The sequence below is a fragment of the Suttonella indologenes genome, assembly GCF_900460215.1.
Lineage (GTDB): Bacteria > Pseudomonadota > Gammaproteobacteria > Cardiobacteriales > Cardiobacteriaceae > Suttonella > Suttonella indologenes.
The window spans coordinates 162,501-219,180 of record NZ_UHIA01000004.1 but is presented as its reverse complement, the minus strand read 5'-3'; the positions used below and the strand labels follow the sequence as shown (position 1 = coordinate 219,180).

General features: G+C 50.1%; 56 protein-coding genes, 1 tRNA gene, 2 rRNA genes, 1 pseudogene and 1 riboswitch (2 of these 61 only partly in view). Of the genes and pseudogenes, 28 read left to right on the top strand and 32 right to left on the bottom strand.

What is annotated here, in order from left to right; translation table 11 throughout:
* From galU to DYC63_RS05050, 6 genes are all read left to right on the top strand, one after another.
* Nucleotides 1-261, top strand: the 3' end of a protein-coding gene (galU, locus tag DYC63_RS05075) for a UTP--glucose-1-phosphate uridylyltransferase GalU (RefSeq protein WP_115218249.1). Its footprint begins 627 nt before the window's first position; only the last 261 of its 888 coding nucleotides appear in the window; its start codon lies beyond the left edge, outside the window; its stop codon occupies nt 259-261.
* 123 nt (nt 262-384) lie between these two features.
* Entirely contained in the window at nt 385-687 is a 303-nt protein-coding gene (locus DYC63_RS05070) for an H-NS histone family protein (protein WP_115218248.1), read from the top strand.
* A 333-nt stretch (nt 688-1,020) separates the two neighbouring features.
* On the top strand, nt 1,021-2,877 hold the full coding sequence (locus tag DYC63_RS05065) for an ABC transporter ATP-binding protein (protein WP_115218247.1): 1,857 nt from the start codon (nt 1,021-1,023) through the stop codon (nt 2,875-2,877).
* 284 nt (nt 2,878-3,161) lie between these two features.
* The gene (locus DYC63_RS05060) at nt 3,162-4,133 is read left to right on the top strand and encodes a putative transporter (protein ID WP_115218246.1); all 972 of its coding nucleotides are present in this window, start codon (nt 3,162-3,164) and stop codon (nt 4,131-4,133) included.
* A 3-nt stretch (nt 4,134-4,136) separates the two neighbouring features.
* Complete coding sequence (locus DYC63_RS05055) at nt 4,137-4,634, top strand: PH domain-containing protein (RefSeq protein WP_115218245.1); 498 nt, start codon at nt 4,137-4,139, stop codon at nt 4,632-4,634.
* Entirely contained in the window at nt 4,631-6,172 is a 1,542-nt protein-coding gene (locus tag DYC63_RS05050) for a PH domain-containing protein (RefSeq protein WP_115218244.1), read from the top strand. The genes DYC63_RS05055 and DYC63_RS05050 overlap by 4 nt, the downstream gene beginning before the upstream one ends.
* Nucleotides 6,173-6,562: 390 nt before the next feature.
* On the opposite strand, the gene DYC63_RS05045 is transcribed toward DYC63_RS05050, so the two are convergent.
* Nucleotides 6,563-7,072 (bottom strand): protein disulfide oxidoreductase, encoded by a 510-nt coding sequence (locus DYC63_RS05045; RefSeq protein WP_115218243.1) that lies wholly within the window; start codon nt 7,070-7,072, stop codon nt 6,563-6,565.
* A gap of 136 nt (nt 7,073-7,208) precedes the next feature.
* On the opposite strand from DYC63_RS05045, the pseudogene DYC63_RS13720 reads away from it, so the two are divergent.
* Nucleotides 7,209-7,322, top strand: a pseudogene (locus DYC63_RS13720) (IS30 family transposase); the annotation flags it as partial.
* A 57-nt stretch (nt 7,323-7,379) separates the two neighbouring features.
* On the opposite strand, the gene purH reads toward DYC63_RS13720, so the two are convergent.
* Nucleotides 7,380-8,948, bottom strand: a complete 1,569-nt coding sequence (gene purH, locus DYC63_RS05040) for a bifunctional phosphoribosylaminoimidazolecarboxamide formyltransferase/IMP cyclohydrolase (protein WP_115218242.1) — start codon at nt 8,946-8,948, stop codon at nt 7,380-7,382.
* Nucleotides 8,949-9,059: 111 nt separating this feature from the next.
* Between purH and DYC63_RS05035 the strand changes: the two genes are divergently transcribed.
* The 4 genes from DYC63_RS05035 to DYC63_RS05020 are packed head-to-tail and all read left to right on the top strand — an operon-like array spanning nt 9,060 to nt 14,098.
* A complete protein-coding gene (locus DYC63_RS05035; RefSeq protein ID WP_425452120.1) occupies nt 9,060-11,288 on the top strand; it encodes an LPS-assembly protein LptD in 2,229 nt (742 codons plus the stop codon).
* Nucleotides 11,285-12,577, top strand: coding sequence for a peptidylprolyl isomerase (locus DYC63_RS05030; RefSeq protein ID WP_115218241.1), 1,293 nt, complete (start codon nt 11,285-11,287; stop codon nt 12,575-12,577). Before DYC63_RS05035 ends, DYC63_RS05030 begins: the two co-directional genes overlap by 4 nt.
* A gap of 8 nt (nt 12,578-12,585) precedes the next feature.
* Nucleotides 12,586-13,383 carry a 16S rRNA (adenine(1518)-N(6)/adenine(1519)-N(6))-dimethyltransferase RsmA gene (gene rsmA, locus DYC63_RS05025; RefSeq protein WP_115218240.1) on the top strand — a complete coding sequence of 266 codons (798 nt, stop codon included), beginning with the start codon at nt 12,586-12,588 and terminating at the stop codon, nt 13,381-13,383.
* Nucleotides 13,376-14,098 carry an SDR family NAD(P)-dependent oxidoreductase gene (locus tag DYC63_RS05020; RefSeq protein WP_115218239.1) on the top strand — a complete coding sequence of 241 codons (723 nt, stop codon included), beginning with the start codon at nt 13,376-13,378 and terminating at the stop codon, nt 14,096-14,098. The genes rsmA and DYC63_RS05020 overlap by 8 nt, the downstream gene beginning before the upstream one ends.
* Before the next feature lie 59 nt (nt 14,099-14,157).
* Here DYC63_RS05020 and DYC63_RS05015 read toward each other — a convergent pair whose 3' ends face one another.
* The 6 genes from DYC63_RS05015 to radC form a co-directional block, all read right to left on the bottom strand.
* The gene (locus DYC63_RS05015; protein ID WP_147284926.1) at nt 14,158-14,580 is read right to left on the bottom strand and encodes an ATP-binding protein; all 423 of its coding nucleotides are present in this window, start codon (nt 14,578-14,580) and stop codon (nt 14,158-14,160) included.
* A 3-nt stretch (nt 14,581-14,583) separates the two neighbouring features.
* A complete protein-coding gene (locus DYC63_RS05010) occupies nt 14,584-14,736 on the bottom strand; it encodes a histidine kinase dimerization/phospho-acceptor domain-containing protein (RefSeq protein WP_172459424.1) in 153 nt (50 codons plus the stop codon).
* On the bottom strand, nt 14,733-14,993 hold the full coding sequence (locus DYC63_RS05005; protein WP_115218236.1) for a hypothetical protein: 261 nt from the start codon (nt 14,991-14,993) through the stop codon (nt 14,733-14,735). Before DYC63_RS05005 ends, DYC63_RS05010 begins: the two co-directional genes overlap by 4 nt.
* Nucleotides 14,950-15,297, bottom strand: coding sequence for a DUF3329 domain-containing protein (locus DYC63_RS05000; RefSeq protein WP_172459423.1), 348 nt, complete (start codon nt 15,295-15,297; stop codon nt 14,950-14,952). Before DYC63_RS05000 ends, DYC63_RS05005 begins: the two co-directional genes overlap by 44 nt.
* Before the next feature lie 10 nt (nt 15,298-15,307).
* On the bottom strand, nt 15,308-16,258 hold the full coding sequence (locus tag DYC63_RS04995) for a response regulator (protein WP_115218234.1): 951 nt from the start codon (nt 16,256-16,258) through the stop codon (nt 15,308-15,310).
* Between the two features lie 116 nt (nt 16,259-16,374).
* On the bottom strand, nt 16,375-17,070 hold the full coding sequence (gene radC, locus DYC63_RS04990) for a RadC family protein (protein WP_115218233.1): 696 nt from the start codon (nt 17,068-17,070) through the stop codon (nt 16,375-16,377).
* Nucleotides 17,071-17,131: 61 nt separating this feature from the next.
* Between radC and coaBC the strand changes: the two genes are divergently transcribed.
* Genes coaBC through DYC63_RS04975 form a run of 3 tightly spaced genes read left to right on the top strand, consistent with a single transcriptional unit; the run spans nt 17,132 to nt 20,362 of the window.
* On the top strand, nt 17,132-18,337 hold the full coding sequence (gene coaBC / locus DYC63_RS04985) for a bifunctional phosphopantothenoylcysteine decarboxylase/phosphopantothenate--cysteine ligase CoaBC (protein WP_115218232.1): 1,206 nt from the start codon (nt 17,132-17,134) through the stop codon (nt 18,335-18,337).
* The gene (dut, locus tag DYC63_RS04980; RefSeq protein ID WP_115218231.1) at nt 18,324-18,782 is read left to right on the top strand and encodes a dUTP diphosphatase; all 459 of its coding nucleotides are present in this window, start codon (nt 18,324-18,326) and stop codon (nt 18,780-18,782) included. Before coaBC ends, dut begins: the two co-directional genes overlap by 14 nt.
* Entirely contained in the window at nt 18,782-20,362 is a 1,581-nt protein-coding gene (locus DYC63_RS04975) for a glycosyltransferase family 2 protein (protein ID WP_115218230.1), read from the top strand. Before dut ends, DYC63_RS04975 begins: the two co-directional genes overlap by 1 nt.
* A gap of 32 nt (nt 20,363-20,394) precedes the next feature.
* On the opposite strand, the gene DYC63_RS04970 is transcribed toward DYC63_RS04975, so the two are convergent.
* Nucleotides 20,395-21,084 carry an MOSC domain-containing protein gene (locus tag DYC63_RS04970; RefSeq protein ID WP_115218229.1) on the bottom strand — a complete coding sequence of 230 codons (690 nt, stop codon included), beginning with the start codon at nt 21,082-21,084 and terminating at the stop codon, nt 20,395-20,397.
* Between the two features lie 327 nt (nt 21,085-21,411).
* Here DYC63_RS04970 and yccS point away from each other — a divergent pair, with 327 nt between their 5' ends.
* Together yccS and murI are read left to right on the top strand one after the other, a co-directional pair.
* Nucleotides 21,412-23,454, top strand: a complete 2,043-nt coding sequence (yccS, locus tag DYC63_RS04960) for a YccS family putative transporter (protein ID WP_218564552.1) — start codon at nt 21,412-21,414, stop codon at nt 23,452-23,454.
* Nucleotides 23,426-24,241, top strand: coding sequence for a glutamate racemase (murI, locus tag DYC63_RS04955; RefSeq protein WP_115218227.1), 816 nt, complete (start codon nt 23,426-23,428; stop codon nt 24,239-24,241). The genes yccS and murI overlap by 29 nt, the downstream gene beginning before the upstream one ends.
* A gap of 574 nt (nt 24,242-24,815) precedes the next feature.
* On the opposite strand, the gene nqrM is transcribed toward murI, so the two are convergent.
* The 13 genes from nqrM to nhaA all read right to left on the bottom strand — a co-directional run bounded on the left by nqrM (nt 24,816) and on the right by nhaA (nt 35,845).
* Nucleotides 24,816-25,037 carry a (Na+)-NQR maturation NqrM gene (gene nqrM, locus DYC63_RS04950; RefSeq protein ID WP_115218226.1) on the bottom strand — a complete coding sequence of 74 codons (222 nt, stop codon included), beginning with the start codon at nt 25,035-25,037 and terminating at the stop codon, nt 24,816-24,818.
* Nucleotides 25,034-26,116 (bottom strand): FAD:protein FMN transferase, encoded by a 1,083-nt coding sequence (locus DYC63_RS04945; protein ID WP_115218225.1) that lies wholly within the window; start codon nt 26,114-26,116, stop codon nt 25,034-25,036. The genes nqrM and DYC63_RS04945 overlap by 4 nt, the downstream gene beginning before the upstream one ends.
* The gene (gene nqrF, locus DYC63_RS04940; protein WP_115218224.1) at nt 26,082-27,308 is read right to left on the bottom strand and encodes an NADH:ubiquinone reductase (Na(+)-transporting) subunit F; all 1,227 of its coding nucleotides are present in this window, start codon (nt 27,306-27,308) and stop codon (nt 26,082-26,084) included. The genes DYC63_RS04945 and nqrF overlap by 35 nt, the downstream gene beginning before the upstream one ends.
* Nucleotides 27,309-27,319: 11 nt before the next feature.
* Nucleotides 27,320-27,931, bottom strand: a complete 612-nt coding sequence (gene nqrE / locus DYC63_RS04935; protein ID WP_115218223.1) for an NADH:ubiquinone reductase (Na(+)-transporting) subunit E — start codon at nt 27,929-27,931, stop codon at nt 27,320-27,322.
* A 12-nt stretch (nt 27,932-27,943) separates the two neighbouring features.
* Entirely contained in the window at nt 27,944-28,633 is a 690-nt protein-coding gene (locus DYC63_RS04930; protein ID WP_115218222.1) for an NADH:ubiquinone reductase (Na(+)-transporting) subunit D, read from the bottom strand.
* Nucleotides 28,634-28,645: 12 nt separating this feature from the next.
* Nucleotides 28,646-29,473, bottom strand: coding sequence for a Na(+)-translocating NADH-quinone reductase subunit C (locus DYC63_RS04925; RefSeq protein WP_115218221.1), 828 nt, complete (start codon nt 29,471-29,473; stop codon nt 28,646-28,648).
* Nucleotides 29,463-30,608: an NADH:ubiquinone reductase (Na(+)-transporting) subunit B gene (locus DYC63_RS04920; RefSeq protein WP_115218220.1), complete on the bottom strand. Its 1,146-nt coding sequence runs from the start codon at nt 30,606-30,608 to the stop codon at nt 29,463-29,465. Before DYC63_RS04920 ends, DYC63_RS04925 begins: the two co-directional genes overlap by 11 nt.
* Nucleotides 30,609-30,610: 2 nt before the next feature.
* Nucleotides 30,611-31,957 (bottom strand): Na(+)-translocating NADH-quinone reductase subunit A, encoded by a 1,347-nt coding sequence (locus DYC63_RS04915; protein WP_115218219.1) that lies wholly within the window; start codon nt 31,955-31,957, stop codon nt 30,611-30,613.
* A gap of 57 nt (nt 31,958-32,014) precedes the next feature.
* Nucleotides 32,015-32,100: transfer RNA gene (locus tag DYC63_RS04910), tRNA-Leu, on the bottom strand.
* Between the two features lie 26 nt (nt 32,101-32,126).
* Nucleotides 32,127-32,498 carry a preprotein translocase subunit SecG gene (gene secG / locus DYC63_RS04905; protein WP_115218218.1) on the bottom strand — a complete coding sequence of 124 codons (372 nt, stop codon included), beginning with the start codon at nt 32,496-32,498 and terminating at the stop codon, nt 32,127-32,129.
* On the bottom strand, nt 32,495-33,220 hold the full coding sequence (gene tpiA, locus DYC63_RS04900) for a triose-phosphate isomerase (protein ID WP_115218217.1): 726 nt from the start codon (nt 33,218-33,220) through the stop codon (nt 32,495-32,497). Before tpiA ends, secG begins: the two co-directional genes overlap by 4 nt.
* A complete protein-coding gene (gene glmM, locus DYC63_RS04895) occupies nt 33,213-34,568 on the bottom strand; it encodes a phosphoglucosamine mutase (protein ID WP_115218216.1) in 1,356 nt (451 codons plus the stop codon). The genes tpiA and glmM overlap by 8 nt, the downstream gene beginning before the upstream one ends.
* Entirely contained in the window at nt 34,568-35,845 is a 1,278-nt protein-coding gene (gene nhaA, locus DYC63_RS04890; RefSeq protein ID WP_245888034.1) for a Na+/H+ antiporter NhaA, read from the bottom strand. The genes glmM and nhaA overlap by 1 nt, the downstream gene beginning before the upstream one ends.
* Nucleotides 35,846-36,168: 323 nt before the next feature.
* On the opposite strand from nhaA, the gene dapD reads away from it, so the two are divergent.
* Nucleotides 36,169-36,984 carry a 2,3,4,5-tetrahydropyridine-2,6-dicarboxylate N-succinyltransferase gene (gene dapD, locus DYC63_RS04885; protein WP_115218214.1) on the top strand — a complete coding sequence of 272 codons (816 nt, stop codon included), beginning with the start codon at nt 36,169-36,171 and terminating at the stop codon, nt 36,982-36,984.
* Nucleotides 36,985-37,071: 87 nt separating this feature from the next.
* On the opposite strand, the gene DYC63_RS04880 is transcribed toward dapD, so the two are convergent.
* Entirely contained in the window at nt 37,072-38,427 is a 1,356-nt protein-coding gene (locus tag DYC63_RS04880) for a M23 family metallopeptidase (protein ID WP_115218213.1), read from the bottom strand.
* 55 nt (nt 38,428-38,482) lie between these two features.
* Between DYC63_RS04880 and tyrS the strand changes: the two genes are divergently transcribed.
* The 6 genes from tyrS to DYC63_RS04850 all read left to right on the top strand — a co-directional run bounded on the left by tyrS (nt 38,483) and on the right by DYC63_RS04850 (nt 43,863).
* Complete coding sequence (gene tyrS, locus DYC63_RS04875) at nt 38,483-39,682, top strand: tyrosine--tRNA ligase (protein ID WP_115218212.1); 1,200 nt, start codon at nt 38,483-38,485, stop codon at nt 39,680-39,682.
* The gene (locus tag DYC63_RS04870; protein WP_245888032.1) at nt 39,679-40,998 is read left to right on the top strand and encodes a S1 family peptidase; all 1,320 of its coding nucleotides are present in this window, start codon (nt 39,679-39,681) and stop codon (nt 40,996-40,998) included. Before tyrS ends, DYC63_RS04870 begins: the two co-directional genes overlap by 4 nt.
* Nucleotides 40,986-41,879: an FHA domain-containing protein gene (locus DYC63_RS04865; RefSeq protein ID WP_115218211.1), complete on the top strand. Its 894-nt coding sequence runs from the start codon at nt 40,986-40,988 to the stop codon at nt 41,877-41,879. Before DYC63_RS04870 ends, DYC63_RS04865 begins: the two co-directional genes overlap by 13 nt.
* A gap of 94 nt (nt 41,880-41,973) precedes the next feature.
* Nucleotides 41,974-42,447 carry a Dps family protein gene (locus DYC63_RS04860; RefSeq protein WP_115218210.1) on the top strand — a complete coding sequence of 158 codons (474 nt, stop codon included), beginning with the start codon at nt 41,974-41,976 and terminating at the stop codon, nt 42,445-42,447.
* A gap of 76 nt (nt 42,448-42,523) precedes the next feature.
* Nucleotides 42,524-43,225: a bifunctional protein-disulfide isomerase/oxidoreductase DsbC gene (gene dsbC, locus DYC63_RS04855; RefSeq protein ID WP_425452129.1), complete on the top strand. Its 702-nt coding sequence runs from the start codon at nt 42,524-42,526 to the stop codon at nt 43,223-43,225.
* The gene (locus DYC63_RS04850; protein ID WP_115218208.1) at nt 43,225-43,863 is read left to right on the top strand and encodes a trimeric intracellular cation channel family protein; all 639 of its coding nucleotides are present in this window, start codon (nt 43,225-43,227) and stop codon (nt 43,861-43,863) included. The genes dsbC and DYC63_RS04850 overlap by 1 nt, the downstream gene beginning before the upstream one ends.
* A 12-nt stretch (nt 43,864-43,875) precedes the next feature.
* Here DYC63_RS04850 and DYC63_RS04845 read toward each other — a convergent pair whose 3' ends face one another.
* The 3 genes from DYC63_RS04845 to DYC63_RS04835 are packed head-to-tail and all read right to left on the bottom strand — an operon-like array spanning nt 43,876 to nt 46,352.
* Nucleotides 43,876-44,694, bottom strand: coding sequence for a glycosyltransferase family 25 protein (locus DYC63_RS04845; protein WP_115218207.1), 819 nt, complete (start codon nt 44,692-44,694; stop codon nt 43,876-43,878).
* Nucleotides 44,695-44,711: 17 nt separating this feature from the next.
* Complete coding sequence (locus tag DYC63_RS04840) at nt 44,712-46,079, bottom strand: PFL family protein (protein WP_115218206.1); 1,368 nt, start codon at nt 46,077-46,079, stop codon at nt 44,712-44,714.
* A 3-nt stretch (nt 46,080-46,082) separates the two neighbouring features.
* Nucleotides 46,083-46,352, bottom strand: a complete 270-nt coding sequence (locus DYC63_RS04835) for an ACT domain-containing protein (protein ID WP_115219470.1) — start codon at nt 46,350-46,352, stop codon at nt 46,083-46,085.
* Nucleotides 46,353-46,511: 159 nt separating this feature from the next.
* On the opposite strand from DYC63_RS04835, the gene DYC63_RS04830 reads away from it, so the two are divergent.
* The 3 genes from DYC63_RS04830 (at nt 46,512) to fumC (ending at nt 49,246) form a co-directional block, all read left to right on the top strand.
* Nucleotides 46,512-47,159, top strand: coding sequence for a sulfite exporter TauE/SafE family protein (locus DYC63_RS04830; RefSeq protein ID WP_115218205.1), 648 nt, complete (start codon nt 46,512-46,514; stop codon nt 47,157-47,159).
* A gap of 11 nt (nt 47,160-47,170) precedes the next feature.
* A complete protein-coding gene (locus DYC63_RS04825) occupies nt 47,171-47,773 on the top strand; it encodes a rhomboid family intramembrane serine protease (protein WP_218564550.1) in 603 nt (200 codons plus the stop codon).
* 84 nt (nt 47,774-47,857) lie between these two features.
* Nucleotides 47,858-49,246, top strand: a complete 1,389-nt coding sequence (gene fumC / locus DYC63_RS04820) for a class II fumarate hydratase (protein ID WP_115218203.1) — start codon at nt 47,858-47,860, stop codon at nt 49,244-49,246.
* 139 nt (nt 49,247-49,385) lie between these two features.
* Here the strand turns inward: fumC and DYC63_RS04815 are convergent, their stop codons facing one another.
* Together DYC63_RS04815 and queF are read right to left on the bottom strand one after the other, a co-directional pair.
* Entirely contained in the window at nt 49,386-50,084 is a 699-nt protein-coding gene (locus DYC63_RS04815; RefSeq protein WP_115218202.1) for a 7-cyano-7-deazaguanine/7-aminomethyl-7-deazaguanine transporter, read from the bottom strand.
* A gap of 77 nt (nt 50,085-50,161) precedes the next feature.
* Entirely contained in the window at nt 50,162-50,632 is a 471-nt protein-coding gene (gene queF / locus DYC63_RS04810; RefSeq protein ID WP_115218201.1) for a preQ(1) synthase, read from the bottom strand.
* 1 nt (nt 50,633) lies between these two features.
* Nucleotides 50,634-50,678, bottom strand: a riboswitch (PreQ1 riboswitch).
* Between the two features lie 191 nt (nt 50,679-50,869).
* Between queF and DYC63_RS13350 the strand changes: the two genes are divergently transcribed.
* A complete protein-coding gene (locus DYC63_RS13350; protein ID WP_281267764.1) occupies nt 50,870-51,109 on the top strand; it encodes a transposase in 240 nt (79 codons plus the stop codon).
* 204 nt (nt 51,110-51,313) lie between these two features.
* Here DYC63_RS13350 and DYC63_RS04800 read toward each other — a convergent pair whose 3' ends face one another.
* A complete protein-coding gene (locus DYC63_RS04800) occupies nt 51,314-52,129 on the bottom strand; it encodes a DUF4198 domain-containing protein (RefSeq protein WP_115218200.1) in 816 nt (271 codons plus the stop codon).
* 121 nt (nt 52,130-52,250) lie between these two features.
* Between DYC63_RS04800 and DYC63_RS04795 the strand changes: the two genes are divergently transcribed.
* Nucleotides 52,251-53,162 carry a mevalonate kinase family protein gene (locus tag DYC63_RS04795; RefSeq protein ID WP_115218199.1) on the top strand — a complete coding sequence of 304 codons (912 nt, stop codon included), beginning with the start codon at nt 52,251-52,253 and terminating at the stop codon, nt 53,160-53,162.
* A gap of 305 nt (nt 53,163-53,467) precedes the next feature.
* On the opposite strand, the gene DYC63_RS04790 is transcribed toward DYC63_RS04795, so the two are convergent.
* The 3 genes from DYC63_RS04790 to DYC63_RS04780 form a co-directional block, all read right to left on the bottom strand.
* Nucleotides 53,468-53,770 carry a ComEA family DNA-binding protein gene (locus tag DYC63_RS04790; protein WP_115217937.1) on the bottom strand — a complete coding sequence of 101 codons (303 nt, stop codon included), beginning with the start codon at nt 53,768-53,770 and terminating at the stop codon, nt 53,468-53,470.
* Nucleotides 53,771-54,374: 604 nt separating this feature from the next.
* A 5S ribosomal RNA gene (rrf, locus tag DYC63_RS04785) occupies nt 54,375-54,490 on the bottom strand.
* An 89-nt stretch (nt 54,491-54,579) separates the two neighbouring features.
* A 23S ribosomal RNA gene (locus tag DYC63_RS04780) occupies nt 54,580-56,680 on the bottom strand (it continues 757 nt past the right edge of the window).

The following is a 56,680-nucleotide window of genomic DNA, read 5'->3' as shown; positions in this document are numbered from 1 at the left end:
GCAATCGGGCGCTATATTCTGCCGGGACGGATTATGCAAATCTTAAAATCCACCAAAGCCGGCGCCGGCGGCGAAATTCAATTAACCGATGCGATTCAAAAATTGATTAAGGAGAAAACCTTATTAGCCTATCGCTATGAGGGCAAACGCTATGACTGCGGCGACAAGCTCGGCTTCTTGCAAGCCAATATCGAATTAGGCTTGGAACATCCGCAATTAGGCAGCGAATTGCGCGATTATTTGCGCAGCCAAACCTTCTAATCTTTTCTTATCCAAGAGCCGATATTACATCGGCTCTTTTTTATTGCTTGCATAAATGAAAAATCGATTTTAAAATAGCCGGGTCTTAAGTGACAGTTATTAAATATACATAAGGAAGCATACATGAATTTAACTCAGCTTTTAGATGAAATTTCAAAATTAGATAATGCGACTTTCGTCGAATTAACCAATCAATTGAGCGCCCAACGCCAGAAACGCGCTCAAGAAATCCAAGCCGCCGCAGAACAACAAATCGCCGTATTGACCGGCGGCGAAGCGAAAGCCAAAGGCAAACGCCGCCCTGCCGCCGCTAAATATGTGCATCCGCAAAGCGGACAAACTTGGACGGGGCAAGGCCGCCAACCGAAATGGTTTAGCGAATACCTTGAAAAAGGCGGCAATGAAGAAGATTTAAAAATCAAATAATTTGCCGATAAAGAGCATTTAAAAAACCGACCTTTACGGTCGGTTTTTTATTGCCGCAGACTATCGTCGAAGAAGTGAAAAAGTAGTACAAGGCGGCGAGCCGCAGACAGTACAAGAGCGTAGAGCAAGACGAGCCAAGACCGTCATACTTTTTCAATTCCTCGACTATCGTCGAAGAAGTGGAAAAGTAGTACAAGGCGGCGAGCCGCAGACAGTACAAGAGCGTAGGGCAAGACGAGCCAAGGCCGTCATACTTTTTCAATTCTTCGACTATATAATGCCTTAGTTCTGTCTTGCCGCTATAATAGCCGCCTGAATTGAAAAGAGTATGAGATGCTGAAATTTTTTGAACGTTGGACGAATCCCTTTCCGGAGGGAGAAAATGGTTTTCCGCCTAAAACTTTATTGGCTTTTTGTCGCTATTATTCCCGCGGTTTTCTGTTACCGGTTGTTTTGGTAGGAATCTTTAGTTTTTTACTTGCTGTCATGGAAGTTTCGCTGTTTGCCTTTATGGGCAAAATCGTCGATTGGCTGGGCGCGGCGAATCCCGAGCATTTTTTGGCGGATGAAAAATGGCGTTTGCTAGGCATGAGTTTGGTTTTGCTGCTGTTTTTGCCGCTGACGAATTTGATGACTTCTTTGGTGCGCCATCAGGCCTTAATGGGCAATTTCCCGATGGCGGTGCGCTGGCGCATGCATAATTATCTGCTTGGGCAGAGCATGGGCTTTTATCAGGACGAGTTTGCAGGGCGCGTGTCCACCAAAGTAATGCAGACGGCTTTGGCGGTGCGGGAATTGGTGCTGAAAACCATGGACGTGATGGTCTATGTGGTGGTGTATTTCTTCTCAATGTTTGTGTTATTGGCGAGCATTCATTGGGTCTTGCTGCTGCCGATTATCGTCTGGTTTGCTTTCTATATCGCCATGCAGTGGCATTTTGTGCCGCGTTTGAAGCGCGTGGCGCAGGAGCAGGCGCATGCCCGTTCGACCATGACGGGACGCATCACCGATGCCTATACCAATATTTCCACGGTCAAACTCTTTGCCCACACACAGCGCGAAAGCATTTATGCACGCGATTCCATGAGCGATTTCATGCAAACGGTGTACCGCCAATTCCGCTTGGTCACGGGCTTGAATATTTGTATGGCAAGCATCAATTACGGCTTGATTTTCGCCGTTACCGCGGTCGGAATCGGCTTATGGCTGGACGGCGATGTCGGTGCCGGTGCGATTGCGGTGGCGGTATCCTTGGCTTTGCGCTTAAACGGCATGTCGCATTGGGTAATGTGGGAAGTGAGCAGTTTGTTTGAGCAAATCGGCACGATAACCGACGGCATGAATATGTTGAGCCTGCCCAAAAACGTGCAAGATGCGCCTGATGCCAAGACCTTGCAAGTCAGCCAAGGCGAGATTCGCTTTGAGAACGTGAATTTCAGCTATCAACGCCATCATAAAGACGGCAGCAATGAACTGCTTAATGTGATTAGCGATTTGAATCTGCACATTCGCGGCGGCGAGAAAATCGGCTTGGTCGGGCGCAGCGGTGCGGGTAAATCGACTTTGGTCAATGCCTTGCTGCGTTTTTACGATATTCAGTCGGGGCAAATCCTCATTGACGGACACAATATCGCAGAAGTCAGTCAAGACAGTTTGCGCCGCCATATTGCCATGGTTACGCAGGATACCTCATTGCTGCACCGCTCGGTGCGCGAGAATATTCTCTACGGTCGTCCCGATGCCACGGATGCGCAATTGCAGGCGGCGATTGAACAGGCGGAAGCGACGGAATTTATCGCCCATTTATCCGATCCGCAGGGTAATGAAGGCTTAGATGCGCAAGTTGGTGAGCGCGGCGTGAAACTCTCCGGCGGACAGCGACAGCGGATTGCCATTGCCCGCGTTTTGCTCAAAGACGCGCCGATTCTGATTTTAGACGAAGCCACTTCCGCTTTAGACAGCGAAGTGGAAGCGGCGATTCAAGCCAGCTTGGACAAGCTCATGCAGGGCAAAACCGTGATTGCCATTGCCCACCGCTTATCGACGATTGCGCAAATGGATCGCTTGGTCGTATTGGAAGCCGGTCGGATTATCGAGCAGGGCAGCCATGAGGAATTATTGGCGCAAAACGGTGTTTATGCGCGACTGTGGTCACGCCAAACCGGCGGCTATTTGGGCGATGAGGATTGAGAACCCGTTTATTGCGCGCTATGCCGATGTAGCCGGCGATAGTCGGTCAGGGAAAGCTAATCGCATCTTGAATGACATGATTTCTTATTCCGAATTCGCGCTATACTATCATTCACGCAGCGGAGTATATGCTCCGCTTTTTCTTAGCTTATTTGGGCTATACGTTTATTATAGTACCTTAACTTCAAAATGAGACTTAGAGATACACATTTTGTCAGGAGAAGCGATTAGAATAATCTCATTTTGAAGTTAAGAGACTATACATGATTGGATAGAGGACGGAGATGTTTCGCAGTTTCTTTTTAAACCGCCGCTGGTTCGCTTGGTCGGCTTTGGGCTCGGTGCTGATTTTATTGGCAACATGGTATCGCGTAACCTTGGATGTGGATATCAATACTTGGTTCCGCGATTTTTACGATATGGTGCAAAAAGTCTTGGCGGAGCCTAATAGCATCAGTTTTGAAGAATTTCTGCTTAAGATGCTGACCTTCGGCAAAATCGCCGCGGTCTATGTCAGCATTGCGGTGCTGCTGGACTTTTTTGTCCGCCATTATGTATTTCGCTGGCGCACGGCGATGAATGATTACTACACCGCCCATTGGCAGAAATTGCGCCATATTGAGGGCGCTTCGCAGCGCGTGCAGGAAGACACGATGCGCTTTGCTCGCATTGTAGAGGCTTTGGCGGTCTCGCTTTTGCATTCCGTGATGATTTTATTCGCCTTTTTACCAGAATTGAACAAGCTCTCCGTGCATGTAACGCAATTGCCGTGGATTGGCGCGGTGTCCAATTCGATGGTCTGGGTAGCTTTGATTTCCGCCGCCGTCGGCACGGCATTATTGGCGGGCGCGGCGATTCGTTTGCCGGGACTGGAATTTAACAATCAAAAAGTCGAAGCCGCCTATCGCAAAGAATTGGTTTTCGGCGAAGACCATGCCGACCGCGCCCGCCCTGAAACCTTAGGGCAGCTTTATGAAAACGTGCGCAAAAATTATTTTATTCTCTATCTGAATTATCTGTATTTCGACTTGGTGAAATGGGCGTATTTGCAAGCCAGCGTCCTCTTTCCCTACATTGCGCTCGGGCCGAGCCTGATTGCCGGCGCCTTGACCTTGGGCATCATGCAGCAAATCGTGCGCGCTTTTGGTAAAGTGGAAGGCGCGTTTCAGTTTCTCGTCGTTTCATGGGGCAATATTGTCGAGCTGATGTCGATTTACAAGCGCCTCAATGCCTTTGAAAAAACCTTGAAGGAGTAAAGCATGGATTTTCAGCCGCTGCCACGTGAGGCTTTGCAGGAACAAATGGCAAATCTTGCCTTAATGATACTGCTGCTTGTCTTGCCGCTTTATGTAGGCTTGATATTTGTTCTGTTCTCAATGTTTTCCCAATCGGAAACCTTCTTTTTAAAGGCTTTGTTTTGGGGCGCTATTTTGGCGCTTGCTTCTGCTGCTTACGGCCGCTATTTCTGCGTCCTGCGCCATCGCCGCTGTCAATGGCGGCTGGATAATCATAGTCTCTGTTTTCATATCGGCTTGTGGCAGCGTCATGAATATTACATCGCGCGTTCGCGCGTGCAATATGTGGACGTTCGGCAAGGGCCTTTGGAACGCCGTTTCGGGGTCAGTCAATTGTTTATCCATACCGCTGGCGGCATGAATGTCGTTGTTCTTAGAGGCTTATTGTATGAAGACGCGCAAGCGGTACGCCATGAATTGATTGGCGAGCATACACCGCCTGCCAGCGGACTTGCCTCATGACGGCTTTTGAACTGGGCGTCGCCTTAAATGCCCTGACACCGCGCCGCCTGCACCGTCATTCATGGCTCTTTATTACGATAAATCTCGTGATCGGCAACGTCATACCGTTGGCGCTGGGCTTATGGCAGCAATTTCGCGACCCGACGGCGACCAGCATTATCTTGATTCTTGCCGCTCTGCTGATTGTGCTGCCCTTGGTGCATGCGCTTTCCTACCGCCTGCATATCAGTGGCGAAGATATCGTCATTTATAGCGGTCGCCTGTTTAAATCCGTGCGTCATGTGCCGCTGGCGAATCTACATAATGTCAATCTTCGCCGCAATGTTTTGCATCGTTGGCTGGCGGTGGCGGAAGTGCGGCTTGAAACCGCGGGCAGCGGCGGCGAATCCGAAGCCGTATTGCGCGTACTTTCTTTAGAAGACGCGCAGCATTTGCAGCGCTATCTGCTCAGCCAGCAGCAAAGCCAATCATCGCCGCATCACTCCGCCCTCGCACAGACGGAAGCGCAAATCCCGCATACCGGCGATAATCTGCTGCCCCTGCCGCACGGCGAACTCATCCGCCTTGGCTTAAGTACTAACCAAGGCTTGGGCATCTCCGCCTTTATCTTTTATGTATTCATTGAGTTTCAGGATTATGATCGCATGGTAGCGTGGATTGGCGGGCGTCTGTTTGACAGTCTGTGGCTGACGGAAATCTTGAGCCGCTGGTGGATCATGGCATTGCTTGCCCTCTTTGTCCTATGGATATTGAATAAACTCTCCGCCATTCTCTTTGTTTATTTAGGCTACAGCCATTTCACGCTCTTAGACAGCGGCGGCGAACGCATTCAGCAGCAACGCGGACTGCTGACCCAACACAGCAGCCATATCCGCAAAACCCGCATACAGGTCTGGCGCATCCAGCAAAATCCCAGCCTGCGCCTGTTTAAGCGTTACCGCATCAGCATCGATACCGCCGTCATGGACGGCGGCAAAGGCGGCGAGCGCGGCATCAGCCTGTTAGTGCCGATTGCCGAGCAGGAGACGATTCAAAGCCTGCTCCGGCATTGGCAACTGCCGTATTTTACGCAGGTGCAGCAATTAGCGGCGCGGGCATGGCGCAGAATCTTCATTGCCTATGTCTTTAAGAGCAGTCTTTATTGCGGCATCTTAGCACTGGGCTTGGTCGGTTTCTCCGAAAAAATTCCCGTGCAATCCGCTGCGTGGCTATGGCTTGCCCTGATACCGCTGCAATTGATTGCCGCCGTAAGGCGCGCCGCCTTTGCCGGCTGGCATTGCGAAAAAGGCTATTTCTTCTACCGCGACGGCTGGCTGTGGCGACATTGGCATATCATCGCTTTGAAAAACATCCATGCCATCGCCCTGCAACATAATTACTTTGACCGCCGCTACCGCATGGCAAGCCTTATCCTCGACAGCATGGGTTGCAGCGCCTTAAACCGTCCCTTTGCCATTCGCTACCTGCCGCAGGAAACCGCAAAAATTTTGGCGAAACTGCTGTGGCAGCGCCAAATCAAACAATCGGCGAAACGATGAATACGAGGTGGGGCAAACCCGCCGTATTTTTCATTCTTTATCGTCGGAGAAGTGAAAATTAAAGTATAGTAAATTCATGGCAAAATTAATCATTTTTCAGTAGGGCAGGTCGGATACTTATATCCGACATTACTTAAAATATAAATTTGTCGGATTTAAAAATCCGACCTGCTTCTCTATAAATCAGCAGCTTAAATATTTACATCCAACACAATTTGTCATGACCTGTGCTTTCTAGCGTAAACGTCCTAAGCTAAGGTTGAAAATATAATGTTCGTATTTGTCATGAATCGACTATACAAGGCTGCGAGCCGCAGACAATACAAGAGCCTACGGCAAGGTGAGCCAAGTCCGTAATACTTTTTCAATCCTTCAACGATAGCATATCCCCTAATGCCGCCACCCCGCCAACATCAAACGCATTTTTAATCCCCAATAGCTGCTCAAGCCGGTGGTGCTGTGTAGCACCCGCCCCTGACGCACCAGCACGATAGTCGGCGTAACCTGCATTTGCCATTGCCGCGACAAACTGCCGTCGGCATCATTAATATTGTCAAAATGCCAAGCCTGCTTATCCAAATAAGCGCGAATATCGGCATCGCTGCCCGACTGCACCGCCACGCCTAAAACCGCCACCCCGTCTTCATGCAGTTTCTGTATCACCGGAGAAGTATGGCGGCATATGCCGCACCAGCTGCCCCAAAAATACAACAGCACCGTTTGATTGCTACTGTGCTGCGCCAAGGTAAGCGAACTGCCGGATAGCGTAGAAAGCGGATGCGCAGCGGCATCCAAAGGTGCAGAAGGACGACGCCAGTAATCCGCGGCAACACTTAAGACCGCCAAGAACAAGGCAAATTGCAGAATATTTTTAACAATCGATTTGAGAATTTTGTGCATAGAAGAAAAATGTCAGTCGAATAACATGTTTTATATATTGAAATTGCATCAACATGCCCAACATGCGCTTTCTTTTAAAATGACTAAGCCAAACCTTGGAAAGCACAAGCATTTTCAGATCATTACTATCGACTGAATATCATATAGTCGGAGAAGTGAAAAAGTAGTACAAGGCGGCGAGCCGCAGACAGTACAAGAGCGTACGGCAAGGCGAGCCAAGTCCGTAATACTTTTTCAATTCTTTGACTATAAATATCAGCCCGCCTTATCTTGCTCATGATCAGATAAGGCGAGTCTTGTTCAGCGATTAATGACGAAAATGGCGCATACCGGTGAATATCATGGCAATGCCGTGTTCGTTGGCAGCATCAATGACTTCTTGGTCGCGCATGGAGCCGCCTGGCTGAATGATGGCGCTCACGCCGCCGGCGGCAGCGGCATCGATGCCGTCGCGGAAGGGAAAGAAGGCATCGCTGGCAAGCACGAGTTCGCTTTGGCTTAATCCTTCGTCTGCGGCTTTCATGGCGGCGATTTTGGCGGAATAGACACGGCTGGTTTGTCCTGCGCCGATGCCGACGGTGGCTAAGTCTTTCGCCAGCACGATGGCATTGGATTTCACGGCACGCACCACCCGCCATGCAAAGAGCAGGTCGCTGATTTCGCTATGGCTGGGCTCGCGTTCGCTGACGATATTGATGTCGCTTTGCGCGATTGTGCCTCTGTCCCAATCCTGCACCAAGATGCCGCCCTGTATGCTTTGGATTTGCCATTCCTGCGTGCTGTGTCCGTCGTTTTTGATTTCCAAGACGCGGATATTCGGCTTTTGCGCAAAAACTTCCAGCGCTTCGGGGCTGTATACCGGCGCGAGGATGACTTCTACGAATTGGCGGCTGATGATTTCTTTGGCGGTGTTGGCGTCAATCGCGCGGTTAAAGGCGATGATGCCGCCGAAAGCGGAGGTCGGGTCGGTACGATAGGCGCGTTCGTAGGCTTCTTGCGGATTGATGCCTTGCGCCACGCCGCAGGGATTGGCATGTTTGACGATTACGCAGGCGCAGTCGGCAAAATTCAAGACCGCGCGCAGGGCGGCATCGCTGTCGGCGTAATTATTATAAGAGAGTTGTTTGCCTTGCAGCTGTTTGGCACCGGCGAGGCTGTTGCCGCTGGGGCGGTTGGATTTGTAGAAGGCGGCGCGTTGGTGCGGGTTTTCGCCGTAGCGCAAGATTTCGCTGCGTTGGAAATGAAGGCTGAGTTGTTCGGGAAAATCATCGTTTTCGCTGTCGTATTGATTAGACAGATAAACGGCAATCGCGCGGTCGTAGTCGGCGGTATGCGTGAAGGCTTTGACGGCGAGCTGATTACGCATTTCCTGCGAAATGCCTTGGTTTTCAATCGCGGCGATGACGGCGGGATAATCGCCGGGATTGACCACTACCGCCACATCGCGATGATTTTTCGCCGCGGAACGCAGCATGGAAGGCCCGCCGATGTCGATGTTTTCCACCGCTTCTTCGAGGCTTACGCCTGCTTTTTTAATCGTCTGACGGAAGGGGTACAGATTAACGACCACCAAATCAATCGCCCCGATACCGTTTTCCGCCATCACGGCTTCGTCTGTGCCGCGGCGCGCCAAAATGCCGCCGTGAATTTTCGGATGTAGGGTTTTGACGCGTCCGCCCATAATTTCGGGAAAACCGGTGTGTTCGGCAACGTCTTTAACCGCAATGCCGGCTTCGCGCAGAGCAGCGGCGGTACCGCCCGTGGAGAGCAGCTCGATGTTTAAGGCGTTTAAGCGGCGGGCGAAATCCAACAATCCGCTTTTATCGGATACGCTGATTAGGGCGCGTTGCGGGCGTAAAAGAGAAGTATGGCTCATGGTGGCTCCGGTGATTACTGGCTGAAAGCAATATGATAGCGCATGAGGGCAAAAACGAGAATGCACAGATGCGGCGCGGTTTGCTAGAATAGCGTTTTTCATTTTGATTGGGTGGCGGTTTTGCACAGAATAGCCTTCTTTTTTGCCTGTGGCGCATTTCTATTGCCGCTACGTTTGTGGGCGCATCAATGCGCGGTGGATCCTTTAATGCAATATACGCGCTTGGGCGGCGACGTCTCGGATAATCGCGTGCATGTGGAGTCGGACAGCTCGGTAAGCGATTTTCTGACCGCGAATTTCGAGGGCGAGGTTAAAGTTCGCCAAGGGGATAAATACATTTTTGCGCCGAATGTGAAATATGTGCGCGAAAGCGAACATATTGCCGCGCCCGAGGGCGTGATTGTGGGCATGCCGACTGCCGCCGTACAAGGCAAAGACGGCGAGTATTTCATGCAGGAAAACCGCCTGACCTTTGCCGACGCCGATTATTATCTCAGTCCTAAAACCACAGCGGCAGGCGATCACGGCAGCAACGGTCATGCCGAAAAAGCCGTGATTGATCGCAGCAGCAATATCGATCATTTGGAAAACGTGACTTGGTCGACTTGCGAACGCGTCGATCCCACTTGGCAGTTAAAAGCCCGCACTTTGGAAATCGACAATAATGTCAACCGTGCGGTGGCGCGCGACGCGACTTTCCGCGTGGCGGATACGCCGGTATTCTGGCTGCCGTATTTCAGCTTTCCGACCACCGACGACCGCGCCACAGGCTTTTTAACCCCTTCCATCGGCTCTTCGGATCAACGCGGTTTGGAAATGGAAATTCCCTATTATTGGAACATCGCACCCAATCAAGACGCGACTTTCACTTTGCATCCGATGAGCAAACGCGGCTTAATGCTGGGCGCGGAATACCGCTTTTTGACCGAAAAGCACTCAGGAGAAATCAGCGGCGCGATTCTGCCTTCGGACGCCAAATACGATCATAACAACCGCTGGCAAATGGCGGCAAAATACCGCTACGACATCAATCCGAATTGGACTTTCGATCTGCATTATCAAGACGTCTCCGATATCGATTACCAAAAAGACTTGCGCGGCGAGCTGGATATATATGACAAATGGTATCTTGACCGCTATGCGCGTCTGCGCGGCTCGGGCGACTGGGGCAATCTGATGCTGCGCGTGCAGGATTACAAACGCGTCAGCCCCGATGTCAGTAAACACAGCACGCCCTATAGCCGCATGCCGCAGATTTTATACAGCAAAGACTGGCGTGAAGACAATTTCCGCTTCGGCGTGAGCGGCGAAGCGGTGCGCTTTGCCAAAGACGATTACGGCGATGCCAACCGTTTTTCCCTGAATGCGGAAGCCGCCTACCGACTGGGCGCGAGCTACGGCTTTATCGAGCCGAAAATCAGCCTCTCGGCGCGTCATTATATGTTCCATCCTGAAAACGGACGTTTCCGCGACGGCAATAAAACCTTGGTCATGCCTACGCTGAGCATTGACAGCGGCTTAATTTTCGAGCGCGCCTTCACTTGGGGCGGCGAGGGCTACACCCAAACCTTGGAGCCGCGTCTGTTTTATCTCTACACGCCTTATAAAGACCAAAGCGACATCCCTAATTTCGACAGCGACGAGCTGACCAAATCTTGGAGCTGGCTCTTTGCTCGTAACCGCTTTAGCGGCGGCGATAAAATCGGCGATGCGCATCAATTGACCACCGCCCTCACCTCGCGTTTTTACCGCGATGAGGACGGCTTTGAAAAAGCACGTTTTTCCATCGGTCAAATCCAATATTTCAACGAGCGCCGCGTAGGGCTGAACAATAATACCAAAGTGGCGGATAACAATTCCGTCTTGGTCACGGAAGGGCAATACCGTTTTGACAGCCATTGGTCTTTATACGGATTATCCTTCTGGAACCCCAATCAGCGGCGAAACGAGCGCAACATCGTCGATGTGCGCTATAACCTCGACACCGACCGCTATATCCATTTCGGACACCGCTACAATCAAAACGACTACGACCAATTAAGCATCGGCAGCGGCTGGCGTTTTGCTCCGCAGTGGCGCGTTTTCGGACGCTATGACTATTCCCTGCGCGAAAACCGCGGCTTTAATACCATGTTGGGCGTGGAATACGACGATTGCTGTTGGGCATGGCGCGTGGCCGGGCGGCATTACCGCGACGAACCGGACAGCCTCAAACATCATAATGCTGTTTATTTAGAATTTATTTTCAAAGGCTTGGGCAATATGGGCAGCCGTACCGGCAAATTATTGAACAAGCAACTCACTGGTTTCACCCCCCTACCGCAGGAGAAAAATTTATGAAGCGCCTTGTATTCCTCATGTTTTGCCCGCTCTTAGCCGGCGCGCAAAACCTGCAATTCGGTCCGCAGGCGGAATATGCCCAATCGCAGGCACAGCCGCTTGACGAGATTGCCTTGGTTATCAATCAAGAAGCAATCAGCCGCCGTCAATTGGAAAAAGAGCTGACCGCCGCCCGCGCCGCTTTACCGCGCGATATTCCCTTATCAGGTACGCAGTTGCAAGAACTGCTGATGGATCGCGTGATTATTCAGCATGTGATTGAACAATTAGCGCAGCAATATCAAGTGCAGGTCAGCGATGAAGAGATTGATGAAGGCATTATGCGCGTTGCCGAGCAAAATCAGCTCAGCCCTGCCGATTTGCAGAGCCAAGTGCAAAAGCAAACCGGCATGAATGCGCAGCAATACCGGCAAAGCGTGGCGGAGCAAATCCGTCAAGCCAAATTGCAGGAAGCCTTAGTGGGCAATCAAGTCAGTATCACATCCGCGCAAATCAATGATCAATTAACCCAAATCGCCCGCCGCGAAGGCAGCACCATACATCTGCAAGATCTGCTGCTGCCCGTGCCTAATCTGCCGGTGGAAGAACGCGGCGCCGCGATTGCCGAAACCCTCGCTCGCATTTCAGATGCCTTGCGCGCGCATAACAATGATTTAAGCCAAGCGGCGGCGGAGATTCCCGAAGCCAGACTGGTCGATTTGGGACAAGTCAATATCGGGCAAATTCCCCTGCGCTTTGCTAGTGCCGTGGCGGGTTTGCGCGGCGGTCAAATGGTCAATAAACCGGTGGTCGATGCCGACGGTATGCACTTCCTGAAAGTCGTCAGTACCTCGGTAGCGGGCGGCGAAGGCTATATCGTGCCGCAGGCACGGATGGCGCATATCCTGATTCGCCATAATCCGCACAACCCTCAAGCGGCAAAAGCCGCCATCGAGCAAATTTATGCCGCGCTTCAACAAGGCGCGGATTTCGCGACTTTGGTACAGCAATACTCGCAAGACCCCGCTTCCGCCCTGCGCGGCGGCGAATTGGGTTGGTTGAGCGCCGACACCCTTGAACCGCGTTTTGCCGAGCAAATGATTAAAGCGCCGCTGGGCAGCCTGCAAGCGCCTTTTGAAAGCAGCTTCGGCTGGCATATTTTGAAAGTCTATGAGCGCGAACAAGTGGATCGCAGCGAAGACATGCTGCGCGAACGCATCCGTGCCAGCCTCTACCAAAGCGCCATGCAGCAGGCATGGGAGCGCCGCATTATCGAAGCACGGCAAAATGCCTATATCCGCATTTACTAGGAATAAGCATGGCTGAAGTCCGCGCCGCCAAACATTTAGGGCAGCATTTCCTAGCCGACGATCATGTGATCGGCGACATGCTTAGTGCCATCTATCCGCAGCCCGACGAGCGCATCATCGAAATCGGGCCGGGCTTGGGGGCGCTGACCTTACCCGTGCTTGCCAAAGCCGGCGCGCTGACCGCTATCGAATTCGACAGCCGCGTATTGGCGCCTTTGGCGCGCAAAGCGGCGGCGGTCGGCAAACTCAATCTTATCGAAGCAGATGTACTGACGGTGGATTTTGCCGATTTGGGACTGGCGGCACCGCTGCGTATCATCGGCAATCTGCCCTACAACCTTTCCTCTCCCATACTCTTTCATTGCCTCGCGCAGCGCCAACACATCCAAGACATGCATTTTATGCTGCAAAAAGAAGTGGTGGAGCGGATTGTCGCCCAGCCGAATAACAAAGACTATGGACGTTTGAGTTTGATGTTGCAGCAATATTTGCTAACCGAATCGCTTTTTGATATTCCGCCCGAAGCCTTTGATCCGCCGCCGAAAGTCGATAGCGCGGTCGTCAGACTCGTGCCGCGTGCCGCACCGCAATGGGCGGTGCAATCGCCGGCGCATTTTGCCTTAGTGGTAAAAACCGCCTTTGCCCAGCGGCGCAAAATGCTGCGCAAATCGCTGTCGCATTGGTTTAGCAGCGAAGCATTGCAGCAACTCGATATTGACCCGACCCTGCGCCCCGAAAACCTAGACGGCGCAGGTTTCGCCCGATTGGCAGACGCCTTATTGGCAAAGGAAGCGCAGAATGATTAAACAAGCCATCATCACAGGACACAGCAGCGGACTCGGAGAAGCACTCGCCGCCGCCTTACTGGCGCAGGGCGCACAGGTTTGCGGCATCGCCAGACGCAGCAATGCCACACTCGCCGCGCAATACGGCGGACAATTGCAGCAAATTGCCTTGGATTTAAGCGATAGCGCTGCCTTGCAGCAATGGCTGGAAAGCGCGGCATTTGCGCAATTCTGCCAAGGGCAAGAACTATGGCTGTTTAACTGCGCCGGCACGCAAGAGCCGGCTCACTTACTGGGACGGCAGGGCGCGGCAGCCATTGCCCAAGCTGTCGCCCTAAACGTCAGCGCGCCCCTAATGCTCGCCGATGCCGCCGCCGCATTAGCGCAGCGGCTGCGTATCGTACATATCAGCAGCGGTGCCGCACATAAAAGCTATGCCGGCTGGTCGGTCTATGGCGCCGGCAAAGCCGCGCTTGACCATCATGCCCGCAATATCGCCGCCGAAGCGCAGCCGCATATTCAGGCGGTCAGCATCGCTCCGGGCGTGATTGATACCGCCATGCAGGCGGAAATTCGTGCCAATACCGATTTCCCCATTCGGCAGCGTTTTCTCGATTTGCAGCAAGACGGCGCATTGCAAAGCGCGCCCAGTACCGCCGCCACCCTTTTGGCTTATTGCGAAAGCGCGGCATTCGGACAAGAAGCCGTGGTCGATATTCGTCATTTAGTCGAATAATGCAAGCCCGTTCACTGTTCCGACATATCGAAAACACTTACCACGTCCAAGCGGAATACCTATGGCAAGGCTTTCCCGACTATGCCGTATTCCGCGCACCTAATCGCAAATGGTTTGCCCTCTATAGAGCGACTGCCCTTACCTTCTTGCGAAGTAATCTGCAACTCACCGCCGTGCGCTTCTATAGTCGGAGAAGTGAAAAGTAATACAAGGCGGCGAGCCGCAGACAGTACAAGAGCGTACGGGCAAGGCGAGCCAACGCCGTAATACTTTTTCAATTCTTTGACTATAACATCCTCCATTTCTTCAAGAACGATACCAACGCTCTCAGGAAATTGTCCATTGATTTCTGCGATCAAACGCTTCAGCCAAGGCTGTAAATCCAAGTCTTGTGCACGAACGGCGCGCGCGCCGTTCTCCAACTGCACCAGACGCAGCATATCTTCTACCAAGGATTGCATACGCAGACTATGGCTGCGCATTTCCTACAGGGGCATCTGCCATTTCTCCGGTATATCCTCTTGATGCTGCATAATTTCCAAGAAACCGCATAAAACGGTAAGCGGCGTTCTCAGCTCATGTGAGGCATTTTCGACAAAGGCTTTGCGTCGCGCCTGCTCTTGATAATATTTGCTCACATCCCTTGCCAATAACAGCCCTCGCCTTTTTGAAAAGGCAATTGCACGAATTCAAGCACATAATTGGACTCGGAGAATAAGCGCAATAAGACACTGTCGGCAGACTGCATACGTTCCCAAAATCCTTCTGCCCCTTCGCCGCGCAACATGAAATCGACTTTATTGCCGATATCCAAGCGGCGGTCCAGTCCTAAAATTTCCTGCGCCTTGCGGTTAAAACCGAGCAGACGCCCCTGCTGCTCGATAATCAGCGCCACATCGGGAAATATTATTAACCACGCGGTGATAAACGCTTAAAAAGCCTTGCAGGCGGTGTTTGCGTTTGCGCGACTGTTCGCGTGCGCGATAATGGCAGGCGGCTATTTCATCATAAGGAAGGCTGAGATCCGGCGGCAATTTCTTGGCGCCTGTCCTCATCCAAGACAAAAGAATATGCTGCTGGCGATATTGCCATAGCAATACAATCAGCAGCATGATGCTTAAGGACCATGCGCCTAGGGAGAAAAAACTGCTTACTATCGCAACGGCGGCTAAAATAAAGCAGAGCGTGAGAAGGCGCACAAATCTAAGTTTATAACATCGAACGAATGACCGCCGCCAAAGCAATCAACAGTCCTAAAGCGGCAAGGCCGACCGCCACTTTGCCCAATTGCTCGGATTTAGCGACTTGTCTTTGCAAATAAATGACATCCAGACGCTGACGCTCGACATCGGCGCTAAAATCCAACAAGGCGGCATTGCTGCTTTGCGCACTCAGTTTTTCTTCCAAGCGGTTGAGGCGTTGAGCCACTTCCGGCGGAGTGCTCGGCGCACTAGGTCTGCCGGCTTGTTGTGCGGCATTCAAGCGGGCTTCCAAATCATCCAAGCGCGATAAAATTTCGGGCGATAAGGCTGCAGCAGCCGGCGCAATCGGCATGACGCTTTCTTGCAAGACCGGCATTTCCGCTTCGCGCGGCGCTTCTCTTACTGCGGCACGCGGCGGTGGCGCTTCCTCAAAAGTTTGATGCGCCGGAGCAAAGTTTTCCTGCGTCAATTCAAAAGGACTGTCACCGCTCAGACTTGTCGCTTTGCCGTAAATATTTGCCGGTTTGGCAGGTTTGGCTTTTTCAACAGGCGGTGTAGGCGCTGCAGCCGGTATTTGCGTCGGTTTGCTGCGTTTATTAAGCGCATTGAGCAAATGATCGAGGCGGTTGGCATCCGCCGGTTTGGGCAAATAGCCTGTCGCGCCGTGATCACGCGCTTTTTTGCGCGCTTCTTCGGAAATATCGCCGGAATACATAATCACCGGCACATGGCGCGTTTCAGGATTGGCGCGCATACGCTCCAATCCTTCAAAGCCGTCAATCTCCGGCATCATGACGTCCATAAAGACCATATCTGGCATAAGGTTATGCTGAATCCAACGTTCGGCATCGACCACGCCCTCGGCTTCGGAAACTTGAATATCATATTGAGTCAGCAGGCGCTTGAGCGTCAAGCGTGCCAGACGGGAATCATCTACAATTAGAGCGGTTTTTAACATTTTCTACTCTCCATGTTTCAACACACAGAACGACACATAAAACGTCTCTCTATGTGTTGTCCTAAATCGGAAGAGATTAGCCTCTCCCGATTCCATTTATAAAAGTTTTTATTATATTACCAAAAGCCGCTCTCACGCATAGAAATTATTTGATTGCCACATACAATAAAATGATCCAAAAGGCGCACTTGTATTGAGTTTAACAAATCGTCAATCCGCTGCGTCGTTTCTCTATCGGCTTGCGAAGGTTCAATGCTGCCGCTAGGATGGTTATGCACCAAAATCACTGCCGCCGCATTATGCTGCAAAACTTGGCGCAGCAGCTCGCGCAAGGAAATAGGGATTTCATTCGGCGCGGACTGTTCTCGAAACTGCACAAAACCAAGATATTGATGTCCGCCATCCAGCAGCAAAATGCCCATTTCCTCCTGCGCCAAACCCTTATAGTGCATCAATAAAAAATCGCGTACATCGTCGGCGGACTGAAAACGCCATTGCCGCTCTTGCAATTGGGCGGTGAGAAAACGTTTTGCCAATTCCGCCACCGCAAGAATCTCCGCAATTTTGGCATTGCCCAAACCTTTAATCGGCTGCAAATGCGCCTGCTCCGAGCGCAATAAGCCCACCAGTCCGCCGCGCAGCTGCAAAATGTGTTGAGCAAATGCCAAAACGGAACGACCGCCGCCGCCCGTGCGCAGCAGCAAAGCCAATAATTCATAATCCGCCAAAGCCTGTGCGCCCTGCGACAATAGCCGCTCACGCGGCATATCTGCTGATGAGGATTGCGTAAGAGAGTTTGTTTTCCTATCCATGCAGGATAGAATACTGCCTTTCGCCTGACTTGCAAGGGCTTTTAGCGACTGGAACGGATTGATGGCAAAAATATTATTAGGTATTTGCGGCGGCATTGCGGCATATAAAAGCGTCTTGCTTGCGCGGCAACTCACGCAGCAGGGACATGAAGTGAAATGCGTGCTGACCGAGCATGCGCAGCATTTTGTCAGCACCCATACCTTGCAAGCCATCAGCGGCGAAACGCCGCGCAGCGATTTATTTGACAGCCAAGCCGAAGCCGCCATGGGGCATATCGAACTGTCGCGCTGGGCGGATGTCCTCATCATCGCGCCCGCCACCGCCAATACGCTGACCAAACTCGCGCTCGGCTTGGCGGATAATCTACTCAGCACCCTTTATCTTGCCAGTGCCGCAGATATTCTCATCGCCCCTGCCATGAATCATCTGATGTGGACGCATCCCGCTACGCAAGCGCATATCGCCACTCTTAGCCACCGCGCCAAACATCATCTCTTGCCGGTCGGCATCGGCGCGCAAGCCTGCGGCGAAACAGGGCCGGGGCGCATGGCAGAGCCTGAAGAAATTATCGCCGCACTTAAGCGTATTTTGAATACGCGTCAAGACTGGCAGGGCATCCGCCTGTGTATTACCGCCGGCCCGACCCGCGAAGCCATTGACCCCGTCCGCTATCTCTCGAATCACAGCAGCGGCAAAATGGGCTATGCGATTGCTGCCGCCGCTGCCGCCCGCGGTGCGCAAGTCAGCCTGATTAGCGGCCCGACCGCCCTCGCCGCACCGCCGCATTGCCGTCTTATTCCCGTGATAAGTGCCGTGGAAATGCATGCTGCCGCCCTGCAGGCCGCCGTCGAAAGTGATATCTTCATTGCCGCGGCGGCGGTAGCGGATTATCGCGTCAAACACATCGCCGAACACAAACAGAAAAAAGACGTACACGGCACACTTAGCATCGAACTGGTTGAAAATCCCGATATCGTCGCCGACGTTGCCGCGCTGCAAGAAAACCGCCCCTTTACCATCGGCTTTGCCGCCGAAACCGAGCATCTGCTGGAATATGCACGCCGCAAACGCGAGAAAAAAGGGCTGGACCTCATCCTTGCCAATAATGTCCGCGAACAACCCTTCGGCGGCGACCATAATCACATCCACCTCATCAGCGCCGCAGAAGAAATCTCCCTGCCGCCGGCAAGTAAAACCGCATTAGCCGAGCAGCTGCTCGATCACATTCTTAAGCAATACCAAGAGACTCTCCATGTTAGCCATTGAATACAAAATCCTTGACCCCCGCATCGGCACTAGCATCGCCCTGCCCGAATACGCCACCGCCGGCAGCGCCGCCATGGACTTACGTGCCGTCTTTGAAGGCGAAAGCCTTACACTTACCCCAAACGAATGTCGGCTCATCGGCACAGGGCTGGCATTTCACATCGGCAATCCCGATTACTGCGCCCTTGTGCTGCCGCGTTCGGGACTAGGCTATAAACACGGCATTGTTCTGGGTAATCTGGTCGGGCTGATTGACAGCGACTACCAAGGCGAACTCAAAGTACCGCTGTGGAACCGCAGCCAAACGCCTTACACCATCGCACTAGGCGAACGCATCGCCCAATTGATGTTCCAAACCGTCGCCCGCGCCACTCTCCTGCCGGTCGCGGCATTTGGCGCCTCCGAACGCGGCGAAGGCGGCTTCGGGCATACGGGAACGCAGTAATGCCGAAAAAAATCCCTATCAGCGCCACCATTTTGTGCAAAAACTCGGAAAAATATCTGCCGCAAGTGCTGGACAGCCTACGCGATTTTGATGAAGTACTGTTGCTGGACAACGGCTCGACTGATAATAGTCTGACCATCGCTGCCGGCTATCCCAATTGCCGCATCGAACAGCATGAATTTCTCGGTTTCGGCGCCATGAAGAATCTGGCGGCACAATTGGCGCGAAACGACTGGATTTTTAGCATCGACAGCGATGAAATCCCCGATACCGAACTGCTTAATGCCATTAGCGCACTGGATTTGGACAACCCCAAACAAGTCTTCTGCCTTGAGCGCCTCAATCATTATCGCGGACGCGCGATTAAAGCCTGCACATGGTATCCCGATTATCTTACGCGCCTCTATCACCGCCGCCACACAGGCTTTTCAGATAATTACGTCCACGAACGCCTATTAATTCAATCAGATAGCCAAATACAATCTTTGCCGGGACTGCTTCTGCACTATTCATCTGCCGGCGTGAAAGATTTGTTGGATAAAAGCCAATTTTATACCGATCTCTTTACAAAAGATCGCCAATACAGACAAAGAACCGGCGCATGGCAAGCCCTAACGCACGGGCTTTTCGCATGGATAAAAAATTATTTATTTAAACGGGGATTTTTATACGGCAGAGATGGCTTTGTCATCGCCAATAACAATGCTTTCAACTCCTATCTGAAATACATCAAACTTGCCGAAGCCAATCAAGCACTGCCCATTTCGCTCGTCATTACCACCTATAACCGCCCTGATGCCCTGTCCCGCGTCTTGGAAAGCGCACTGCAACAAAGCCTGCCGCCGCAAGAAATCCTGATTGCCGACGACGGCTCCCAGGCAGAAACCGCCGCCCTCATCCAAGCCTATACTGCCCGCAGCGCCATCCCCATCCGCCATATCTGGCAGGAAAACCAAGGCTTTCGCGCCGCCGCCTCACGCAATCGCGCCATAGCCGCCGCCCACAGCGATTACATCGTCATCATTGACGGCGACCTGATTTTACACCCGCATTTTCTGCAAGATCATCAATACGCCGCTAAAAAAGGACTGCTTATTCAGGGCAGCCGCGTTTTGCTCAACCCGACACTCAGCCAAAAGATACTCAATACGCCGATTCAAGCACCCTTCTCTCTGCCTTTTTATGCGCAAGGCATATTGAAACGCCATTCCGCCTTGCGTTTTCCCAGTTTGATGCGCGCAAGTCTCAAGCAAGAAAACCAACTCTTAAAAAACATCAAAAGCTGCAACATGGGCTTTTTCCGCGCCGATGCCCTTAGCGTTAACGGTTTTAATAATGATTTTGTCGGCTGGGGACGAGAAGACAGCGAATTTGTCGCCCGCCTCTATCATCAAGGCATCAAACGCGCCAATTTACGCTTCGGCGGCATTGCCTACCATCTATGGCATCCGGAAGCCGACCGCGCCGGCTTGGCGCAAAACGATGCTCTGCTTGCCGCCACCCTCAGCGAGAAAAAAATATGGTGCGAAAACGGCATTAATGCCTTTTTGCTTCCTCAGGATGAAGAAGGACATTCATAAATAAAGCCGCCGCATGATTGCGGCTATTCCTGCTAAACCGTCTTGCCGAACAAACGCGGCTGCCAATCCTCCACTGCTCCCGTTTGCAAACGGCGGCTAAACAGTCGCTGCCATGAAGGCGGCAGCGGCAAATCCAACAGGGATTGCAGCAGCGCGGCATCGCAAACACCTTGATGAATGATTGCCAGTATCCTCTCAATCGACCATTCGGGATACGGACGCTCTAGCAAATACACCTGATCACCGGCTTGCAGCGCGCCTGTTTGCCGCACGCGCAAATACCAACCGCAGCGCAGACTTTCCTGCACTCGCAGCGCCATATCCGCCACCGCAAACCGTTCGTTTAATTTCCAGCAAGGTTGCCGCCCCTGACTGACGACACATTCGGCGCTGCCCATCCGCCATATATCGCCTATGCAAACCTGCCCCTCTGTCAGTCCGATAAGGCTTAAATTCTCACCGAAAGCCCCCGCCTGCAAGGGAACGGCTGTCTTCGGCAATATGCTCTGCCAATAGGCATAATGTTCAAAAGCATAGCAATGCAGCGCCTTATCAATACCGCCATGCACTGTCGTATCGCCGACCTCATCGCCTGCCAAACCCAATTCGCCTACTGCTACCGCCCCCCTTTGCGGCGATTTCTCTATCGCACTTCGGCTGCCGCGGGCAAAATCCTTAGCCCGTCCGCAGCGCACTTCTTTAATTTGGGCAATCACCTGCATAAAATCTCATTAGTCTTTAAAAACAATAATTTGAATAATGTTTCAACACACAGAGCGACACATAAAGCGTTGCTCTGTGTGTTGCCCTGAATTGGAAGAGGTTACGCCTCTCCCACAAGATTATCCTCCCTAAAGGGAGGGGTTTCAACCAGTAAGGAAATTTGATGAATTTTGCACGCACTGAGGCGACAACACAAGCGCAGCTCCAAAAAAGCAGGGCAAAAAAGAAAAACTATTTTACGCGATTGCCCAATGCGCCGCGCATTTTCTCCCGCCCTTGCAAAGAGGCGTATAATCCCAAACCTTGATCCCCAGAAAGGACATATGATGAAACCCCTCCGCCTGCCGCCGCTGATTCTGCATACTTTGCCGATTTTTACCGCTTTTGCCTTCACGGCATGGCTGATTGCGCGCTTGGATTTGCGGGAAGCCGCCATTGCATTGGTGCTGGGCGTGATTGCCGGCGGATTGGCGGATATGGATCACCGCGCCGGCGGTCGTGTGCGCAATCTCTTCATCATCTTGCCGACTTTCGGACTGTGCGCCTTAGCGGTGCAAATCAGCCAAGCCTATCCCCTCGCCTTATTCCTGCTCATGGCGGTGCTGGCATTTTTCAGCACCATGCTCGGGGCAATCGATACGCGCTACCGCACCATCGGCTTTTGCAGCCTTGTCGTCGCGCTATACACCTTGCTGGCAGACAATGCCGCCCTGCCTTGGTATGCCAATCCGCTGCTGATTATGCTCGGTGCGCTGATTTGCCAATCCAGCATGCTGGGCTTTCAATTACTCTTCCCCAACCACCCCGTGCAGCAAAGTCTTGCCGCCTCTTTTCGCGTATTGGCGGATTATATGGACGAAAAAGCCCTGTTCTTCGCGCCTGATGAAAAAGCGCAATTGACGGCAGCGGAATACCGCCTCGCCGGTCTGACCGGCAAAGTGGCGGAAGCCTTTAACCACAGCCGCGACGTATTATTCAACCGCTTGGCGGGCGGCAAAATGTCGCCTTTGCGCCGCCGCCAACTGCAAGATTTTTTCAGCGCGCAGGACATCCACGAACGCATCAGCGCCGCGCACGTCGATTATCAAGACCTGCTGACGCGCCTGCCGCACAGCGATTTGCTCTTTCGCATCGAACGCCTGATTCATTTGCAGGCGCAGGCTTGCCGTGCCTATGCCCGAGCCCTTGCCGCAGAACAGAGCTTTGACTGCCCGCCCGCCTTGTTGCGCGCGCAAGTCGGTTTGCACAAGGCTTGGCAGCATCATCTCGCCCAAGCGCCGCAAGAACACAGCCTTGCCGCCGTACTGCGAAATCTGGAAAAAATCAGCCTGCAATTGGAAAAATTAGGCAAAACAGAGCAGGCACAGGACAGCGCCATGCACGCGCAAGACCGCCTGCACAACAACCAACTCTCCGATTGGCGGCAAATTCCGCAGCGCCTGCGCGTCCATCTGCACGCCCAATCGCCCTTTTTCCGCCATGCCTTGCGCATGAGCCTGATGAGTTGCCTGTGCGTGATAATCGTTGAAAGCCTAGACCTGCACCTTGGCTATTGGATATTGCTCACCGCCGTATTCGTCTGCCAGCCCAACCGCGCCGCTACGCGCAGCAAACTGGTGCAACGCATCATCGGCACCTTAATCGGCGTACTGGTCGGCGGTTTATTGCCCCTATTGGCGCCGGAACGCATCACCCTGCTGAGCTTATTAGTGCTGGCAAACACCTTTTTCTTTTACTTCCGCGCCCGCAACTACAGCTTTTCCACCTTTTTCATTACCGTACAAGTCTTTATCGGCTTTGCTTTGATAGACGTTAATTTGGGCGGTGCCGTTTGGCGGCGGGTTTTCGATACCCTGCTCGGCGCGGCAATCGCTTGGAGCTGCGTGCAATGGATTTTTCCCGAACGGCGCTACCAATCCTTACCGCAACTCATCCGCAACGCCCTGCAAGCCAATGCCGATTATCTTGCCGTGATTAGCGCGCAACTCCATCAAGAACAACGCGACGACCTTGCCTACCGCGCCAGCCGTCGTCGCGTTCATGAACAAGCCGCCGCCCTTGCCGGCTTCGCCACCGAACAGCAGCAAAGCCAAGCCATGAACGCCGTGCAGGAAAACTACCGCCTCGTCTCGCGCCTCTCCGCCTTGGCGGCACACCGCGGACAGCAAAACGCCCTCAGCGACAGCACCCTAGAACCGCTCCTCAATATCATGTACGGCAAAGAAAAACCCGATGCCCTTAGTGCCTACATTCGGCGCTTGGAACAAAGCCCGAGCCATGATAGCGAACGGCAACTGCTGCCGCTCTGCCAAGCACTAGAAGCCCTTTACAAGGAAAGCCATGTCATCGGCAGCCATCGGACTATTTGATTCCGGCATCGGCGGCAGCAGTATTTGGCAGGCGCTGCAAACCGAATTACCGCAGGAAAACACCTGCTACCTCGCCGACAATGCCAACGCACCCTACGGCGACAAAAGTCCGTCCGAAATCCTCGCCCTCTGCGAAGCCGACTGCGCCTTTCTCATCGAGCGCGGCTGCAAACTCATCATCATTGCCTGCAACACCGCCACCGCCCTTGCCGCCGCCGCATTGCGCAGCCGATACCGCCTGCCGATTATCGGCGTCGAACCCGCCGTCAAACCCGCCGCCCTTGCCACACACAGCGGCAGCATCGGCGTACTCGCTACCAAAGCCACTTTGGCAAGCGAAAAATTCCTTGCCGGCGTGGAAAACCATGTAAAAAGCAAAGGCATCAAACTGCTGGCGCGCAGCGGCAGCGGATTGGTCGAACTGATTGAAAACAATCAATTGCACAGTAAGGAAATGGCGGCATTATTGGATGTGCACTGTAGCGCCTTTGCCGCCGCAGGTATCGACCAATTGGTGCTGGGCTGCACCCATTACCCCTATTTGCGCGCACAATTGGCGGCGCGATTGCCGCAGGTTAACATCATCGACAGCGGCGCCGCCGTCGCCCGCCACACCCGCCGCATACTCACCGCCGCGCAACTGCTCAACCCGCAACCGCCGCATCAGGCGCAACACGAATGGTTCAGCACGGGGGATAGCCGCATACTGGCGCAATTTGCACCGAGCGGCGACAGCGTAAAACAAATACGGCTTTCACAGATTAGCGCCGGTGAAGCGGAAAAATAATGCAAGACTTGATCTTGCCGCCATACTTTTTCAATGCTTCGACTACAAAAAATTAAGACCTCTGCCACATTCCCATACATACAGAATCCGGCAAAGGTCTTAGCTTATTCAAAAAACTTATTGCATGCCTTCTTTTTCAGGTGCCGGCGGCATCAATCCGCGAGGCGTAAATTCTGATTTTGGCAAAATCGGCAATGTGCGCGCTTCAGCACTTATTTCACCGGTCAAAGATGACAAGAAAGCGACAATATCGTCAATTTCTTGGTCGGGTATAGTCAATTCATGACAAAGTTGCACACCTAAAAAATATCAAGCTTTACTATTGTAGCGCATGGCAAAGCGAGCCAAACGCTGTAGTACTCTTCGTACTGTCTGCGCTTCTCTGCTTTGGCATGACTTTTTCGCTTATCCGGCTATCAAATTACTTACGGCAATATTTTCAACATCAGGACAAGAACTTGCACCTTACTTCAATATCGTCAATTCATCGTAAAGACGAAAAGCTAAAGTGTTAGATTCCTTATTGTTTAAACCGACAGATAAAAATCGTTTATTGTTTTGATATGAATATAGATTAAGGACGATAAATCTGCGTATCAGACGATTGCCTAGCACTCTTTTGCTCCGTCACTTCCTCGTTTTTACATACGTCTTTACAGCCGCAGGCGCGCTCCACACCGACTGCGCCTAAACCGCCGCAGCTGCCCGCAATCGGCTTGCGTCCGCACATCACACCTACTGCCATGCCCAACATTACCAATGCAAATACAATAAAAATAAGCAGTGCCTCAATCATGGATTGTCTCCTTTTAATACAGATTCATAACGCGGACTCGTGCGCAATGTGAATTCGCCCGCCTGCTCGCCCGCAAAAATAAATAATACCGCCAAATCGTATCGAGTGGCAAAATCTTCTGCCTGTCTGTCGCCTAATGCCATTAACGCCGTTGCATAAGCATCGGCGCTCATGCAGTCTTCGTGCAATACGGTTACCGAAAGCAGCGAAGATTGTGCGCCTTTGCCGGTTTTAGGGTTAATCGTATGCACCGCTTGCATGCCTTCGTAATTAAGAAAATTACGATAATTGCCGGAAGTCGCCATCGATAATTGCCGATCTTGCACGCGAATCACACTTTCCAATTCGCGCGAACCGCTATGCTTGGGCATTTCCACACCGATGCGCCATGCCTGTCCAAAACGGTTACCCTGCATACGCACTTCGCCACCGATGTCGATAATGAAATGCTGCAATCCTTGCCGCTGCAAATAATCGGCCACTCTGTCCACGCCGTAACCTTTGGCAATCGAAGACAAATCAATCTGAGTTTGCGGATGGTCTTTTGCCAGCCCCTCCGCGCTTAATTGCAGATGCTGATAACCTGTATAAGACAGCACTTCCACTATCGTATCCTCATCGGGTGCCGTTTGCACTTTATCAAGACCGAATCCCCATAAATTAACTAAGGGCCCGACTGTTACATCATACATGCCTTCGCTTTGCGCGCTAATTTGCAGGGCTTTCGCGACGACATGACGCAATTCTGGGCTGATCGTTTGCGCTTCGCTGCCGCGTTGCCGATTCCAGCGCATCAGTTCCGAATCGGGAATATAGGTGGACATCGACTGATTGACTGCCGCCAATTCCGCCTCAATCCCTGTTTGTAAGGCAGAAGCTTCAATCGGCAAATGCTTCTCCGCAATGCTGACTTGCCAATACGTACCCATTGTTTGTCCCCGCAAAACCTGCAAATTAGATGATGCTTCTTCCGCACAAGCCGATAAAAAGCATAATGCCACTGCAAAAAGCAGTGGCATTTTCCATTGTGCAAAACGCATTCGCTTAACCGCCGAAGTCATCAAGCATGATGTTGTCATCTTCAACGCCCAAATTATGCAACATCTCAATCACGGATTTGTTCATAATCGGCGGACCGCACATATAATATTCGCAATCTTCAGGTGCCGGATGGTCTTTCAAATACTGTTCGTACACCACATTATGGATAAAGCCGGTATAACCTGTCCAATTGTCCTCCGGCAAAGCATCCGAAAGCGCAATATGCCAAGTGAAATTCGGAAATTCTGCCGCCAAAGCATCAAAATCTTCTTTGTAGAAAATTTCTTTCTTAGAACGCGCGCCATACCAGAAAGTGATTTTACGCTTGGTTCCAATACGTTTAAGCTGATCAAAAATATGCGAACGCATCGGCGCCATACCTGCGCCGCCGCCGATAAAGACCATTTCCGCCTCGGTTTCTTTGGCAAAAAACTCGCCGAAAGGTCCCGAAATAATCACTTTATCACCGGGTTTTAATGACCAAATATAAGACGACATCTTACCCGGAGGAATGCCTTCAGGACCGCGCGGCGGCGGAGAAGCAATCCGTACGTTAAGCATAATAATGCCTTCTTCTAAAGGATAGTTCGCCATAGAGTAAGCACGGATAATCGGCTCATTCACTGTTGAAACATAGCGCCACAAATCAAATTTATCCCAATCTTCATGGAATTCGGCCGCAATATTATCTTTGTAGTCGGCATATTTGATCTCATGTGCCGGAGCTTCAATCTGAATATAGCCGCCGGCACGGAAAGGCACCGATTCGCCGTCCGGAATTTGTAATTTCAATTCTTTGATAAAAGTCGCCTTGTTATCATTAGAAATAACCGTACATTCCCATTTTTTCACACCGAAAATAGATTCTTCGACTTCCACATGCATATCGCGCTTAACCGCCACTTGGCAAGACAAACGCTCCCCTTCGCGCGCTTCGCGCTTGGTAATATGGTTGAGTTCGGTCGGCAAAATCTCGCCGCCGCCCTCGGTCACCTTAACGCGACACTGACCGCAGCTGCCGCCGCCGCCACAAGCCGAAGACACATAAATGCCGCCGTCAGCCAAAGCACCGAGCAATTTGCCGCCCGCCGGTACGTCGATTTCTTTTTCGCCGTTAACGATGATTTTAATATTGCCTTCCGGCACCAACCATTTCTTCGCCACTAAAATAACCGCAGCTAAGAGCAGTACCAAGCCGGTAAAAATGAGTATTCCGTAAATAATTTCCATTGTTTCCTCGCTTACAGCTGCACGCCGGAGAAAGACATAAAGCCTAATGCCATCAAACCTGTGGCGATAAAGGTAATTCCTAAGCCTTGCAATCCTTTAGGCACATCGGCGTAACGTAATTTTTCGCGTACGCCGGCCAAAAGCACAATCGCCAAAGCCCAACCGAAACCGCCGCCTACGCCGTAGACAAGCGACTCGCCGAAATTATAATTACGCTCAACCATGAACAAAGACCCCGCCATAATCGCGCAGTTCACCGTAATCAGCGGCAGAAAAATCCCCAAAGCGGCGTAAAGCGCCGGTACGTATTTGTCTAAGAACATTTCCAAAACTTGCACCATCGCGGCAATCACGCCGATATAGGCAATCAAACCGAGGAAGCTCAAATTCACGTTCATGCCCAAGCTCTGCCACAATACCGCGTTTTCTTTGAGCAGATAGGTATAGAGAAGATTATTCAGCGGCACAGTCAGAGTTTGCACCACAATAACCGCAACTCCCAATCCCATTGCCGTGCTGATTTTTTTGGAAATGGCTAAGAAAGTACACATGCCCAAGAAAAAGGACAGTGCCATATTTTCAATAAAAATTGATTTAACAAAGAGGCTAATATAATGTTCCATTGCCTTAACTCCTTAATGATGCGCCGGATGCCCGCCGACCAGTGGTTTAGCCGCTTTTGCTTCCACGTATTCGCGCGGCTCGACCTGATTGCTTTTCCATGTACGCAAAGCCCAAATCAGCAAGCCGATAACAAAGAAGGCACTAGGAGGCAATACCATCAGACCGTTAGGCAAATACCAGCCGCCACTTTCAACGGTAGGCAATACGGGAATGCCGAACCATGTGCCGCTGCCGAAAATCTCGCGTACCGTACCTACGGACAAAAGCATCGCGCTATAGCCCAAACCGTTACCGATACCGTCCATCAAGCTAGGTAAAGGCGGATTAGACATGGCATAGGCTTCCAAGCGTCCCATCACAATACAGTTGGTAATAATCAAACCGACGAAAACAGAAAGTTGCTTAGACAATTCAAAGGCAAAAGCTTTCAACAACTGATCAACTAAAATTACCAAAGAAGCAACCACCGTCATTTGCACAATAATCCGGATGCTGTTAGGGATACGGTTACGAATCAGGCTAATAAATAAATTTGAAAAGGCAGTTACCGCCGTTAAACTCAAACTCATCAAAAAAGCCGTTTTCATGCTGCCCGTTACCGCCAAAGCAGAACAGATACCCAATACTTGCAAACCGATCGGATTATTCGCAAAAATCGGCGCTAGTAATATTTCTTTATACGAATATGTTTTTTCACTCATGTGCACACCCCATTATTGATCTTGTGCTGCAGCAGCTTGACTGGCATCGCGCAATGCCTGCGCGTCGATTTCACCGCCGACAATCCGCTCGACGAAAGGCTGATAGCCCTGCTCACCCAACCAGAAATTCATCATATTTTCAACGCCTTTACTGGTTAACGTAGCGCCGGCAATCGCCTCGACTTGATTGTCGTCATAACTGCTCTTTGTTTTGACAATTTCCAGTTGCGGCTTACCATTACTGTCATAAGGCAGGCGACCTTCAAATTTGCTTTGCCAAGCCGGCTCGGTAATTCTCGATCCCAAACCTGCCGTTTCAGCTTGTTGATAGAAAGTGATGCCCGCAATCTCCGGCTGCTCATTTTTAAAGGTCAAGGCGGTAAAACCATACATCGTCGACCATAAACCGTAACCTTGAATCGGCAAAATCAAACGGTCGATGTCATCGCCTTTGAGCAACACATAAGCCGAGCCGTGTTTGGCGATGCGCTTGATATTGGCGGGATCTTCGCTTAATGCGCGCCCGTCTTGATTATTTTGCGCCGCCGCATACATTTTATATTCCAGAGGATTCTTGCTCTTATCCAATTCTCCTGTGGCAAGCTCAACCACTACCGGTACAACTTCCTTGAACTTTTCATCAATTTTTGCCGCAGACAATTTCTCATCCGCGCCTGCCAAACCGGCAGCGCGCAGGATATTAATCTTCATTTCATTATTCGCATTCTGCGTCTGCAAACCGCGCAAAGCGACCGCCGAAACAGAGACCACTAATGAGCAGGCTAAACACACCATACCCGCGAATTTAAAAATATCGAGAGATTTATTTTCAGCTGACATGAGTTCTCACCTTACGACGCTTGATATTGGCGTTCATCACAAAATAATCGATAGTAGGAGCAAAAATGTTCGCAAAAATAATTGCCAACATAATTCCCTCAGGGAAGGCCGGATTGACCACGCGAATCAAGACCGTCATCATGCCAATCAGGAAACCGAAAACATAACGCCCGGTATTCGTTACAGATGCCGTGACAGGGTCAGTCGCCATAAACACCGCACCAAAGGCAAATCCGCCTAAGACGATATGCCACCAAAACGGCATGGCAAACATCGGATTGGTTTCGCTGCCAATGATATTAAACAGCAATGAAGTGGCAACGCAGCCTAATAAGGTGCCTAGCATAATGCGCCAAGAAGCGATACCGGTAATCAGCAAAAATGCCGCGCCTAATAAAATGGCAAAGGTAGAAACTTCGCCTACCGAGCCGGGCATATTGCCGATAAAAGCATCCCACCAACTCAGATTAAGCGAAGACATGCCGTCTGCCGCCGCTTGCGACAAAGGAGTCGCGCCGGTATAGCCGTCCACATATTGCTCGGTGCCGGCCCATACCTTATCGCCGGACATCTGCGCAGGATAGGCGAAATATAAAAACGCACGCCCTGCCAAAGCCGGATTGATAAAGTTGCGTCCTGTGCCGCCGAAGACTTCTTTGCCGATAACGACGCCGAAGCTGATACCAAGCGCTACTTGCCATAAAGGAATGCTAGGCGGCAGAATCAAAGAAAACAGAATCGAGGTAACGAAAAAGCCTTCCGAAACTTCATGTTTGCGCACAATAGCAAATAAGACTTCCCAAAAGCCGCCGACCGCGAAAGTCACAATATAGACAGGCAAATGCAGAATCGCGCCGGCAATCAAATTGCCGAAAAAGCCGCGTTCAATCCCGCCGGCTAAAGCGGCTTGAGAACCGGCAAAATACCAGCCGAAAAACATCGCAGGGAAAGCCGCCAGCCACACCAGAATCATAACCCTTTTTAAGTCAATCGGGTCTCGCACATGCGAAGGACGCGCAGTCACATAATTCGGGCTATAAAAAATCGTTGCAGCCGCTTCATAAACCGGATAAAGGGCTTCTAATTTGCCGCCTTTTTCAAAAATCGGCGCCATCTTGTCAAATAATTGCTTCATACTTAGCCTTCCTCCTCAATTTGCTCAAGATTTTCACGCAAAATTGCCCCAAAATCATGTTTGCCCGGATCGACATAAGTCAGCAAAGCTACGTCTTCTTCTGCTAATTCCAAAGCGCCTAATTGTACTGCCGTATCCGTATCCTTAATGATTAGAGCTTTTAAGAGCAAAGTCGGCAAAATATCCAAAGGCATGACCTCGTCATAAATACCAAAGGGCACGATCGGGCGCGGTGAGCCTTGCATAGAAGTGGTAAACGGCAAAGGTTTTTTCAAAAAACGCCCTAAATAAGCGCGAGTACGCGAATAAGAATTCATGCCGGGACGCATAAATTCTAGGAAAATAGACTCTCGACCTTCCGGCAGAACGACCACTTGCTTATCATAAAAACCTAAAAATGCCGTTTCTGCGTCGGTTTGACGACCGGCAAAAATAGAACCGGAAATAATACGCTGCTCGCCTTCGGCAAGATTATCTTTTAATACATGGGTTAAGCTAACACCGATGCGGGTTTTAACGAATTGCGGATTTTTCACGCCGGGTCCGGCAATGCTGATAATGCGTTCATTATCCAAATACCCTGTGCGGAATAAATGACCAATCGCCAGCAAGTCCTGCAAATTTAGATGCCATGCAGTTTTATTTGCGCTTACCGGATCAATAAAGTGGATATGCGTTCCCACTAATCCCGCAGGATGAATGCCATCTATTGCATGATATTGCACATGCCGCGCAGATGTTTGCGGCAATTTTGTTTTAGGCTCATGAACCACATGCACCGGACCTGCGGTTAATTTGCTCAACACCGTTAAACCTGCTTGATAATCGGCTTCCCGATCGGCAAATGCCAACATAGGATTTACGGCTAAGGGATTGCTATCCATCGTATTGACGAAAATTGCCTGCGGCGTCGCATCAATTTTCGGCGTTTTATCGAAAGGACGTTGACGCAATAAAGACCAAGCTCCGCTTTTTTGCAATTGCTCGCGTACTTGTTCGGCAGAGATTTCCGCCAAAGCATCTTCATCAAACTGAGTGAAACGAATAGGTTCCAGACTTTCATCGGGACGAATGGTTACCGCCAGCAAACGACGACGTTCGCCGCGCACGATATCTTCGATTTCCCCTGAAACAGGCGAACAAATCAATACGCCCGGATTTTTTTTATCTTCAAAGAGTGCTTGTCCCTCGCGAACCTTATCCCCTACCGCAATCATCATCGTCGGTCGCAAACCGAGATAATCATCGCCAATCACGGCATAAAGTGCTTGAGTCGGAAGTTGATGGATACTGTCATCAGCGACAGCACCGGAGATGGGCAATTCTATGCCTTTTTTAATGACTATCATGCATCTTTACCTTGCTTTCATGATTTGTGACTAATTATTTAGCCGTATAATCAATAATGGTGCCGACGGCGAGACTCGAACTCGCACGAGCTAGGCTCACTACCCCCTCAAGATAGCGTGTCTACCAATTCCACCACGTCGGCGTATTTTCTTCTAGAAGCAATCTTTATTACTGATTGCTTTCCAAAGGAATACCGGCATCAGAAGCAGGGGCGCTATTATCACTATCGCCAAGGGGCACGTCAATACCTGCTGCTGAATTTTGCGTTTCAAACTGATTATTTTGCAAAATATTACCGCTATTCGCTTGTTTATTTTGCACATAACCCATCATCAAAGCGCTGATAAAAAATATCACCGCCAGAATGCGCGTTAATTTATATAAAAACGAACCTGCACCGCGCGCACCGAATACGGTGCCTGAAGCGCCTGCGCCAAAAGAGGCGCCTATTCCAGCGCCTTTTGATTGTTGCAACAGAATCAGAACACTCAGCCCTATTGCCGTTGCGAGAAAAATAATTTGCGCAATGATTAAAATCATGCCATAGCCTCAATAATCTTACCAAAAGCATCTGCTTGTAAAGATGCTCCGCCTACTAAGAATCCGTCGATATCGGCTTTTGCAATCAGCTCTGCCGCATTGTCGGGCTTCACGCTGCCACCATAAAGAATTCTTACCTTTTCCGCCATGTTACCACATTTCTCAGAAAGGATTTTCCGAATTTGCTCATGCACGCTTTGCGCATACTCTGCGGTAGCGGCTTTCCCCGTACCGATTGCCCATACCGGCTCATATGCCAATACCGTATGTTCGTCTACCAATCCGGCTTCCAAAATCGGCAGCAATTGGCGTTCAATCGCCGCTTGGGTTTGTCCGCCGTCATATTCGGCTTCCGACTCTCCCAAGCAATACAAGGGATGAATGCCCTGCGCTTTTAATTGTCTCCATTTTTCTTGCAAGATGTTTTCGTCTTCACCGTGCATGGTGCGACGTTCTGAGTGTCCGATAATGCAATAGGTGCAGCCGGCTTCTTTCAGCATAGCGGCAGAAATCTCGCCGGTGTAAGCGCCTTTTTCGTAGGCCGATACGTCTTCGCCTGCCAAATCGGCAAATCCCGCCGCTTTCGCCGCCGGCAATAAAATTGCCGGTAAACCCCAGATGGTTTGCACATTGCCATGCGCCAAATCGGCGGCGGCAAATGTATCGATTAAGGCCAAATCGCCGTTCATTTTCCAATTGGCGGCTGCTATGGGTTTACGCATGACTGTTCTCCTGTTTAATTACCCGAATTAATTCATTCACGACATTTTCTAATTGCTGCTCGTCATCGCCTTCCGCCATAACGCGGATTTTCGGCTCCGTGCCTGATGGGCGGATTAACAAACGCGCTGCCTTGCCTAATTGCTGCTCGGCTTGTGCAATCGCGTTTTTCACATTTTCGCTTTGCATGACGTGGTCTCTTTGTTCCACCGTCACATTTTTTAATATTTGCGTGGTCATGTGCAAATCGGCGGTCAGCTCTTCCATACTGGTTTGCATTTCCAGTATCGCCGCCAAGACTTGCAAAGCGGCTATGATGCCGTCTCCTGTCGAATTTCGATCCAAGCAAATAATATGCCCGGAATTTTCACCGCCGATACGCGCATCCAATTCTTGCAATTTTTCCAAGACATAGCGATCGCCGACATTAGTGCGGTGCAACTGAATGCCCATATTGGCAAATGCACGCTCCAAACCTAAATTGGTCATCAAGGTACCGACCACATTATGTAGTTTCTCGCCCCTAAAAGCGCGGTATTTGGCGATGATGTATAAAATCACGTCACCATCGATAAGTCGCCCTTGTCTATCGACCATTAAAACGCGGTCGCCGTCGCCGTCGAAAGCAATACCGAAATCGGCTTGTTCGTCGCGTACGGCGCGCTGCAAAGATTCCGGATGCGTAGAGCCGCAGCCGGCATTGATGTTACAGCCGTTCGGCTCGGCATGAATGACTTTTACTTTTGCGCCTAATTCACGAAATACCGCCGGTGCGATGGCATAGGTCGCGCCATTGGCGCAATCCAATACGATTTTCAAGCGCTCAAAGGGCAAATTCAGGGCAATCGAGTTTTTACAAAATTCAATATAACGACCACGCGCTTCATCAATGCGATAAACCTTGCCCATTTCCGCCGGCGCTACCAGTTTCATCGGACGCTCCAAATAACGCTCAATCTGCGCTTCGGCGCTATCGGGCAATTTATAACCGCCGCGGGCAAAAACTTTCACACCGTTATCGCTGAAGACATTGTGCGAGGCACTGATAACCACACCCGCCGCTGCATGGAAGGTACGGGTAAAATAAGCAATCCCCGGCGTAGGCATCACACCGAGCATATGCACATCCATACCGGCGGCAGAAAGACCTGCAACCACCGCGTTTTCCAACATATAACCTGAAATCCGCGTATCTTTACCTACCAACACCTTGTCGCCGGCAAAACCTGCATCATTGAGCATTTTGCCTACCGACCAAGCCAGATGCATGACCCATTGCGGTGTCATCGGCTCCGTGCCGACATGACCGCGCACACCGTCAGTACCGAAATATTTTCTAGAATCCGTCATTAATGTGTTTCCTTACTGGTAAAAAAGCGCAACCAGCAATAGCCCAACACGCCGGCGCAGATTGAGGCAAATAAAATAGCGATTTTCGCTTCCGACAAATGCAGAGGATCATTTTTAAAGGCTAGTTCCGAAATAAAGATTGACATCGTAAAGCCGATACCCGCCAAGAGTCCGACGCCAATGATATGACCGAAATTCACACCTTTAGGCAAGACCGCCAAATTTAATTTCACACACAGCCATACTGCGGCGAAAATGCCGATTAATTTACCCACGCTCAAACCTAAAACAACCCCCTGCACCACCGAACTCTGCGGTAATAAATGCAATGTACCGAAATCCAAATGCACACCGGCATTAAATAGTACAAACAACGGGATTACTAAGAAATATACAGGCTTATGCAAAGTATGCTCTAAACGTTGCAAAGGAGTTTGCGCCCGATTGATGCCGCTTTCCAAAGTATAAAGCACGGCATTTAAGCGATCAGACACCATAAAAGACTTTTCGTTTTCGCGATAAATATCGAATCTGTCTAATAACTTACGCGCTTCGCGACTGAATTCGGCAGGGCGATACAAAGAATGTACCGGCGTTGCCAAAGCCCCCAAAACGCCGGCAATCGTAGCATGTACGCCGGAAAACAACATACATAACCACATCGCAGTCGCTACTACTAAATACGCCCAAATCGCCCGAACACCCGCGCGATTAAACACCATCAAGACAGCAAAGCAAATAAAGGCGGAAATCAAAGCTGTATAATTAATAGCTTCCGTATAAAACAAGGCAATGACCGCCACCGCACCCAAATCATCCACAATCGCCAAAGCCATCAAAATCGTCATTAATCCTGCCGGAACGCGATCGCCCAAGAGCAGCAAAATCGCAATCGCAAAAGCAATATCGGTGGCCATCGGAATACCCCAACCGCTGGCATTCGGACCGCTAGGATTAAAAGCAAAATAGACCAATGCAGGAACAACCATCCCGCCCATGGCTGCCATAATCGGCAAAATCGCCTGACGGAAAGAGGACAACTCCCCTACCAACATTTCACGCTTGATTTCCAAACCGACGAGATAAAAGAAAATACACATCAGCGCATCATTTATCCAATGATGCAGAGTCATATCAATGCGCATATCGCCGATAGCAATCACTAAATGCTGATGCAAAAGCTTGTCATAAAGTCCGTACAAAGGCGAATTCGCCAGTAGCATCGCAATCACTGTCAATACGATTAGCAACATGCCGCTGCCAATCGAACTGTTCACAATTTTTTCAAACGGTGTCAAAATCCTACCAAACAAAAGCTCCCAAGAATTGGCATGCTCCGCAATATATCTTTTACGTCCAAAAGGCTTCATTCGTATCCCTGTACTAAAAACCTGGCTACTATACCGCAAAACCGCCCGTTTTCTAAGCATAAATCTAAAAAACAGATAGTAAAGCCTTTCGCTCGGCGCATCAGTTATAGCACCTTAACTTCAAAATGAGACTTAGAGATACACATTTTGTCAGGAGAAGCGCTTAGAATAATCTCATTTTGAAGTTAAGAGACTATATAATGCCCGCCCTTTAGCTACAGGAAATCTACATGGATTTACAAAACATCATCGAAAACGCCTTTGAACAACGCGCCGACATCACCCCCGCCAATGCCGGCAAAGAACTGCGCGAAGCCATCGAAGAAACCTTGCAGCAACTTGAAAGCGGCACATTGCGCGTTGCTCAGCCGGGCGCAGCAGGTTGGCAAGTCAACGAATGGGTCAAAAAAGCCGTTCTGCTGTCTTTCCGCATTCAAGACAACCACATCATGCCGCACGGCTATACGCACTATTTTGACAAAGTCCCCAGCCGCTATGCCGATTACAGCCAAGAATGCTTTGCCGCCGAAGGCGTGCGCATCGTACCGCCGGCAGTCGCCCGCCGTGGCACATTCTTGGGCAAAGGCGTCGTTTTGATGCCCTCATACGTCAATATCGGCGCTTATGTTGATGAAGACACGATGGTCGATACATGGGCGACCGTAGGCTCTTGCGCGCAAATCGGCAAAAACGTGCATTTAAGCGGCGGCGTGGGCATCGGCGGCGTACTCGAGCCCTTACAAGCCAGTCCTACCATTATTGAAGACAATTGCTTTATCGGCGCGCGCAGTGAAATCGTGGAAGGTGTGATCGTCGAAAAAGGCTCGGTCATCTCCATGGGCGTTTATATCGGACAATCCACGAAAATTTACAACCGCATGACCGGAGAAATTACTTACGGACGCGTTCCCGCAGGTTCTGTGGTCGTTTCCGGCAATCTGCCTGCCGCCGACGGCAGCCACAGCCTGTATTGCGCCGTCATCATCAAACAAGTTGATGAAAAAACGCGCAGCAAAACAGGCATTAACGAACTCTTGCGCAATTAAGCTTTGTAATATCATTATTTTCAAAAGACCACAGCACAAGCAAATCACCTGAAAGCGCACTTGCTTGTGCTGCTATTGTCGACGGCTCTACTTAAGAGCTTTCAATTCATCAATAGCTTGCAAATACAGATTGGCGTATTGTTGGAAAACCGGTAAATCGCTGCGCCGTAGCGGTTTGTAGCTCGGAAGTTTAACTGTCATGGGATCGTAAGGCGTGCCGCTAATCCGCACTTCAAAATGCAGATGTGCGCCTGTCGATAAACCGCTGTTGCCCAATTTGCCGATAATTTGTCCGCGTTTGACCTGCTGCCCGACTTCCACTTCGATGGAAGACAGATGTGCATAGCGGGTTTCATATTGATTAGGATGCTGCACAATCACAATGCGCCCATAACCACCCTGCCAGCCGGCAAAGCTGACGATGCCGACGCCGGTGCTGGCAATCGGCGTGCCGTGCGGGCCTTTTAAATCCACGCCCAAATGCGGTCGCACACGGCGGGTAATCGGATGCAGACGGTTGGGATTAAATTCGGAAGTAACATGGCTGTAGCGGAAGGGCGCGCGATCCATACTGGGCTCAGGTGCATTACCCTCCATATCATAGAAATACAATTTGCCGCCTTCTTCATTGGTAAAATACGCCCATTGCGCGGTACGCACCGCCAGCAATTTACTATTAGCGGGATCGACTGTGCCGTTGCGCACATAGTCGCTGTATAAGATTTCCACCGATTTATGCGGCTGCGCCAAGCGTTTGACCAAGCCTTCCAATTGTTCCAACAAGACGGGATTGATGTTTTTACGCATCACAATGCTTTGCCAAGCATTATTGCTTCTGCCGATGATGAGCAGACGTTTTTCAAACACGCCGCGGCTGACGCTGACATCGGGACTTTCTACCGTCGGTTTTTCAGGCGCGACTTCAGTCGATACGGTATTTGTTTGATTTGCGGTCGCTTGTTCCGCTGCAGCTTCCTCCTCTGCCGCCGATTCTTCTGCGGAATCTCCGTCTTCTTGGGCAATCGTTTTCTCTTCTCTTTCCGCTTCTCGCAAGGAATCGCTCAAAGCCTTATCTGTCGGAGAAGTCATATCCGTTTCAGCGGTTTCCGGCACTGGATCGCCGTCCTGATTATCCGCCACCGCTTGTTGCTGCGCGATTTCTCTCTGCACAATATCGGCATACCAAGCGGCTTCTTGCGCCTTTTGCAAAGCCTGATATTCTTCTGTGCTTAGTGATTGGGCTTGGCTTGCGGTATCATGTGCGCTTTCTGAACGGTCGAACCAGTCCTCTTCTTGCCATGCGGTCGTATCTGCGACGCTTGTTTCCGTTTGATGAAAAGGGGCATAGACGATATATAGGATGCCTGCTATCGCCAGCAGAAACACCCAAGGGAGCATACGGCGGGTAATGCGATCAGAATTATGTTTGGGTAGTTTAGGCACTAGAGGCTCTTTTAGACTAAAGATTCCATTTTATCTATTTTTGTTAGGAATGCACATGAATAAAACTTTGGACGAACAATTAGCGCTTATCCGCCGCGGTGCGGAGGATTTTATCGGCGAAGCGGAATTACTGGAAAGACTCAAAGCGGGCAAAACCTTGCGTATTAAGCTCGGCATGGATCCCACCGCGCCCGATTTGCATTTCGGGCATACGGTCGTGCTGAACAAATTACGCCAATTCCAAGACTTAGGACATCAAGTGATTTTCTTGGTCGGCGATTTTACCGCGCAAATCGGCGATCCTTCCGGCAAAAACGTCACCCGTCCGCCGCTGTCAAAAGAGCAAGTCCTGACCAATGCCCAAACCTATCAAGACCAAGTGTTTAAAATTCTCGACCTCGAAAAAACCGAAGTCCGCTTCAATTCGGAATGGATGGATAAAATGACGGCGGCGGATATGGTGCGCCTGACCTCTAAATACACGGTCGCGCGGATTCTCGAGCGCGACGATTTCCAAAAACGCTACAGCGAAAACCGCCCGATTGCCGTGCATGAATTTTTGTATTCCCTGACCCAAGCCTATGATTCCGTAGCCCTGAATTGCGATGTAGAATTAGGCGGCACCGACCAAAAATTCAATCTGTTAGTCGGGCGCGATATTCAGCGCGAATACGGACTGCTGCCGCAAACCGTGATTACCATGCCGATTTTGGAAGGCTTGGACGGCGTGCAGAAAATGAGCAAATCCCTCGGCAATTATATCGGCATCTTCGAGCCTGCCAATGAAATGTTCGGCAAAATCATGTCGATTTCCGACGAACTGATGTGGCGCTGGTTCTTGTTACTCTCATTCCGCCCCTTAGCCGAAATCGAGCAACTCAAAGCAGAAGCCGCACAGGGACGCAATCCGCGCGACATTAAATTCGAACTGGCGCACGAACTGGTCAGCCGTTTCCACGACCATGCCGCAGCAGATGCCGCTCAAGAAGCCTTCATCAACCGCTTTGCCAAAGGCGAAGTGCCGGAAGATTTGGAAACGGTGTCGCTCAAAGCCGGCGACGGCATCGGCATTGCGCATATGCTCAAAGAAGCCGGTTTAGTGGACAGCACCTCCGAAGCCTTCCGCATGATTAAGCAAGGTGCGGTAAAAATCGACGGCGAAAAAGTCGATAATAAAGACCTGCAACTCTCGGCAGGATTTAGCGGCATTGTACAAGTCGGCAAACGCCGCATGATACGGATTGAAATAGTATGAAATCAGCCTTTTTATTCCTTACCTGCTTTAGCGCGGCAAGCATGGCGCAAATCGCAGCAGAAGACGGCATGCCGCTTGATGCGATGTCTCAGGAAATCGACGCGGCAACGCACTTAAGCAGCGATGCCAGCCAATTATTCTCGCGTTATCAAGACAGCATCGTGCAAATCCGCGTGATAAACGAAGCTACCGGGCAAAAAACCTCCATCGGCTCGGGCTTTTTAATCGGCGACGGCAGTTTGATTGCCACCAACTACCACGTCATCTCCGATGTCTTGCAAAAAGAAAAGCACCGCCCCGAATATTTGGACAGCAAAGACCAATCCGGCAAGCTCGAGCTAATCAATGTGGATATCATCCACGATCTCGCCATTTTGCGTGCCGAACAGCCATTAGGCACAGCCTTTACTCTTGCCGGCGTGCCGAATCAAGGCGAAGCCTTATATGCGCTCGGCAATCCGCATGATTTGGGCTTTGTGATTATCGACGGTATCAACAACGGCCTTTTGCGTAAATCCGCGCGTGCGCAAATTCTCTTTTCCGGCGCGCTTAACAGCGGCATGAGCGGCGGCCCGACGCTGAACAATAAAGGCGAAGTGGTGGGAATCAACGTTTCCTATCTCAACAGCGGCAGCAATATCAGCTTCATTATTCCTGCACAATACCTACAAAAATTGATAGACAGTGCCGACAATGCTCCGCAAAACATCAATGACACCATTACCGAGCAACTTTTTGTCGACAATCACAGCTACTATGCCGATGCCCTCAAACGGCAATGGCAGCAAGGTACGGTAGGCGATTACCTTGTACCGCTGGCGATGTCGGACGACGTGCGCTGCTGGGACAGCTCGCCGGAGCCGGATATAGAAGACCTGATCGGCGCACAAGCCGTTACCTGCTTCAACGACCGCTCCACCTATATCAATAATGACGTGACCATCGGCGAATTCGGCTATTCCTACACGCAAATTTATGCGCGCGAGCCGATACTGAGCAGCCGTTTCTATCGCAATTACAGTCAAGCCTACCGCATGCATTTCTCGCCGCGCCCGATGCGCGATTACGGCAATTTCGACTGCGAAGCCGACTTTGTCAGCATCGCCGGCAGCACCTTTAAAACCACATTCTGCCGCCAACCCAGCAAACATTTCGCCAAAGACGGCGAAAGCATCGACGATATGCGCATGATTGCGGCAAAAATCGGCGACCCGCAATCGGGCTTTTTAATCGAAATCGTACTGCACGGCGTACAAACCCGCCTAGGCAAAGCTATTATGGCGCATATGTTGGAGCAAATCACATGGCAGAACTAAAAATCGAAACCCGCTATGAAGTCTATGAAGCCAAGCAATTTCCCGTCCGCATCGGGCGGGCGGTGGATAATGACATCGTTATCCGCGCACTGGGCGTTGCCGACTATCATCTCATCATTGAAGAAAGCCCCGAAGGCCTGCAAATCCGCAATCTGCATGAGGCGCAAATCAATAGCAAAAATCTGCGCAGCCGCGCCGTTATCGACAAAAACACCGCCATTACCATCGGCAGCAGCCTCATTAAGCTCTGGATCGATCCCAAAGCCCCGATGCCGAATGCGGCAAAATCCGGCAAATGGCTGTGGATTACGCAGCCGGTTGCCGCTATCTGTTGGTTTATGCTCGCCCTTGCCCTGCCGATGTGGACGGATTATCTGGAAACTCCGATTAACTACTTCGCCAATTGGCGCCTGCTCTTCTTTTCCGCCGCAACGATTTTAGCCATCGTATGGGTCATACACAGCATGATTCTGCCGCTGGTGCGCCGTTATCTGCTCATACCGCTTTTAGGGCTGGTTTCCGCACTATCCCTATTTACCAGCATTAATGACCAAATCGTCTATTGGCTCATCTTTCAACTCAATATCAATTGGTTGGACTTTCCTGCCTTTTTACTCTCCTGCGGCGTCTTTATCTGGATATTCCGCGCCTTCTTCCGCGACTTTGTTCCCTTAAGCGGCAGATTGCTCACGCGCTATACCTTGGCAATTTGCCTGCCCTGCTTATTATTGTTGTTTTACAACTATCTAAAACCACATAATTTTTTCACCTATCGCAGCGGCAGCTTCCCCAGTTATCACAAAGGACTCTTGCAACATAAACTGCCTTTGAAGGAAGAAAAATCCATAAGCGAATTCTTTTCAATTGAAAAATCAAATTGATTTTTGTTTAACGATTAAATTAAATTATGCTCATTGTCTTGTTTCGATAATGAGCTATACTAGACACACTCTTAAATAAAGCGAGGAAAATATCATGGAAATCAATATCGGATTAAACGATTCGCAACGTAAAGCCATTGCCGACGGCTTGTCAAAAGTACTGGCGGACAGCTACAGCCTTTACATCAAAACCCATAATTATCACTGGAACGTTACAGGTCCTCAATTTAATGCTCTGCATACCATGTTCGAAAGTCAATACACCGAATTAGCGCCTGCAATTGACGAAATCGCCGAACGTATTCGTGCCCTAGGACATCTGGCACCGGGTTCTTATAAAGAATTTAGCGAATTGACCAGCATTAAAGACGGTGATAACCGCTTAACGGCAAATGAAATGGTTAAAGAATTGGTAGAAGGACAAGAAACCGTTGCCCGCACCTGCCGTTCGCTCATTTCGACTGTTGACGAAGCAGGCGACGAACCGACTGCCGATTTATTGACCGTTCGTATGCAAACCCATGAAAAAAATGCTTGGATGTTGCGTGCGATGTTAGCCAATAACTAAGCAAAATATCAGAAAAAAGCCTCTTCTTTTTAGAAGAGGCTTTTAGTTTTTCTCAAATTTAAGGAATTATATGCACATTAAACCCCTTCTGCTTTCCATGCTTGCCGCCGTCGCTTTACCGGCATTGGCTGATAATGAAAAAATCATTACCGCTCTCAGTCCTTTCGGCGTCAGCAATATGCAAATCAGCGACTCGCCGATTGCCGGCTTGAAAACCGTCCTCAGCGATCAGGGCATTTTCTACGCCAGTGAAGACGGACAATATTTTCTGCAAGGCTCACTCGTACAAATCACGCCCGAAGGTCCTGTCGATTTAAGCAATGTCGTGCTCATCGACAAACTCAATGCCATGGCGGACAACATGATTATCTACCCCGCCAAAGAAGAGAAATATGTGGTCAACGTATTTACCGACATTACCTGTCCCTATTGCATACGCCTGCATGAACACATGGCGGAATACAATGAACGCGGCATTACTGTGCGCTATTTAGCTTTCCCGCGTGCGGGTGCAGAATCTAAAGTAGCCGATCAAATGGAAGCCATTTGGCTGGCAGAAGACAAGCAGGCGGCGCTAAATGAGGCCAAAAGCAAAAGCGGCAAAAGCCTGTTAAAACCTGTCAAAAGCAAAATTGTGGCGGAACAATTTAATATCGGCGTGCAATTCGGTGTTGCCGGTACACCCGCCATCGTGCTATCCAACGGCACATTGATAGAAGGCTACCGCCAACCGAATGAACTACTCAGCATCTTAGAAAGCACCATCAAGGCAAAATAATGGCTTGGCAGACTGCCCCGCTGATCTACGGCATGGACTTATTCGGCTGTGCGGCGGCGGCAGTTGCCGCCAGCACGCTTGCCAAACGAGTCGGGCTGGATTTTATCGGCGCGGTCATGATTGCCTCCATCGGAGCCATCGGCGGCGGAACACTGCGCGATTTGCTCATTAACCGCCATCCGCTGTTTTGGCTGCACGATCTCAATTATCTCTATGTGATTGTCGGCACCGCCATTTTGGTGCAAATCTTTTATCACCATATCGAATCCATTTTTGAACGCCCTCTGCGTTTTTTTGATGCCATCGGCTTAGGCGCATTTGCCGTCATCGGTTTTCAAGTGGCGATGAGCAAAAACCTCGCCTACCCCTTTGTGATTCTCATGGGCGTGCTGACCGCTGTCGCCGGCGGCATCATGCGCGACATCATCTGCAACAAACTGCCCTTGGTCTTATGCCGCGAAATCTACATCTCCTGCGTGATTATCGGCGGCTTGGTCTATCTTGGACTGACAGAATGGCATTTCAGCCCTTGGCTGCGCGATATTCTGACTATGCTCTGCGTGATTATCCTGCGCCTTTTTGCCATTCGCGGCGACTGGCAGCTACCTTCCTTATCAATTACACCCAAACGCAAATAAGCGGGTATTCCATCAATTATCAAACGGCACTTTTTTCCGTCTTAACTTTCGATATTTCCGTAAAGGCAATTTAATAATATGGTATTCTATAAATTCCTTTAACGTCTTTCTTTTCAATAAATGTTGATTGGCTTTGTGATAAACGGAACGTTCGAATTCCATATCACTTCCTAATCCATTATTCACTTGCAAACACTGATCTTGTATACATACGGCCGGAAAAACTTGGTAGACTGTAATATCTTTTCTCCTAAGCATATTATCAAATAATATCCAGTCTGCGGATTTTACTTTATATGCCTCATGATTATTAACAGATCGCAGCTCTGCCAATAAAATTTCGGCTGCATGATATGAAATAATATATGCGGCAGACCCCAAAGCAATACTTTCTAATTTAAAAAACTGACAATTTTCTTTTGAAGGGATTTTTGTTTTTTTTAAATTTGATTTTGTTAGAAACGTTTCCAACCTAATAATAACGGCATCATTTGCAAATCTACTTTCTATCCACTCGCTATCTTTTAAAAAAAAGTGCGCTCTACGACCTAGTACGACATCATCTTCAAAAATTGCCATATATGCTATGCGCTCATCGACGCATTTTTTCCATAAACTGGCATGGCTCATCAAACAAGATTTTTCACCTAAACTTAATTGTTGATTATATTTTAGAGAAGGCATAATAATCTCAATAGTTTCATCAAGATTTTCAGGCGTCACCGCTTCAAAAAGCTCAAAAGCAATTTTTTCATTTAAATCAAACATATTAACAATATGTTTTCTACGATTTTCAGCTGCTTTTATATTGATTACAAAATTTTTTATCATTTTAGCGTTTCCTGAAGTTAATTCTTCAATGATTGCACCGGTGCGGGGATGCGTCCGCCGCGTCGGACAAAGACGCTGCAATTGCCTTCTTTGACCGGCATAATCGGCGCAGCACCCAGTAATCCGCCGAATTCGACCATTTCGCCCACGCCTTTATGCGGCACAGGGATAATGCGCACGGCGGTGGTTTTGCTGTTGATCATGCCGATGGCGGCTTCGTCTGCAATGATGCCGGCAATCGTGTCGGCGCCGGTGTCGCCGGGCACGGCAATCATATCCAAGCCGACCGAGCAGACCGCCGTCATCGCCTCGAGTTTGGACAGGCTGAGCACGCCGGCTTGTGCCGCGGCAATCATGCCTTCGTCTTCGGAGACGGGAATAAAGGCGCCGCTTAAACCGCCGACGGCGCTGCTTGCCATCATGCCGCCTTTTTTCACCGCATCATTGAGCATGGCCAAGGCGGCGGTCGTGCCGTGGGTGCCGCAGACGGATAAGCCCATTTGTTCTAAAATCCGCGCGACGGAATCGCCGACTGCCGGTGTGGGGGCAAGCGATAAATCCAAGATACCGAAGGGAATATTCAGACGTTTGGCGACTTCCTGCCCGACGAGTTCCCCCACGCGGGTAATTTTAAAGGCGGTTTTTTTGATGATTTCGGCGATATCGGTCAAATCTTGTGCCTTGCTGTTTTCCAAAGCCGCTTTGACTACGCCGGGACCGGAGATGCCGACATTGATGACGCTTTCGCCCTCGCCGCCGCCGTGAAATGCGCCTGCCATGAAGGGATTGTCTTCCACCGCATTGCAGAAGACGACAAATTTGGCGCAGCCGAAGGCTTCGGGTGTGGCGGCGGCAATCGCTTTAATCGTTTCGGCAACGAGGTTGACCGCGTCCATATTGATGCCTGCCCGCGTGCTGCCGATATTGGCGGAGGCGCAGACGATTTTGGTTTCCGCCAATGCCTGCGGCAGCGAAGCTATCAGCAAGCGGTCGCTCTGCGACAAGTCTTTATGCGCCAAAGCGGAAAAGCCACCTAAGAAAGAAACGCCCAAATCACCGGCGGCTTTGTCTAAGATTTTGGCGAGACGGACAAAGTCTTCGGGCGTTTTCGCGCAAGCCGCGCCTATCTGCGCGATGGGCGTTACCGCGATTCTTTGATTGACAATCGGCACGCCGTAAGTCGCCGATACCGCTTGCACGGTACCGACCAAATCTTTGCCGATGCGCATGATTTTCTCGTAAATCTTATCGGCCGTACGCCCCACATCGCTGTCTGCGCAGCTGTGCAAATCAATGCCTAAAGTAACGGTGCGCACATCAAAATGCTGATGAGAAAACATCTGCAAGGTTTCGACAATCTCGCCGTATTTCCATTCGCTACGCATGGCTTAAATCCTGTGCATGGCGGTAAACAAAGCCTCATGCTGCAAGCGAATATCCAATTCGCAGGCGCGGCCGTAATCGGCAAATACCTGTGCCAGCTCGGTAATCTCGCGTTGACAGGCAGATAAATCCGCCTCAATCATCATCGTAAAATAACCGCTCATCAATTGCTGGCTGATATTGACGATGTTTACCCGCTCCTCCGCCAATAATTTGCTCACATCATAAACAATGCCGATGCGGTCTTTGCCGATGACACTCAAAATCGCTTGCATACGTCCTTCTCCGAATAAAAATACACAGCTTACGCCTTTATCCGTCAAAAACAAAGCCGCAGCGGCTGCGGTGCCTCCTACCGATACATTATACTGCTGTTAAGCGCTTCTTAGCGCAGCCTTATCTTAAAAGCAAGGCAAATCCACTATAATGCGGCTATGAACGAACTCTTCCCTATTATCTTCAGCGCCTTCTTCACAGGACTGGCCGGCGGCGCGCATTGTCTGGGCATGTGCGGAGGCATCGGCAGCATGCTCGGCATGCACAGCCGCCTGCGCAATCAAATCCTCAGTTATCAGGCAGGCAGACTGTTTTCTTATACTTGTCTGGGCTTTTTCTGCGGTTGGCTGCTGCCGCTCATCGGCATACACCCCGGCATGGGCGATACGGGACTATGGATTCGCCGCATCAGCTCTCTGATTATCGCCGCAATCGGCTTGATGCAAGTTTTCAACATTGCCCCCCTACGCCTGCTTGAACGCTACGGCTACCGCCTATGGCAGCCATTAAACCGCTTCTTGCAACAACTACTGCCCATTCGCAGCCATGCCGATGCCTTTATTGTCGGCAGCCTTTGGGGGCTTCTGCCCTGCGGGCTGATTTATGCCGCGCTTGCCATTGCCATCAGCCGTGCACAAGCCCTAGAATCTGCGGCAGTGATGCTGAGCTTCGGACTGGGCACCCTGCCTGCCATGCTCGGCATCAGCCTCTTTTCGCGCCAAATCGCGCAAGCCCTAGCGCATACGCATCTGCGTCGCGTCTTAGGATTACTGATTATGCTCATGGCGGCATGGGCATGGCATTAAAGGAAATCATTATGCAAAGTCCCGTTCTGCGCCGCGCCGGCGTCTTCACATGGCTTATCTTCGCGCTGTGCGTCCTATTTACGCTTCTGATTCGCGCCGGTGCTAAGCGAGAAATGCTCGCCTATTTCGTCTTTTATCCGCCGCTCATGGCGGAAGGGGAAATCTGGCGCCTAATTACCCCGACCTTCCTGCATTTTTCTTTTTACGGCTCGGTCATCATTCATCTGCTGTTTAATAGCCTGATTTGGCTCAATCTGGGCGGCTGGATAGAATATTGCGAAAAAGCTTGGCGTTTGCCTCTGTTGTTTTTAAGCACCGCCCTCATCAGCAATACTGCTGCGTATTTCAGCTACGGCGTAGCATTCGGCGGGCTGTCGGGCGTTGCCTACGGATTAATCGGCTATCTCTGGTGGGCGGGACGGCGGGTCGTCTTATACCGCATGATATTGCCTACAAAAATGTTCTACACCTTTCTGGCTTTCCTTGCCCTAGGCTACACGGGGCTGATTGGCAATATCGCCAACAGCGCGCATCTCGGCGGACTGATTGCAGGCATCGCCTTTGCCGCCCTGTTGCCGCCGCGTTTTAAACCCTTAACAGCAGCGCAAGATTAAATGCCGGATTTAGCCGAAGCAGACATAGGAAAAGTGTTAAAATTTGCCGGCTAATCTTTTTCAACTGAAAGCTAAGGAGCACCTATGAGTACACGTACCGAACACGACACAATGGGTAATGTGGAAGTCCCGTCTGATGCTTATTGGGGCGCGCAAACACAGCGCAGCCGCGATAATTTCAAAATCGGCGGCGAAACCCTGCCTTTGCCGCTGATTGAAGCCATGGCATTGGTGAAAAAAGCGGCGGCAATCACAAACGCTTCTTTGGGACGCATCAAGACGGAGCAGGCGGATTTAATCACGCAAGCTGCCGATGATGTCTTGGCGGGCAAATTGGCAGGACAATTTCCTTTAGTAGTCTGGCAAACAGGCTCGGGCACGCAGTCGAATATGAATATGAACGAAGTGTTGGCCAATCGCGCGAATGAGATTGCCGGCACGGGTTTGGCAGCCTATCAGCCGATTCACCCCAATGACCATGTGAACCACGCGCAATCGACCAATGATTCCTTCCCTACCGCCATCCATGTGGCAGCGGCAATTGAAATCAATCGCTTACTAATTCCGGCAGTTAAAGCTCTGCGCGATACTTTAGATGCCAAAGCCAAATCTTTCGCCTCGATTGTCAAAATCGGGCGCACGCATTTGCAAGACGCCACGCCTCTGACTTTAGGACAAGAATTCTCCGGCTATGTCTCGCAGCTTGATCATGGCTTGGATCGTTTGCAACATGCCTTGCAAGGTTTGTATGAACTGCCTTTGGGCGGCACGGCGGTCGGTACAGGCTTGAACAGTCATCCCGAATATGCCGCCAAAGCGGCGGAGCAATTAGCCGCATTATCCGGTCTGCCTTTCGTGACCGCGCCAAATAAATTTGAGGCATTGGGCGGACGCGATGCGGCAGTTTACGCTTCCGGCGCTTTAAAAACCTTGGCGGCGAGTTTGAACAAAATCGCTAATGACGTGCGTTGGTTAGCCAGCGGTCCGCGCTGCGGTTTGGGCGAGCTGAAAATCCCTGAAAACGAGCCCGGCTCTTCAATTATGCCCGGCAAAGTCAACCCGACGCAGTGCGAAGCACTGACAATGGTCTGCTGCCAAGTCTTCGGTAATGACGTCACCATCAATATGGCGGGCGCAAGCGGCAATTTCGAGCTGAATGTCTATATGCCCGTCATCGGCTTTAATTTGCTGCAATCCATTCGTTTGCTCGGCGATGCCTGCAACAGCTTTAACGAGCATTGCGCGGTAGGCATTGAGCCGGTGCCGGAAAAAATCGATTATTTCCTACATCACTCTTTGATGCTGGTCACGGCGCTTAACCGCAAAATCGGCTATGAAAATGCGGCAAAAGTGGCAAAAACCGCCTATAAAAACGACAAATCTCTGCGCGAAACCGCGGTCGAGCTCGGGTTACTGACCGCAGAGGAGTTTGATGAGTTGGTCAAACCTGAAGATATGGTCGCCCCGCGTTGATAATTACTCCAAAAGCCGCCCTCAACAAGGCGGCTTTTGTAACGCTGCTATAATGGATTAGTGAATATCAATCACTTATTTAGCGGAATGATGCTCTACTGCTGCGATTGGCAAGACAGTAGAGTGTGGAAGGCTTGGTTTAAGAAGAATAAGCGCCGGCTTGCGACAGATTCGCCGTATGGTCCTTAGAAATGCGGGTCAGTTTGTCGCTAAGAATTTTGAGCAAAATGCCGTAGGCGGGCAGAAATAGCACGATGGAAATGCTCAATTTCCAAGCATAGTCCATCAGCGCGATTTCAACCCAGTGCTCGGCAAGGAAGGGATCGGCGCTTTTATAAAAGGCGGTGCTAAAAAAGGCGAGCGTATCCAGAGCATTGCCAAAAAGAGTGGATGCGGCGGGTGCCAGCCACCATTGTTTGTGTCGGCGCAGGCGGTTGAAGACGCTGACGTCCATGATTTGACCGATGAGGTAGCCGAGCAGACTGGCAAGGGCAATTCTCGCCACCACCGTATTCAGGCTGCTAAGCGCCGCAAAACCCGTAAATTCGCCGTTTAAGAATAAGACGCCGATGAAGTAAGAGATAAAAAGTGCAGGAATCATGCTGAAGAAAATGATTTTGCGCGCGAGTGCGGCGCCGAAGATACGCACGGTAAGGTCGGTGGTTAGAAAAATAAAGGGGAAAGTAAATGCGCCCCAAGTGGTGTGCAAGCCAAAAAGCGTAAAAGAGATTTGGACAAGATAGTTGCTGGAGATAATGACAATCATATGCCAAAAAACCAGCCAGCGAAGTGCTTTTTGCTGTTGGGCGGGGCTAAAGTTGAATTGCTGAATTTGCATGTATATTCCTTGATAATAATGTCGTTTGCCACATCGGGCGCTACACCGAATGCGTTATGGTGCTGAGGTATCGATAGTTAGCGGCGGCCATGCTGAAAAAGGCGTTCGCGTGCCATTGCGGCATAAGGGCTGTCCGCTTGTCCGTAATTGGCATAGGGATGAATGGCGATGCCGCCGCGCGGGGTAAATTCGCCGAAGACTTCGATGTATTTGGGCTGCATCAGCGTAATCAGGTCTTTCATAATGATATTGACGCAGTCTTCGTGAAAATCGCCGTGATTGCGAAAGCTGAATAAATACAGCTTGAGCGATTTGCTTTCTACCATGCGCTGATTAGGAATATAGGCAATATGGATGATGGCAAAGTCCGGCTGCCCCGTCATCGGGCAAAGACTGGTAAATTCCGGACAGATAAAACGCACGAAATAATCATTATCGCCGTGTTTATTGGGAAAGGCTTCCAGAATGTCGGGCGAGTATTGCGCGGGATAATGCGTCCCTTGATTGCCGAGCAGGGAAAGCTCGGCGAGTTCTTGTTCGTTTCTCATGTTTGACCTAGTTTTTTATGGTGGGAGGGTTGCGAACCACGTTGTTTAACAATGTATTTTATAGGATCTTCATATGATTGCGAAAATACGCTATAAGCCGACAAATATGTCTTGCAACATTTTGGGCGGACGACAGTTTACACGATATGGAGGAAAAGAGAAGGATGAATATTCAACCATTCTTGTCTATTGTCAATTATGATGCTGATACAGTCGAAGAATTGAAAAAGTATTACGGTGCTGGCTCGCCTTGCCGTAATACTTTTTCAATTCTTTGACTATAGTGATGTATTTCATTGTTGGGTAGAAGAATTGCTGTTAACACAATTGCCTGAAAACAGCGTCATTATTATGGACAATGCCAGCTTTCACAAAAGACAGGATACCCAACAGCTTATTGCAGATGCGGGACATCATATTTTATGGCTGCCGCCATACAGTCCGGATCTGAACCCAATCGAGAAAATATGGACTTAGCTTAAACGTAAACGTAAGGATTGGCGCTTAGATTGCATCGATAAACTATTCTTTTACTTCCTGTGGATTTGTAACTCTTTTTGATTTCCTTGACTATACTTTTTCACTTCTCCGACTATAATTATCAAAACCCTAAAAAAACGGCACGCAATTGCGTGCCAAATTAGGGAAGGACTTCTTTGTCTTAATCACGCTGTGTGCGGATTAGTGATGATGATCGTGCGCGTCTTCAACCATAAAGGTTAAAGTCGCATAGCTAGCCAGTTTTTGGCATTCGCTTTGATCCGGATAGTCGGATTTATGCACGACGCGGAGTTTCCAAAAGCCTTTGCGCAAGGGATAGAATTGCAGACTGCCGTCCGGACGCGTGGTGTCGGAGAAGGCTTGCGGCTCGAGTTTGTGAATTTTGTCGTTCGGATCTTTGGTCGTAAAGCCGGAGAAGGTGCCGACGACGGTCGCGCCTTCCAAAGGTTCGCCATTGAAATAGACTTTCAGCGGAAAGCCTTCACCGATAATGATATTGGCAGGATTGTCTTGTGGCACGATTTCCAAACCTTGACCGACAGGTTTGGTTACCACCGCAGTGTCTGCACTTTCATGTCCTGCATTAAGTACCATTTTGCCGTACATACGGGTTTGTTCGCAGTAGGTGGCATCAGGCATTTGCTTTAGATTTTCCTGTTTCCAGCCTTTGGCGTTTTTTGACCAAAAAGTCGGACTGTATTCTGCGGTCAGCAGGTAGCTGCCATCTTTGATTTCTTCAGGCGAAGTGAAATAGATATTGCGCTTCTCACTGCGCACCATGTCGATTTTGCCTTCCGGACCGATGAGCTGCATCGGTTTTTTGAAGATATGCATACGCTCTTCCGGAATGTCGGCTAAATCGGGGAAATCGCCGTAACCAAGGCTAGCTTTGAGAATTTCGCCGCCATGGGTGTGTCCTGCATCGACCCATACTTCATGGGCAAGGCTCGGCAGGCTAAACATCGCCGCCATTGTCAGGGCTAGTACTTTTTTCATATTAACTCCGTATGTGTTTCAATCTTTCAAATGTTATATTGTTGCAGAAATTCTTGCAAGTTTTTTCTGCATCACATACATAAATGGTTACACTATGCACAGATAATATCAGGAGTAAAGAATGATTAAAGCGATTGTCCCCGGTTCTTTAATGATTTGCGGCGAACATGCGGTGGTTTACGGTCAATCTGCGCTAGTCTGCGCGGTGGCGCAATATGTGTGCGTCGGCATTACCAAGCGCAGCGATAATATACTGCGCATTAACAGCGCTTTAGCGCAATATGAAGCACCTTTATCGGCATTGAAAGAAGAACCCAAACTGCGCTTTGTTTTGGCAGCTGTACGCCGCCAACTGCCGTATACGGGGCTAGATATGGTGATTGAGAGCGCGATTGATCCTTTACTAGGTTTCGGTTCTTCAGCGGCAGTAACAGTCGCGACGCTTGCGGCTTTGTCCGCTGTCCGGAAAAAAGAGATGGATAATGCCGCCTTGCACCGTGCTGCGCATGAGGTAATTTTGGAGATTCAAAAACGCGGCAGCGGTGCGGATTTGGCAGCAAGCATTTGGGGCGGCATGTTGGCGTATTCGCCACCGCCTGCATTGTCGGTACAATCTTTGCCCCTACCGTCTTTGTCTTTAAGCGTGCGCTATGCGGGATATAAAACACCGACCGCCGAAGTACTGGCGACGCTAGCAGCAGCAGCGGAGGAAAAACCTGACGCGTATGCAGAGTTGTATCAGCGAATGGGGGCAGTCAGTCAAGCAGCAGCACATGCAGCGGCACAGCAGAATTGGCAGCTGTTTTATCAACACTTAAACGCTTATCAAATGTTAATGCAAGAATTAGGCGTCTGCGATGCGGTACAGGCGGCACATTTGGCGGCGGTGCAAGATTGCGCGGCGGCAGCGAAAATCAGCGGCAGCGGCTTAGGCGACTGCATTATCGCTTTTGCCGAACGCACACCCGCGCAACATCAAGCAGTGCAGATCGCAGCGCAAGGGCTGCGTATTATCAGAAATAAATATGGCTAGTGAAAAAGATGATACCTCTCAATATAGTCAATTCATGACAAAGTTGCACGCCTAAAAATATCAAGCTCTACTATTGTGCGAGCTAACATACAAAAACCGTGTCTTTATTTGAGCTGAATTAACTATAGCATTCCCATTCCATTTCCTTGTTGCTTAGATGAGATGATGAGTCTTTAATTAAATCGACACGGATTTCTGAGTGCCCTCTCTCACTAGGAAAGCAGACTCCTAAAAATCAAAGACTATCTAATAAGGATCAGATAGTCTTTTAGAAAACTTTTGTGCCTTAGGTTAGTAGCCTAAAACTATTTTAAATTTTGAACATCCTCGAAAGAAGTTTCGCCCTCAACGCTTAAATCCTCTTTCAGTGCAGAAAAAATGCCCTCACCTATTCCTTTAACCAAAACGATATCTTCAATTTTGGCAAAATCTCCATTAGCTTCACGATACTCTACAATCGCCTTAGCTTTAACCTCGCCAATATTTTTGAGCTGAGACAGTTCTTCTACCGTAGCCGTATTGATATTGACCTTAGCAGATACCGCAGCCGATAAGCCCAATAAGACCAATACTCCCACTGCTTTAGTTAAAGTTTTTTTAAACAACATAATGTACTCCTCAATTATTTTCCAAATTATGATGGTATAAGCTCTAAGCTCTAAGCTCTAAGCTCTAAGCTCTAAGCTCTAAGCTCTAAGCTCTAAGCTCTAAGCTCTAAGCTCTAAGCTCTAAGCTCTAAGCTCTAAGCTCTAAGCTCTAAGCTCTAAGCTCTAAGCTCTAAGCTCTAAGCCTAGCTCTAAGCTCTAAGCTCTAAGCTCTAAGCTCTAAGCTCTAAGCTCTAAGCTCTAAGCTCTAAGCTCTAAGCTCTAAGCTCTAAGCTCTAAGCTCTAAGCTCTAAGCTCTAAGCTCTAAGCTCTAAGCTCTAAGCTCTAAGCTCTAAGCTCTAAGCTCTAAGCTCTAAGCTCTAAGCTCTAAGCTCTAAGCTCTAAGCTCTAAGCTCTAAGCTCTAAGCTCTAAGCTCTAAGCTCTAAGCTCTAAGCTCTAAGCTCTAAGCTCTAAGCTCTAAGCTCTAAGCTCTAAGCTCTAAGCTCTAAGCTCTAAGCTCTAAGCTCTAAGCTCTAAAAATTAGAACATAAACGTAAGAGATTTTAAACTTAACAAAAAGCAATAAATAAAAAAGCCCCTGTATTACTACAGGGGCTTCGAATAAAAACCTGACATTGACCTACTCTCACATGGGGAGACCCCACACTACCATCGGCGATGCTGCGTTTCACTTCTGAGTTCGGCATGGATTCAGGTGGGACCACAGCTCTATGGATGTCAGGAAAACCGGTTACTTCAATTTATGTATCGATCACTTTCTTACCGATACTTCAACGTAATTCTTTAAGCTTCAAAATAACTTGAGCGTTGTATGATCAAGCCTCACGATCAATTAGTACTCCTTAGCTGCATACATTACTGCACTTCCACATGGAGCCTATCAACGTCGTCGTCTTCAACGGATCTTTAGAGACCTTTAAGGTCTAGGGAGATCTTATCTTAGGAGGGGCTTCCCACTTAGATGCTTTCAGCGGTTATCCCTTCCGAACATAGCTACCCAGCAATGCCATTGGCATGACAACTGGTACACCAGAGGTTCGTCCATTCCGGTCCTCTCGTACTAAGAACAGCTTCCTTCAAATCTCCAACGCCCACGGCAGATAGGGACCGAACTGTCTCACGACGTTCTGAACCCAACTCGCGTACCACTTTAAATGGCGAACAGCCATACCCTTGGGACCTGCTACAGCCCCAGGATGTGATGAGTCGACATCGAGGTGCCAAACTCCTCCGTCGATATGGACTCTTGGGAGGAATCAGCCTGTTATCCCCGGAGTACCTTTTATCCGTTGAGCGATGGCCCTTCCATTCAGAACCACCGGATCACTAAGACCTACTTTCGTATCTGCTCGACTTGTCTGTCTCGCAGTTAAGCGGGCTTCTGCCTTTGCACTCTTGGTACGATTTCCGACCGTACCGAGCCCACCTTCGCACTCCTCCGTTACTCTTTAGGAGGAGACCGCCCCAGTCAAACTACCCACCAGACACTGTCTGAGATCCCGATTCAGGGACCGTCGTTAGAACATCAAAATACGCAGGGTGGTATTTCAAGGTTGGCTCCACAAAAACCAGAGTTCTTGCTTCATAGCCTCCCACCTATCCTATGCAACGTATTTCAATGTTCAGTGTCAAGCTGTAGTGAAGGTTCACGGGGTCTTTCCGTCTTGCCGCGGGTACACTGCATCTTCACAGCGATTTCAACTTCACTGAGTCTCGGGTAGAGACAGCGCCGCCATCGTTACGCCATTCGTGCAGGTCGGAACTTACCCGACAAGGAATTTCGCTACCTTAGGACCGTTATAGTTACGGCCGCCGTTTACCGGGGCTTCGATCAAGAGCTTGCACCCCATCAATTAACCTTCCGGCACCGGGCAGGCGTCACACCCTATACGTCCACTTGCGTGTTTGCAGAGTGCTGTGTTTTTGATAAACAGTCGCAGCGGCCTATTCTCTGCGGCCTCCAACAGCTATTCACCGTCAGAGGCATACCTTCTCCCGAAGTTACGGTATCATTTTGCCGAGTTCCTTTACCCGAGTTCTCTCAAGCACCTTAGAATTCTCATCCTACCCACCTGTGTCGGTTTGGGGTACGGTCAAACAATATCTGAAGCTTAGAGGCTTTTCCTGGAAGCAGAGCATCAACCACTTCGTCTCCGTAGAGACTCGTCATCACGTTTCAGTCTTAAATACCCGGATTTTCCTTGGTATTCAACCTATGCGCTTAAACACACGTCCAACAGTGTGCTGGCCTAGCTTTCTCCGTCCCCCCATCGCAATATTGTTCGGTACAGGAATATTAACCTGTTTCCCATCGACTACGCTTTTCAGCCTCGCCTTAGGGACCGACTCACCCTGCGCCGATTAGCGTTGCGCAGGAACCCTTGGGTTTTCGGTGTGCGGGTTTTTCACCCGCATTATCGTTACTCATGTCAGCATTCGCTCTTGTGATACCTCCAGCATTCTTCTCAAAACACCTTCATCAGCCTACACAACGCTCCCCTACCACACACGCTTTCGCGTGCATCCGCAGCTTCGGTATACAGTTTAGCCCCGGTAAATCTTCCGCGCAGGACGACTCGACTAGTGAGCTATTACGCTTTCTTTAAAGGGTGGCTGCTTCTAAGCCAACCTCCTAGCTGTCTTCGCCTTCCCACTTCGTTTCCCACTGAACTGTAATTTGGGGACCTTAGCTGGCGGTCTGGGTTGTTTCCCTCTTCACGACGGACGTTAGCACCCGCCGTGTGTCTCCTGTGGTAAAACTTTACGGTATTCAGAGTTTGCATCGGTTTGGTAAGTCGGTGTGACCCCCTAGCCGAAACAGTGCTTTACCCCCGTAAGTCAATCCACAAGGCACTACCTCAATAGTTTTCGGGGAGAACCAGCTATCTCCGAGCTTGTTTAGCCTTTCACTC

Excerpts from the sequence above, each read along its gene's own strand:
- DYC63_RS05070 (WP_115218248.1), top strand. The coding sequence starts at position 385 with ATGAATTTAACTCAGCTTTTAGATGAAATTTCAAAATTAGATAATGCG.
- DYC63_RS05065 (WP_115218247.1), top strand. The coding sequence starts at position 1,021 with ATGCTGAAATTTTTTGAACGTTGGACGAATCCCTTTCCGGAGGGAGAA.
- DYC63_RS05060 (WP_115218246.1), top strand. The coding sequence starts at position 3,162 with ATGTTTCGCAGTTTCTTTTTAAACCGCCGCTGGTTCGCTTGGTCGGCT.
- DYC63_RS05055 (WP_115218245.1), top strand. The coding sequence starts at position 4,137 with ATGGATTTTCAGCCGCTGCCACGTGAGGCTTTGCAGGAACAAATGGCA.
- DYC63_RS05050 (WP_115218244.1), top strand. The coding sequence starts at position 4,631 with ATGACGGCTTTTGAACTGGGCGTCGCCTTAAATGCCCTGACACCGCGC.
- DYC63_RS05045 (WP_115218243.1), bottom strand. The coding sequence starts at position 7,072 with ATGCACAAAATTCTCAAATCGATTGTTAAAAATATTCTGCAATTTGCC.
- purH (WP_115218242.1), bottom strand. The coding sequence starts at position 8,948 with ATGAGCCATACTTCTCTTTTACGCCCGCAACGCGCCCTAATCAGCGTA.
- DYC63_RS05030 (WP_115218241.1), top strand. The coding sequence starts at position 11,285 with ATGAAGCGCCTTGTATTCCTCATGTTTTGCCCGCTCTTAGCCGGCGCG.
- rsmA (WP_115218240.1), top strand. The coding sequence starts at position 12,586 with ATGGCTGAAGTCCGCGCCGCCAAACATTTAGGGCAGCATTTCCTAGCC.
- DYC63_RS05020 (WP_115218239.1), top strand. The coding sequence starts at position 13,376 with ATGATTAAACAAGCCATCATCACAGGACACAGCAGCGGACTCGGAGAA.
- DYC63_RS05015 (WP_147284926.1), bottom strand. The coding sequence starts at position 14,580 with ATGCGCAGCCATAGTCTGCGTATGCAATCCTTGGTAGAAGATATGCTG.
- DYC63_RS04995 (WP_115218234.1), bottom strand. The coding sequence starts at position 16,258 with ATGTTAAAAACCGCTCTAATTGTAGATGATTCCCGTCTGGCACGCTTG.
- radC (WP_115218233.1), bottom strand. The coding sequence starts at position 17,070 with ATGGATAGGAAAACAAACTCTCTTACGCAATCCTCATCAGCAGATATG.
- coaBC (WP_115218232.1), top strand. The coding sequence starts at position 17,132 with ATGGCAAAAATATTATTAGGTATTTGCGGCGGCATTGCGGCATATAAA.
- dut (WP_115218231.1), top strand. The coding sequence starts at position 18,324 with ATGTTAGCCATTGAATACAAAATCCTTGACCCCCGCATCGGCACTAGC.
- DYC63_RS04975 (WP_115218230.1), top strand. The coding sequence starts at position 18,782 with ATGCCGAAAAAAATCCCTATCAGCGCCACCATTTTGTGCAAAAACTCG.
- DYC63_RS04970 (WP_115218229.1), bottom strand. The coding sequence starts at position 21,084 with ATGCAGGTGATTGCCCAAATTAAAGAAGTGCGCTGCGGACGGGCTAAG.
- yccS (WP_218564552.1), top strand. The coding sequence starts at position 21,412 with ATGAAACCCCTCCGCCTGCCGCCGCTGATTCTGCATACTTTGCCGATT.
- murI (WP_115218227.1), top strand. The coding sequence starts at position 23,426 with ATGTCATCGGCAGCCATCGGACTATTTGATTCCGGCATCGGCGGCAGC.
- nqrM (WP_115218226.1), bottom strand. The coding sequence starts at position 25,037 with ATGATTGAGGCACTGCTTATTTTTATTGTATTTGCATTGGTAATGTTG.
- DYC63_RS04945 (WP_115218225.1), bottom strand. The coding sequence starts at position 26,116 with ATGACAACATCATGCTTGATGACTTCGGCGGTTAAGCGAATGCGTTTT.
- nqrF (WP_115218224.1), bottom strand. The coding sequence starts at position 27,308 with ATGGAAATTATTTACGGAATACTCATTTTTACCGGCTTGGTACTGCTC.
- nqrE (WP_115218223.1), bottom strand. The coding sequence starts at position 27,931 with ATGGAACATTATATTAGCCTCTTTGTTAAATCAATTTTTATTGAAAAT.
- DYC63_RS04930 (WP_115218222.1), bottom strand. The coding sequence starts at position 28,633 with ATGAGTGAAAAAACATATTCGTATAAAGAAATATTACTAGCGCCGATT.
- DYC63_RS04925 (WP_115218221.1), bottom strand. The coding sequence starts at position 29,473 with ATGTCAGCTGAAAATAAATCTCTCGATATTTTTAAATTCGCGGGTATG.
- DYC63_RS04920 (WP_115218220.1), bottom strand. The coding sequence starts at position 30,608 with ATGAAGCAATTATTTGACAAGATGGCGCCGATTTTTGAAAAAGGCGGC.
- DYC63_RS04915 (WP_115218219.1), bottom strand. The coding sequence starts at position 31,957 with ATGATAGTCATTAAAAAAGGCATAGAATTGCCCATCTCCGGTGCTGTC.
- secG (WP_115218218.1), bottom strand. The coding sequence starts at position 32,498 with ATGATTTTAATCATTGCGCAAATTATTTTTCTCGCAACGGCAATAGGG.
- tpiA (WP_115218217.1), bottom strand. The coding sequence starts at position 33,220 with ATGCGTAAACCCATAGCAGCCGCCAATTGGAAAATGAACGGCGATTTG.
- glmM (WP_115218216.1), bottom strand. The coding sequence starts at position 34,568 with ATGACGGATTCTAGAAAATATTTCGGTACTGACGGTGTGCGCGGTCAT.
- dapD (WP_115218214.1), top strand. The coding sequence starts at position 36,169 with ATGGATTTACAAAACATCATCGAAAACGCCTTTGAACAACGCGCCGAC.
- tyrS (WP_115218212.1), top strand. The coding sequence starts at position 38,483 with ATGAATAAAACTTTGGACGAACAATTAGCGCTTATCCGCCGCGGTGCG.
- DYC63_RS04870 (WP_245888032.1), top strand. The coding sequence starts at position 39,679 with ATGAAATCAGCCTTTTTATTCCTTACCTGCTTTAGCGCGGCAAGCATG.
- DYC63_RS04865 (WP_115218211.1), top strand. The coding sequence starts at position 40,986 with ATGGCAGAACTAAAAATCGAAACCCGCTATGAAGTCTATGAAGCCAAG.
- DYC63_RS04860 (WP_115218210.1), top strand. The coding sequence starts at position 41,974 with ATGGAAATCAATATCGGATTAAACGATTCGCAACGTAAAGCCATTGCC.
- DYC63_RS04850 (WP_115218208.1), top strand. The coding sequence starts at position 43,225 with ATGGCTTGGCAGACTGCCCCGCTGATCTACGGCATGGACTTATTCGGC.
- DYC63_RS04845 (WP_115218207.1), bottom strand. The coding sequence starts at position 44,694 with ATGATAAAAAATTTTGTAATCAATATAAAAGCAGCTGAAAATCGTAGA.
- DYC63_RS04840 (WP_115218206.1), bottom strand. The coding sequence starts at position 46,079 with ATGCGTAGCGAATGGAAATACGGCGAGATTGTCGAAACCTTGCAGATG.
- DYC63_RS04835 (WP_115219470.1), bottom strand. The coding sequence starts at position 46,352 with ATGCAAGCGATTTTGAGTGTCATCGGCAAAGACCGCATCGGCATTGTT.
- DYC63_RS04830 (WP_115218205.1), top strand. The coding sequence starts at position 46,512 with ATGAACGAACTCTTCCCTATTATCTTCAGCGCCTTCTTCACAGGACTG.
- DYC63_RS04825 (WP_218564550.1), top strand. The coding sequence starts at position 47,171 with ATGCAAAGTCCCGTTCTGCGCCGCGCCGGCGTCTTCACATGGCTTATC.
- fumC (WP_115218203.1), top strand. The coding sequence starts at position 47,858 with ATGAGTACACGTACCGAACACGACACAATGGGTAATGTGGAAGTCCCG.
- DYC63_RS04815 (WP_115218202.1), bottom strand. The coding sequence starts at position 50,084 with ATGCAAATTCAGCAATTCAACTTTAGCCCCGCCCAACAGCAAAAAGCA.
- queF (WP_115218201.1), bottom strand. The coding sequence starts at position 50,632 with ATGAGAAACGAACAAGAACTCGCCGAGCTTTCCCTGCTCGGCAATCAA.
- DYC63_RS04800 (WP_115218200.1), bottom strand. The coding sequence starts at position 52,129 with ATGAAAAAAGTACTAGCCCTGACAATGGCGGCGATGTTTAGCCTGCCG.
- DYC63_RS04795 (WP_115218199.1), top strand. The coding sequence starts at position 52,251 with ATGATTAAAGCGATTGTCCCCGGTTCTTTAATGATTTGCGGCGAACAT.
- DYC63_RS04790 (WP_115217937.1), bottom strand. The coding sequence starts at position 53,770 with ATGTTGTTTAAAAAAACTTTAACTAAAGCAGTGGGAGTATTGGTCTTA.